The organism is Kitasatospora sp. NPDC059646 (genome assembly GCF_042734615.1).
Lineage (GTDB): Bacteria > Actinomycetota > Actinomycetes > Streptomycetales > Streptomycetaceae > Kitasatospora.
The window spans coordinates 43,983-99,961 of sequence record NZ_JBHWDS010000014.1 but is presented as its reverse complement, the minus strand read 5'-3'; the positions used below and the strand labels follow the sequence as shown (position 1 = coordinate 99,961).

Genomic DNA, 55,979 nt, shown 5'->3' with positions numbered 1-55,979 from the left:
CGGCTGTTCGCCGAGTTCGCGGCCCTGCTGGAGACGCTGGTGCCGGGACTGGCGCCGGTGGTCGACCTCCCGGAGCATCCGGACATCACCGCGTTCGGCAATCCGCCGACCTTCGCGTACCACCGGCAGGTCGCGTTCGACCGCACCCCGAACGACCCGGGGCTGCTGGCGCGGGCGCAGGCGGCGCTGGCCGACTGGCAGGTGACCGTGGAGCGCACCGAGTCCGGGTCGACGGTGCTGCACGCCTGGCGGGACGGCATGACGCTGCGGCTGCACCTGAACCCGGTGCGCGGCCTGACGCTCTGCCGGGCCGACCTGGAGCCGATGGCGCTGCACCTGCCGGAGGTGTTCGTCCGGCCGGAGCCGCTGCTCGCGCCGGAGGACGTGCGGGCGGGCCACGAGCTGTGCCCGGAGTGCGAGGGGCTGGGCTGGTGCGACCGCTGCTGGGGCCGCGGCTGGACCATGGGCGGCGTCACCTGGGGCGGCCGGACCGACGGGCAGGTGTGCTGCGGGGACTGCCTGGGCAGCCGCGCGTGCCCGTTCTGCCGGGGCGCGGGCCAGCGTCCGGCCCGCTGAACTCCCGCCGTTGACAAGGCCGTTCGACCGAGGCGGGCGGCCGGCCCGGCGGTGCTCGCGGCGCGGGCGGCCGTGGCCGGGCCCGGTCGCGAACGGGCGCGCCGGCCGACGGCAGTGCCGCGAAAAGTTCTGGCGTCCGGCCCGTGACGTCCGCGGCCCCCCGGTACGTCAGAAGGGTGACAAGGTACGGAGCCGGGGGAGAACAGCGAACGTGGCAGCAGTGCGCAGCGGCGATCTGGAGTACGCGGAGTTCGCCGCCAACCGGTCCGGCCCGCTCTACCGTTCGGCGTGCCTGCTGACGGGCGGCGACACCCATCTCGCCGAGGACCTGGTGCAGGAGACGCTGAGCCGGATGTACCTGGTGTGGCGAAGGCCGGGGCGGCTGTTCGGCGGCCGGGCGATCGAGAACCCGGCCGGCTACGCCCAGGGCGTCCTGTACCGGCAGTTCATCGACCACCACCGGCGGCGCAGTTCGGGCGAGCGGCCGGTCGCCGAGGTGCCGGACCGGGCGGGCCCGGAGGACACCAGCACGCTGCGGATGACGCTGTTGGAGGCGCTGGCCCGGCTCGCGCCGCGGGACCGGGCGGTGCTGGTGCTGCGCTACTGGGAGGACCTCAGCGTCGAGGAGACGGCGGAGATCCTGCGCTGCCGCCCGGGCGCGGTGCGGTCGCAGTCCTCCCGGGCGCTGGCCCGGCTGCGGTCCCTGCTCGGCGACGAACTGAACGACCTGGCCGCGCGCTGACGTGCCGTCAACCACCCTGTTCCCCCCTGCCCTTCTCACCCGGAGACGGTGATCACGCATGCCCGCACTGCCCGAGCACGACTTCGAGGACCGTCTGGCGCGGGTCTTCCACGAGACCGGGGAGAGCTTCCTGCCGGACACGCCGCGCCTCGCCATGGGCGGTGCGGCCCGCGGCCGCCGCCGGCAGCGCCGCAGGCTGGTGCTGGGCTCGGCCGTCGCGGTGCTGGCCGTGACCGGGCTGTCGGCCGCCGTGCTGCCGCCCGTCCTGCGGACGGAGACCGTCGGCCCGGCGGTGTCCGCCCCGCCGCCGCCGTCCGACGCCGGCCTGGTCCCGCAGGAGGCGCACCTGGTGTCGGCGGTGGCGGAGCGGCTGCCGAAGGACCTGCGGGTGGTGCGCTCCGCCGGATCGACGCTCGGGGCGGCCGCGTTCCCGTCCGCCACCGCGACTGCGGCGCTGACCCTGGACGACGGCCGCGGCGCGAGCCTGCTGACCGTGGACATCTACAACACCGTCGGGTGGGGGAGGTCGACGCCGTGCGCGAGCTACCCGATCCAGGGCGTGCGGTGCGAGGAGACGGCCGAGCCGGACGGCACCCGGGTGGCCGTCACGGAGTACACCACGCCGGACCCGAAGCCGAAGAAGTACGCCGAGGTGGAGCTGAACTCGCCGAACGGGACGCGGGTCACCGTCGCCTCGTTCAACTCGGCGACCTCCTCGGGCGACGCCACCCGGCCGGAACCGGTGCTGACGGTGGCCCAGCTGCGGGCGCTGGCCGCCGACCCGGGCTGGCGTACCTTCGAGGCGGCGCTGTCGCCGGGCGTCCCGAACATCTCGGCGACCGGCATCCGGGTGCAGCGGCCCGACCTGCTGCCGCCCGGCCTGAAGGTGGTGGCGAGCTCCGGCGGCGGGCCGGACCAGCGGGCGACCCTGACGGACGGCACCCGGACGGTCGAACTGCAGGTCCAGGAGGAGAAGGCCGACCGGGCCGCGCAGAACTGGTTCGCGGAGGCCCCCGCACTGGACGACACCACCCGGATCCGCCGCGTCGACGGCCGCCCCGTCCCGGGCGCCCAGGGCGCCACCGAGTCGATCGTCGACGTGCTGCGCCTCGACGGCACCCGGGTCCGGGTGACGGCGCTCAACCCGGCGGGTGCGGGCAGCCCCGAGGCGGGCCGGCCGCCGCTGCTGACGCCGGACCAGCTCACCGCGATCGCCCTGTGCCCGGGCTGGACGGTGCCGCCGGCGGTCGGCTGAGTCGGGCTACGCCCGTTCCAGCAGGCGGAGTTCCTCCAGGGCGGCGGCCGCCCGGGCGGTGAGGTCGGCGTATCCGACCTCGTGGTGGGCGACGGGGAAGGTGACCGTCGGCGGCCTGGACTTCCACTTGTACTTGCCCGGTGCGGCGCGGCGCAGGTGCACCAGGGCGCCGACCTCGTTGGTGACGAAGGACAGCTCCAGGTGCCCGTAGCCCTGCCGCTCCCCGGCGGGGTCGGTGAGGAACACCGACTGGTGGCCCTGGTAGAGCTGCCCGGACCCCGGGATGCGCTCGTCGATCACCCGGGCGGAGCGCTCCGTCCGGCCGAGCGCCCCGAAGGCGGCGACGGCGGCGGCCGGCGCGGCGGTCGGCGGCACCCGCAGCGGGATCCGGTGGCGGATGCCGCCCTTCCTGGCGGGGACGGTGCGCAGGACGGCCCGCACGCCGACGCCGAAGCCGAGGCCCTGGCCGTCGTACTCGGTGAACGGGCACTCCCAGGGCAGCTCCCGCCGGAACCGCACCTGGTGCTCCTCGCCCGCGGCCAGCTCGAAGCAGTAGTCGTCGACGGCGAGGTTGCAGATCACCAGTTCCAGGTGCTTGCCCCGGTGGCTGTGGGCGTCGACCACCAGTTCCACGCCGAGGTCGACCTGCTCCAGCGCCTGGCGGCCGGCCCTGATCACGACGGTGCCGGCGATCCACCGGTCGGTCAGTTCGGGGTCGTCGAGGCGCAGTTCGACCTCGGGCGGCTCGGTCAGCTCCACCTCGGGCGGGTGCCCCGCCTTCCCACGCTCGGCCACCGGCGTCCCCCTCCTCGCAGCGGTCAGGGGGCGAGCATAGCCGGACGGTTCGTCCCCGCTCCGGCCGGTCCCGGCGGCGGGACCGGCGCTAGGCTTTGCCCGAACTTTGCGCGGGGAGGCGGACGATGGGGCTGCGGAAGCTGCTGGGGATCGACGGGAACGGCCGGGACCCGCGGATCGACACCGTGATCGGCACCGTCCTTCCGCAGCCGGGACAGCGGATCGACGGCGAGGTGCTGTTCCGGGCCGGCTGGCTGAAGCTGCGGATCCACGACCTGAACCTGGACGTGGTGAGCAAGGCCCGCGACTGGGAGGGCAACACGGTCGACGGCCAGGAGGCCGCCCTCCGGCCGGAGATCACCTGGTTCGACGTGGAGCGGAACACCGACCACCGGATCGGGTTCCACGGCCGGCTGCGCTGGGACTGCCCCGTCACCGAGCTCGGCGGCCGGTCGACCGGCGTCGACCTGTCCCTGGTCACCACGCTCGGCTACGACTCGGACGACGTCCGGGACTCCGACTTCCTGCACGTCGCGGCCCTGCCGCTGCACGAGGCGGTGATGGACGCGCTGCTGGCGGAGGGCTACCGCTTCACCGGGTCTGAGCTGCTGGCGACGTCGCCGGAGGGCGTCGACCACCGCACCCTGCGGACCCAGGTGTTCCATCTGGAGGACCCGGCCGCCGACCCGGCCGGGTTCCCCGCGCTGGAGGTCGTCTTCGCCAACAACGTGGTGGGCGCGACGGTGTTCGTGCGCCGGGCGGCCCGCCAGTTCTTCTGGTGGAAGGACAAGCCGCCGGCGGTGTCCTTCCCCGTCGCCCACCACGAGGCCGGCGCCGTCGATCTCGGCCCGCGGGTCCGGGACGTGCTGGCGTCGCTGGCCGTGAAGGACCGCGCGCCGCGCTGACCGGCCGTCAGTACCGGTAGCGGACCGCCTCGATGAGCTCCGCCGGGCCGAGGCCGGCGAACCGGGCGATCTCCGCCTCGCGGACGTCGAGCACCGACTGCCACAGCGGGTCGCCCAGCGCGGCGCGCAGCACCTCGGACTTGCGCAGCGCGTCCGTCGCCCGGCCGAGGTCGGCGGGGAGGCGTTCGGCGACGCCGTCGGGGTCGCCGCGGGTCTCGCCGGGCAGCCGCAGGGCCGCGCCGAGGCCGGCCAGGCCGGCGGCCAGCACGCCGCCGACCGCCAGGTAGGGGTTGGCGGCGGCGTCGAAGCACTTCACCTCGGCGTTGGCCTGCTCGGGCGCGGAGCCGGTGATCAGCCGCAGCGCGGCCTCCCGGTTCTCCAGCCCCCAGCAGCGGTGCGGGCCGGACCAGTGGCCGGGCACCAGCCGCAGGTAGCTGGCCACGGACGGGGCGCCGAGGGCGAGCAGCGCGGGCAGTTCGGCCAGCACGCCGGCGAGGAACGCCTCCGCCTCGCGGGTGAGTCCGTGCGGGCCGCTGCCGCCGTGGCCGAGGTTCCGGCCGTCGCGCCACAGGCTCAGGTGCAGGTGGCCTCCGTTGCCGACGCCGTTCGGCGCGGTGACGGGCGCGAAGCTGGCCCGCAGGCCGTGCCGCAGCGAGACGGCCTGCACGGTGTGCCGGACCAGCATGGCGGTGTCGGCGGCCTCGACCGGGTCACCGGGGGCGAGCGACAGCTCGAACTGGCCGTCGCTGTACTCGGGGTGCAGCTGGAGGACGGTCAGCTTCTGCTCGCGCAGGGCGCGCAGCAGGTCGCGCAGGTAGTCGCTGTGGCCGATCAGGCGGCGCATACCGTACGCGGGGCCGCTCTCGCCGCCGTCGACGATCCACTCGACCTCGATGCCGGCCCGTACGGTCAGTCCGCGATCGGCGAGCGCCTCGGTGGCGCGGCGGGCGAAGTGCCGCTGGCAGCCGGGGTGCGGGTCGCCCTGCTGGGTCCAGCGGTCGCCGGGGGCCCAGGCCCAGCCGGGCTGGGCGGCGAGGCGGTGCAGGGCGGCCAGGTCGGGGACCAGCCGCAGGTCGCCGACCGGGCCGGCGGACGGGGCGAGCGAGTCGTCGACCAGGAAGCCGTCGAAGCAGGGCGAGGCGCCGAGGCCCCACCGGGCGGCGTTCTCCAGGCCGCGGACGGGGACGGTCTTGACCCGGGTGACGCCGGAGTTGTCGACCCAGCCGACGATCACTCCGTCGACGCCCTCGGCCTCGATCCTGGTGGCGGTCAGCCGGGCCTCGGCGGCGCGCTCGGCGCGCGGCTTCACGGTGCTCATGCACCCATGCTGGCCTGCGACGATGCGGCGCCCGGGCGACCCGGCCGACGGATCACCCGTCCGTGGATCCGCGCATGTGACGCAGGTCACATCGAATGATGAAATTCCGGGGACCGACTCCCCGTTTGAACCTCTGTCCGCAGGGAAACGGGGAGTCTCTCCCCGCTCCCCCACCGCCAACCCGAAGGGAGCGCACACACCATGACCACGGTCGCCACTCCCCGCCGGCGCGCGGACGCCACCCGCAACCGCGCGCGCATCGTCGCCGCCGCCCGCGAGGCCTTCGTCGACCACGGGGCGATGGCCCCGCTCGACGAGATCGCCCGCCGGGCCGGCGTCGGCAACGCCACGCTCTACCGCAACTTCGCCGACCGCCGGACGCTGATCCAGCAGGTGACGCTCGCCGTCATCGAACGGATCATGGCCCACGCGCACGCGGCCACCGCCGAGGAGCCCGACTCCTTCGCCGCGCTCAGCCGCTTCGTGCACGCCGCCGCCGACGAGCGGATCGGCGCGCTCTGCTCGCTGCTGTCCGGCACCATCGACCCGAACGACCCCGAACTCGTCGACGCCCGCGCCGAGATGAAGCAGGTCACCGAGGACCTGATCACCCGCGCGCAGGACGACGGACTGCTCCGCACCGACATCGGGGCCGGCGACGTCCTGGTCGCCGTCTCCCAGCTCACCCGACCGCTCCCCGGCACCGGCTGCCTCGACCTGGACCAGTTCGTCCACCGTCACCTCCAGCTCCTGCTGGACGGACTGCGCACCGTCGCCCCGTCCCCGCTGCCCGGCCGTGCCGTGACCCTGGAGGACCTCTCACGCCGCGCCTGACCCCCTCGGCCCCGACCGGGCCGAACGGCCTCACGCTCCACCACTCCTGACGGACCGCCGGACCTGGCAGGTCTGCGCCGTCCCGCACGCTTCCGCACGTTCCGCACGCTCTCTCGCACTCACAGGTGGGTACCTCCATGTCCGAAACCCTCCAGCCGGATCCACGCCGGTGGAAGGCGCTCTTCTTCATCGCCCTGGCGCAGCTGATGGTCGTGCTCGACGCGACCGTGGTGAACATCGCGCTCCCCCGCGCCAAGGAAGACCTCGGCTTCGCCGACAGCACCACCCAGTGGGTGATCACCGCCTACGCGCTGGCCTTCGGCGGCCTGCTGCTGTTCGGCGGCCGGGTCGCCGACCTGTGGGGCCGCCGGCGGACCTTCATGGTCGGCCTGGTCGGCTTCGCCGCGGCCTCCGCGCTCGGCGGCGCCGCGGTCAACACCGCCATGCTGCTGGGCGCCCGCGCCCTGCAGGGCGTGTTCGGCGCGCTGCTCGCGCCGGCCGCGCTGTCGCTGCTCGCCGTGATGTTCTCGGACGGCAAGGAGCGCGCCAAGGCGTTCGGCATCTACGGCGCGGTCGCCGGCGGCGGCGGTGCGATCGGTCTGATCCTGGGCGGCGCGCTCACCGAGTACCTGAACTGGCGCTGGACCTTCTACGTCAACATCCCGTTCGCCGCGGTCGCCATCGCCGGCGCGGTCCTGGTCATCCGCGAGCCCGCCGTCGGCCTGAACCGCAACCGCCTCGACATCCCGGGCGTGCTGCTGGTCACCCTCGGCCTGGTCTCCCTGGTGTACGGCTTCACCCGCGCCGAGAGCGAGGGCTGGGGCGACGCCAGCACCATCGGCCTGTTCGTCGCCGCGGCGGTGCTGCTGGCCGCGTTCGTGGTCGTCGAGAGCCGGGTCTCCGCCCCGCTGCTGCCGCTGCGCGTGATCACCGACCGCAACCGCGGCGGCGTCTACCTCTCGCTCGGCATGGCCGTGATCGGCATGTTCGGCCTGTTCCTCTTCCTCACCCTCTACATGCAGGGCGTGCTGGGCTACAAGCCGCTGGTCAACGGCTTCGCCTTCCTGCCGATGGTGGCCGGCATGATCACCGGCTCGACCCAGATCGGCGCCCGCCTGATGACCCGGGTCCCGGCCCGGTTCCTGATGGCGCCCGGCTTCGTGGTCGCCTCGCTCGGCCTGCTGATCCTGACCCAGATCGACGTGCACACCTCGTACTGGCAGATCCTGCCCGGCCTGGTGCTGATGGGCCTCGGCATGGGCACCGCGTTCATGCCCGCGATGAGCCTGGCCACCTACGGCGTCCAGCCGCGGGACGCCGGTGTCGCCTCCGCGATGGTCAACACCTCCCAGCAGGTCGGCGGCGCGATCGGCACCGCCCTGCTGAGCACCGTCGCGCACAGCGCCGGCACCTCGTACGCGAAGGCCCACATGGCCACCGCCACCGACCCGAAGCTGTTCGCCCTGCAGGCGCAGGTGCACTCCTACTCGGTCGCCATCTGGGCCGCGTTCGGCATCCTGCTGCTGGCGGGCGTCACCGCGTTCACCCTGATCAACGCCGGCAAGCCCGAGCACCACGAGTCGGCCGCCCCCGTCGAGGACGCCGTGCCCGTCATGGCGCACTGACCGCGATCCGAAAAGGAACGGTCCGCCCGGAAACCCCGGGCGGACCGTTCCGCGTTTCAGCGCGAATACCGCTTGAGCTCTTCGGTGTCGAGGGTGATGCCGACCGGGTCGGGCAGCGCCACCTCGTGACCGTAGGCCAGCGTCACGACACTCTCGTAGCGATCGCCGTGCGGCTCGCTGTGCACGGTCACCGAACCGGCGTCGCGGTCGATCAGCAGGTACACCGGGATCCCGGCCTCGGCGTACGCCACCGGCTTCTCGACCCGGTCGCGCCGGTGGGTGTCGGCGTCGTAGGACGTCACCTCCACCACCATGAGCACCTGATCGGGATCGGCCCACTCGCCCTGCCCGGCGAACGCGCCGTCCCGGGCGAGCGCGCCGTCCGGCTTCGCGTGGCCGGACCGGTAGCGGTCCACCCGCAGTCCCTGCTCGGCGTACAGCCACAGATCCGGGCGGTACTGCATGCAGCGCTTCGAGACCCACCGAATGATCTCGCCGTGGTCGCCGTCGGGCACCGGCTTGACTCCGATCCTGCCGTTGATGAACTCGAGCACCACGTCCCTTCGCTCTGCCGCTATGGCGATCTCTCTGAACTCGTCGAGTTCCATCTGCGGGCGCTCAGTCGTCATGACAGCCATGGTGACCTCCTCGGGGAGCTGCGGCCACAGTATGGGCAGTTCGACACTCGGCCCGCGGGTCTTTGCCTCTTCCTACCCGCCAGTAGCTGGGCTACAGTGTCGGCACGCGCCAGCGCCGGGCTTCGGGAGCCGCACCGGCCGGTCGCGTTCTCTCTCCCTGTGTGCGCGTCGGCGTCGCTTCATGATCTTTGTCGGAGCGCCTGAGCACCACGGCACTGCCCCTCGACGGAACCGGAGCGGACCGGTCCGTACCGCGGGGTCGCCGCTGTTCTTCTTCCGTTCCCCGTTTCTCCCGTGCCGCCGGCACACCCTCCCCCGTCACACCCTCCACCCGGGTTCGCGCTGCCGCGGCCGGGTGGTGGCGGGGGCCGCGGCACGGGCCCATGACAAGGAGTCAGGACAATGGAGCGTCCCTTCCCCACTGTTGCCGTCGTCGGCCTGGGCACCATGGGTGCCGGCGTGGCCGTGGCGGTGGCCCGCAGCGGCCGGCGGGTGATCGGCGTGGAGGCCGGCCCGACCCAGGCGCTGCGCGCGCTGGACCGGATCGAGGCGGCCACCGCCCGCGCGGTGGCGCGTGAGCGGCTGACCGCCGAGGAGCGCACCGCGCTGCTCGCGCTGATCGAGGTCGGCGACGACCTGACCGCGGCCGCGCAGGCGGACCTGGTGATCGAGGAGGTCCCGGAGGACCTGGAGCTGAAGCGCTCGCTGTTCGCCGAACTGGACCGGATCTGCCCGCCGGAGACGGTGCTGGCGACCGGCACCACCGCGCTGAGCGTGACCCGGATCGCGGCGGCCACCGCCCGCCCGGAGCGGGTGCTCGGCGTGCACTTCTTCAACCCGGTGCACACCATGAGGCTGGTCGAGGTGGTCCGCACCGTGCTGACGTCGCCCCAGGCCGCCGACCAGGTCGCCGAGTTGGCCCGCGACCTGGGCAAGGAACCGGTCGCGGCGGGCGACCGGGCGGGCTTCATCGCCAACGGCCTGCTGTTCGCCTACCTGAACCAGGCGGCGGCGATGTACGAGTCCCGGTACGCCACCCGGGAGGACATCGACGCGGCGATGCGGCTGGGCTGCGGCCTGCCGATGGGCCCGCTCGCGCTGCTCGACCTGATCGGCGTGGACACCGCCCGCACGGTGCTGGAGGCGATGTACGAGCAGTCCCGGGACCGGCTGCACGCCCCGGCGCCGATCCTCGGCCAGCTGGTCGCGGCGGGTCTGCTGGGCCGCAAGTCGGGCCGCGGCTTCTACACCTACGCGGCCCCGGGCTCGTCCAAGGTGGTCGACGGGCGGGCCGCGGCCGCGAAGCCGCGCCCGGCCGGCCGGGAGGTGCGCAGCGTCGGCGTGTGCGGCAGCGGGACGATGGCGACCGGCATCGTGGAGGTGTTCGCGAAGGCGGGCTTCCCGGTGCTGCTGGCGGCCCGCAGCCAGGAGAAGGCGGAGCGGGCGAAGGCGCAGCTGGCGAAGTCGCTGGAGCGTTCGGTGTCCCGCGGCCGGCTGACCGAGCAGGCCCGGGACGAGGCGCTGGCGCTGGTCACCCCGGCGTCCGGCTACCAGGACCTGGCGGACGTCGACCTGGTGGTGGAGGCGGTGGCGGAGGACCTCGCGGTCAAGCGCGAGCTGTTCGCGACCCTGGACAAGATCGTCAAGCCGGGCGCGGTGCTGGCCACCACCACCTCCTCGCTCCCGGTGATCTCCTGCGCGACGGCGACCGGCCGCCCGCAGGACGTGGTCGGCATGCACTTCTTCAACCCGGCGCCGGCCATGAAGCTGGTCGAGGTGGTCTCCACGGTGCTGACCGCGGAGGACGTCACGGCGACCGTGCTGGAGCTGTGCGCCGCGGTGAAGAAGCACCCGGTGGAGTGCGGCGACCGGGCCGGTTTCATCGTGAACGCCCTGCTCTTCCCGTACCTGAACGACGCGGTGCGGATGCTGGAGGAGCACTACGCGACGGTGGACGACATCGACACCGCGATGAAGCTGGGCTGCGGCTACCCGATGGGCCCGTTCGAGCTGCTGGACGTGGTGGGCCTGGACGTGTCGCTGACCATCGAGAAGGTGCTGCACCAGGAGTTCCGGGAGCCGGGCCTGGCGGCCGCGCCGCTGCTGGAGCACCTGGTCGCGGCGGGCTGCCTGGGCCGCAAGACCGGCCGCGGTTTCCGCGACCACGCACGGCGATGACCGGCCGTCCGGGGTCCTCGCCGAGCCCCCGTCCGTCGCCCGCCGGGGGCGTCGACCCGGCTGCGCCCCGGCCCCCTTGGGGGGCCGGCACGGTCTCCTCGCGGTGGCCCCGGCCCGTCGTGGCACCGCCCTCCGCGCCGGTGCGCAGGGCCAGGCCGGCGGGGGCGGCACCGGGTGCGTGTAGCGTTCCCGGCATGGATCGCCAGACCTCGCCTTCCCAGCAGCAGCCGCCGGCCGCCGGGCCGGACCAGTCGCGGTCGGGGGTGGAGTCCGGACCGGGCAGTCGCCGGGCCGCCGCCCAGCGGCTGCAGATGCGCCAGGACCTCACGGCGGCGGCCATGCAGCTGTTCGCCACCCAGGGGTACGAGGAGACGACGGTCGACCAGATCGCGGCCGCGGCCGGGGTGGCCCGGCGCACCTTCTTCCGGTACTTCCGGTCGAAGGAGGAGGCGATCTTCCCGGACCACGACGACACCCTGGTGCGGGTGGCCGACCTGCTGGCCAGCGCCGAGCCGGAGGAGCACCCGCTGGACGTGGTGTGCCGGGGCATCAAGGAGGTGCTGCGGATGTACGCCTCCACCCCGGACATGTCGGTGGCCCGCTACCAGCTGATCCGCCAGGTCCCGGCGCTGCGCGAGCGGGAGATCGCGGTGGTCTCCCGGTACGAGCGGCTGTTCACCCGGTACCTGCTGGGCCGGTTCGACGCGGCCGAGCAGACCCCGCCGGGCTGGCAGCGCGGCGGGGACGACGACTCGATGCTGGCCGAGGTGTCGGCGGCGGCGGTGGTCGCGGCCCACAACCACGTGCTGCGGCGCTGGCTGCGGGCCGGCGGGCACGGCGACGTGGAGGCGCAGCTGGACCACTCCTTCGAGGTGATCCGGGGGACGTTCTGGCCGACCCCGCCGAGCGGTGCCCGCCGCCGCGGCACCACCCTGGCACCGGGTGCCAATGGTGACGGTGTGACGTCGGAGGACTCCGCTGCCGTGAGCGCACTGAGTGCCAGCCCGGGTGGTGAGGTACTGATCACAGTCGCTCGCACGGATGCCCCGCTGGAGACCGTGGTGGATTCGATCCGGGCCGCGCTGGCGGGGCGAAACACCGTGTAATCCAGGCAGTTTCAGCAGGTGACAGGCAGATTCGAAGGCCCGTTCCCGGTTTCGGGAACGGGCCTTCGCGCATCCCGCGCAACCCTCCGGAGGGAGTGTTCTGGCTCACGCCACAAGTTGGCACCCCGTGTCTTTACGAGTGGCACAGGGTGCCACTACCTTGTTGCCACCGGTCGCGGCGCCGCGGCTCCCCACCTCGGCGCGCCGTCGTCCGGTGTCCCCCCACCTGGGGGACGCGCACCCGCGACTCCACCCCTTCCGTCGCACCACAGCAGTACCGCCCTCAGACCCTCAGCGAAGCCGGTGTCCGCTCCCGGCTCCCCCAGACGCCCTGTGTCCCTCGCACAGGTACGCCTTCGGAGGCAGCCATGCAGGAAATTCTCGACGCGATCCTCAGTGGCAACGCCACGTCCGCCGACTACGCGGGCCTCGCGCTGCCCGAGTCCTACCGGGCCGTGACGCTCCACAAGGACGAGGAGCAGATGTTCGCCGGCCTCGCCAGCCGCGACAAGGACCCGCGCAAGTCGCTGCACCTCGACGAGGTGCCGCTGCCCGAACTCGGCCCCGGCGAGGCCCTGGTGGCCGTGATGGCCAGCTCGGTCAACTACAACACGGTGTGGAGCTCGATCTTCGAGCCGGTCTCCACCTTCGGCTTCCTGGAGCGCTACGGCCGCCTGTCGCCGCTGACGAAGCGTCACGACCTGCCGTACCACGTGCTCGGCTCCGACCTGGCGGGCGTGGTGCTGCGCACCGGCGCCGGCGTCAACGCCTGGAAGCCGGGCGACGAGGTCGTCGCGCACTGCCTGTCGGTCGAGCTGGAGTCCCCCGACGGCCACAACGACACGATGATGGACCCGGAGCAGCGCATCTGGGGCTTCGAGACCAACTTCGGCGGCCTGGCCCAGATCGCCCTGGTGAAGACGAACCAGCTGCTCCCCAAGCCCAAGCACCTCACCTGGGAGGAGGCCGCCTCCCCGGGCCTGGTCAACTCCACCGCCTACCGCCAGCTGGTCTCGCGCAACGGCGCGGGCATGAAGCAGGGCGACAACGTGCTGATCTGGGGCGCCAGCGGCGGCCTCGGCTCGTACGCCACCCAGTACGCGCTGGCCGGCGGCGCCACCCCGATCTGCGTGGTCTCCAGCCCGCAGAAGGCGGAGATCTGCCGGGCGATGGGCGCGGAGGCGATCATCGACCGCAACGCCGAGGGCTACCGGTTCTGGAAGGACGAGCACAACCAGGACCCGCGCGAGTGGAAGCGGTTCGGCGCGAAGATCCGCGAGTTCACCGGCGGCGAGGACGTGGACATCGTCTTCGAGCACCCCGGCCGCGAGACCTTCGGCGCGTCCGTCTACGTCACCCGCAAGGGCGGCACCATCGTCACCTGCGCCTCCACCTCCGGCTACATGCACCAGTACGACAACCGCTACCTGTGGATGTCGCTCAAGCGGATCGTCGGCTCGCACTTCGCCAACTACCGGGAGGCCTTCGAGGCCAACCGCCTGGTGGCCAAGGGCAAGATCCACCCGACCCTGTCCAAGGTGTACTCGCTGGAGGAGACCGGGCAGGCCGCGCTCGACGTGCACCAGAACCGGCACCAGGGCAAGGTCGGCGTGCTCTGCCTGGCCCCGCAGGAGGGCCTGGGCGTGCGCGACCAGGAGCTGCGGGCGCAGCACCTCACCAAGATCAACGCCTTCCGGGACATCTGATGGGCGCCCAGGAACGCGACCGCCCCTGGCTGATGCGCACCTACGCCGGCCACTCCACCGCGAGCGACTCCAACGCGCTGTACCGGCGCAACCTCGCCAAGGGGCAGACCGGCCTGTCGGTGGCCTTCGACCTGCCGACCCAGACCGGCTACGACTCCGACCACGTCCTCGCCCGCGGCGAGGTCGGCCGGGTCGGCGTGCCGGTCGGTCACCTGGGCGACATGCGGACCCTGTTCGACGGGATCCCGCTGGAGCGCACCAACACCTCGATGACCATCAACGCCACCGCCATGTGGCTGCTGGCGCTGTACCAGGTGGTCGCCGAGGAGCAGGGCGCGGACATCGCCAAGCTGACCGGCACCACCCAGAACGACATCGTCAAGGAGTACCTGTCGCGCGGGACGCACGTCTTCCCGCCCGGCCCGTCCGTGCGGCTGATCACCGACATGATCGCCTACACGGTGGCGCACATCCCTAAGTGGAATCCGATCAACATCTGCAGCTACCACCTGCAGGAGGCCGGGGCGACCCCGGTCCAGGAGATCGCCTACTCGATGTGCACCGCGATCGCCGTCCTCGACGCCGTCCGCGACTCCGGGCAGGTCCCGGCCGAGCGGATGGGCGAGGTGGTGGCCCGGATCTCCTTCTTCGTCAACGCGGGCGTCCGCTTCGTCGAGGAGATGTGCAAGATGCGGGCCTTCACCCGGCTCTGGGAGAAGGTCACCCGGGAGCGCTACGGCATCGAGGACGCCAAGCAGCGGCGCTTCCGCTACGGCGTGCAGGTCAACTCGCTCGGCCTGACCGAGGCGCAGCCGGAGAACAACGTCCAGCGCATCGTCCTGGAGATGCTGGCCGTCACGCTGTCCAAGGACGCCCGCGCTCGGGCCGTCCAACTCCCGGCCTGGAACGAGGCGTTGGGCCTGCCGCGGCCGTGGGACCAGCAGTGGTCGCTGCGCATCCAGCAGGTGCTGGCGTACGAGTCGGACCTGCTGGAGTACGGCGACCTGTTCAACGGCTCGCACGTGGTCGAGGCGAAGACCGAGGAGCTGCTGGCCGGCGCCGAGGCGGAGATCGCCAAGGTGCTGGAGATGGGCGGGGTGATCCCGGCCGTCGAGTCCGGCTACCTGAAGTCCAGCCTGGTGGCCTCGCACGCCGCCCGGCGGGCCCGGATCGAGGCCGGCGAGGACAAGATCGTCGGCGTCAACTGCTTCGACACCACCGAGGAGAGCCCGCTCACCGCCGACCTGGACACCGCCATCATGGTGGTCGACCCGGCGTCCGAGCGGTCCGTGCTGGCCAACCTGGAGGCCTGGCGCGGCAGTCGGGACGAGGCCGCGGTGCAGGTGGCGCTGGCCCGCCTGAAGGAGGCGGCCGCCACCGAGGAGAACCTGATGGCGGCCACCCTGGCCTGCGCCCGGGCCGGCGCCACCACCGGCGAGTGGTCGTTCGCGCTGCGCGAGGTGTTCGGCGAGTACCGCGCCCCCACCGGGGTCGGCGGCGCGCCGGTCGCGGTCGCCGCCGAGCCGGGCGGCGAACTCGCCGCCGTCCGCGAGGCCGTCGCCGCCACCGCCGCCGAGCTCGGCACCGGCAAGCTGCGCCTGCTGGTCGGCAAGCCCGGCCTGGACGGGCACTCCAACGGCGCCGAGCAGATCGCCGTGCGGGCCCGCGACGCCGGCTTCGAGGTGGTCTACCAGGGCATCCGCCTGACGCCCGAACAGATCGTCTCGGCCGCCGTCGCCGAGGACGTGCACTGCGTGGGCCTGTCCATCCTCTCCGGCGCGCACCCGGAGCTTGTGCCCGACGTCATACAGCGGTTGGACCGGGCCGGGGTGGAGGATGTGCCGGTGATCGTGGGTGGAATCATCCCGGCAGCGGACGCCGAGGTCCTCAGGGCCGCCGGAGTCGCCGCCGTGTTCACACCCAAGGACTTCGGCATCACCACCATCATCGGCCGGATCGTGGACGAGATCCGGCTGGCCAACAGGCTCCAGCCGTGGGCCGCGACCACCGCCGCGGCCAGCTGACCCGGAAGGAACTCCCCCCAATGACTGTGAACCGCCTCCGTCCGCGCCGTTCCTGCCTGGCGGTGCCGGGCAGCAACCCGCGCTTCCTGGAGAAGGCCCAGGGCCTGCCCGCCGACCAGGTCTTCCTGGACCTGGAGGACGCCTGCGCCCCGCTGGTCAAGGAGTCCGCCCGCCACAACATCGTGGACGCCCTGAACAACGGCGACTGGGGCGGCAAGACCCGGGTCGTCCGGGTCAACGACTGGACCACGCACTGGACCTACCGCGACGTCATCACCGTGGTCGAGGGCGCCGGGCAGAACCTGGACTGCATCATGCTGCCCAAGGTGCAGGACGCCCAGCAGGTGATCGCGCTGGACCTGCTGCTCACCCAGATCGAGAAGACGGTCGGCCTGGAGGTCGGCAAGATCGGCATCGAGGCGCAGATCGAGAACGCCAAGGGCCTGATCAACGTGGACGCCATCGCGCAGGCCTCGCCGCGCCTGGAGACCATCATCTTCGGCCCGGCCGACTTCATGGCCTCCATCAACATGAAGTCCCTGGTGGTCGGCGAGCAGCCGCCCGGCTACGGCGCCGACGCCTACCACTACATCCTGATGCGCATCCTGATGGCCGCCCGCGCCAACGACCTGCAGGCGATCGACGGCCCCTACCTGCAGATCCGCAACCAGGAGGGCTACCGCGAGGTCGCCCGCCGCTCCGCCGCCCTGGGCTTCGACGGCAAGTGGGTGCTGCACCCGGACCAGGTCGCCGCCGCGAACGAGATCTACTCGCCGGCGCAGGAGGACTACGACCACGCCGAGCTGATCCTCGACGCCTACGACTGGTGCACCTCCGAGGCGGGCGGCGCCAAGGGCTCCGCGATGCTCGGCGACGAGATGATCGACGAGGCCAGCCGCAAGATGGCCCTGGTCATCGCCGGCAAGGGCCGCGCCGCGGGCATGCAGCGCACCACCAAGTTCGAGATCCCTGGAGCCTGACGCGATGCAGTTCGGACGCACCTACGAGGAGTTCGAGGTCGGCGCGGTCTACAAGCACTGGCCCGGGAAGACCGTCACCGAGTACGACGACCACCTGTTCTGCCTGCTCACCATGAACCACCACCCGTTGCACATGGACGCCAACTACGCGACCACCACCGTGCAGGGGCAGAACGTGGTGGTCGGCAACTACGTCTACTCGCTGCTGCTGGGCATGTCCGTCCCGGACGTCTCCGGCAAGGCGATCGCCAACCTGGAGATCGAGTCGCTGCGGCACATCGCGCCGACCTTCCACGGCGACACGATCTACGGCGAGACCACCGTTCTCGACAAGAACATGACATCGAAGCCGGACCGCGGCATCGTGTACGTCGAGACCAAGGGCTACAAGCAGGACGGCACCGTCGTCTGCATCTTCCGCCGCAAGGTGATGGTGCCGACCGAGGCGTACAACAAGGAGCGCGGCGGCGAGCAGCCGGGGCGCCCCGAGCCGCTGGCCTGACGCCCCTTCAGACCCCGGACGGGCGGGCCGCCGTCATCGGCCCAGCCCCTACCCGGTTCCCGGGGGCTCCGCGGCAGCCACGCGCCGCGGAGCCCCCTCACCCTCATCCCTCTTGAGCATTCACGGAGCCGCACGATGGGACGCCTCGCACAGACCGACGGCCTCACCGAGATCCAGCGGGACATCCTCGCCACCGTGCGGGAGTTCGTCGACAAGGAGATCATCCCGGTCGCCACCGAGCTGGAGCACAAGGACGAGTACCCGACCGCCGTCGTCGAGGGCATGAAGCAGCTCGGCCTGTTCGGCCTGACCATCCCCGAGGAGTACGGCGGCCTCGGCGAGTCGCTGCTCACCTACGCCCTGGTGGTGGAGGAGATCGCCCGCGGCTGGATGTCGGTCTCCGGCATCGTCAACACCCACTTCATCGTGGCGCACATGATCAACGCGCACGGCACCCAGGAGCAGAAGGACTACTTCCTGCCGAAGATGGCCGCCGGCGAGCTGCGCGGCGCCTTCTCGATGTCCGAGCCGGGCCTCGGCTCCGACGTGTCGGCGATCTCCACCAAGGGCGTGAAGGACGGCGACTTCTACGTCCTGAACGGCCAGAAGATGTGGCTGACCAACGGCGGCACCTCGTCCGTCGTCGCGGTGCTCTGCAAGACCGACGAGGGCGGCAACACGCCCTACAAGAACATGACCACCTTCCTGATCGAGAAGACCCCGGGCTTCGGGCCGAACGAGACCGTCCCCGGCCTCACCGTCCCCGGCAAGATCGAGAAGATGGGGTACAAGGGCGTCGACACCACCGAGCTGGTGCTCCAGGACGTCCGGATCCCGGCGGACCGGATCCTCGGCGGCGTCCCCGGCAAGGGCTTCTACCAGATGATGGACGGCGTCGAGGTCGGCCGGGTCAACGTGGCGGCCCGCGGCTGCGGCGTGGCCCGCCGGGCGTTCGAGCTGGGCATCGCCTACGCCCAGCAGCGCACCACCTTCGGCAAGAAGATCGCCGAGCACCAGGCGATCCAGTTCAAGCTCGCCGAGATGGCCACCAAGGTCGAGGCCGCGCACCAGATGATGGTGATGGCCGCCCGCAAGAAGGACAGCGGGCAGCGCAACGACCTGGAGGCCGGCATGGCCAAGTACCTGGCCTCCGAGTACTGCAAGGAGGTCGTCGAGGACTCGTTCCGGATCCACGGCGGCTACGGCTTCTCCAAGGAGTACGAGATCGAGCGGCTGTACCGGGAGGCCCCGATGCTGCTGATCGGTGAAGGTACGGCGGAGATCCAGAAGATGATCGTGGGACGTCGCCTGCTGGAGGAGTACCGGCTCGCCGACTGAGGCAGTCCCGTTCCGGGGCCGGCGGCGGGCGTGCGGGCCCGCTCCGGCCGAACCGTGCCCACCCCCGGCCTGGTCAGCCGATCCCGGGTCGGGCACGGCGCACGAGGCGGCCGTCCGGCGCGTTTCCCCAGGTACGCGCCGGGCGGCCGCTTCCGTGCACTGCCTGTGACCGGCGTGTCGCTGAGACGTGAATCACCCGTGACCCGAGACCTCTTGGGGAACCGCACCCCGTGCGGTTACGGTCGTACACATAGCAGGTGCACGACTCGGCAGGCAGGCGTAGTTCGACTAGCAGGCGGCTTGCCCAGATACCGGCAGGTCCCGATAGCATCCACCGGGACAGCAGCCGTCCCAGACAACTCGATCCCCGCGGTGGCCCCCGTCCAGGGGCCATTCAGTGTCCCCGCGCGGGGCCCGCGACTAAAGGTCCTCGATGCCCATCAGCCCGTCCCCTCACACCTCCGCCCAGGGTTTCGTTCCCGAGGGTCGGCGTCCCCGCGTGACCATCGCGCGCGGTGCCACCCCCTGGTTCGTCCCCACCCTGGCCACCGCCGCCGTGACGACCGCCCTCACCCGGCGCTCCGGCAAGTGGGCCCTGGCGGCCGTGCCGGCCTGCGCGCTCAGCGCGGGCATGCTGTGGTTCTTCCGCGACCCCGAGCGGGAGATCGGCGCCGGCAGAGTGATCTCCCCGGCCGACGGCGTGGTCCAGTCCATCGACGAGTGGCCGGACGGCCGCACCCGCGTCGCGATCTTCATGAGCCCGCTCAACGTCCACGTCAACCGCGCGCCGCTGGCCGGCACCGTGACGTCGGTCGAGCACATCGCCGGTGGGTTCGTCCCGGCGTTCAACAAGGACAGCGACCGCAACGAGCGCGTCGTGTGGCACTTCGACACCGAGCTCGGCGACATCGAGATGGTGCAGATCGCGGGCGCCGTCGCCCGCCGCATCGTCCCCTACATGGACGCCGGCACCAAGGTCGAGCAGGGCGAGCGGGTCGGTCTGATCCGCTTCGGCTCCCGCGTCGACACCTACCTGCCGGCGGGCGTCGAGGTCGGCGTCACGGTCGGCCAGAAGACCACCGCCGGGGTGACTCGCCTTGACCGTGACTGATCCGGAAGCTCTCGTCGGCCTCGCCGACGAGGAATCCACCGAGCTGCGACGCCGCCGCTGGGCGCGGGACCGCGAACTGCGCGCCCCCCGCTCCCCGCAGCACCTGTCCACCGCCGACTTCCTGACCCTCGGCAACGCCGTCTGCGGCTTCCTCGCCATCTACTCGACCACCACCGGCATCCTGATGCCGCACCTCACCGGTGAGTCGAACGCCCCGGTCAAGCACAGCGCCGCCACCGTGGTGACGCTGCTGCTGATCGGCGCGATGTGCGACCTCTTCGACGGCCTGGTGGCGCGCAAGCTGCGCTCCTCCGCGCTCGGCGCCGAGCTCGACAACCTGGCCGACCTGATCAGCTTCGGCATCGCGCCGGCGTACTTCGTCGCGGTGTGGGGCCTGGTCTCCTCCGGCTCCAACCAGCAGCTGTCCGCGTTCATCGCGCTGACCGTCCTGCTGGCGGTGGTGCTCCGGCTCGCCAGGTTCTCCGCCGTGAAGATGCGGCCGGGGATCTTCCAGGGCATGCCGTGCCCGATGGGCGCGATGACCGTCATCGCGATCGTGCTGCTCGACCCGCCGTTCGTCCCCGGCCTGCTGCTGATCTTCGGCGTGGCCTACCTGATGGTCAGCCGGATCGAGTACCCGAAGCCGCAGGGCCTGCTCGCCACCGCCACGGTGGCCTGGATCGTGGTCTCCATCGGCTGCCTGGCCTCCTGGGCCGCGGGCCTGCCCGGCGGCGACACCCTGATGCACATCGGCGCGCTCGCCCAGATCGCGCTGGCCGCGATGGCCCCGCTGCTGGTCATCCGCCGCAAGGTCGGCGAGAAGGTGGGCGTGGTCCGCGCCCGCCGCGCGGAGAACCGCGGCTGACGACAGCGCAGCAGGAAGCCCCCCGTCCGGATCGGACGGGGGGCTTTCGCGTTGCCGTGCGCTCAGGCGCCGCCGGTGTGCACCGAGAAGGCGCTGCGGCGGGCGGCGCGGGCCACCGCCGGGTCCGGGTGGACCGAGGCGACGGCCGTCAGCACGCTCGCGGCGCGCGGGTGGCCGGACTGCCGGGCGCGGTGGAACAGCCGGACGGGCTCACCCGCCGACGCGCCCTCGACGTGCCCGACCAGCAGCGCGGTCTCGCCGTGGTCGAGGACGGCGGCGGCGGTGTCCACCCACAGCCAGGCGGCGTCCTCCGCGCCGAGCACGTCGGCCGGGGAGACGCCCCCCTCGTCCAGCTGTTCGGCCAGCCAGAGCAGCGCGTAGGGCCGCAGGACGGCCTCCTCGACGGCGGCCCGGACGCCCTGCTCGGCGGTGGAGCCGGCCACCACCCGCAGCGCCTCGAAGGCCAGGCCGCGGACCAGGGCGTCCTCGCCGCGGGCGGCTTCCAGGAGTTCGGCGACCGCCCGGTCCGCGGGACGGGCGGCGACCCAGGCGCGGAACTCGGCGCGGGCCGGCCCCGGGCTGTAGTCGGCGCAGGCGCTCAGCAGCTCCTGGGCGCTCTGCTCGATGTGGCCGGCGGCGGTCTGCGCGACGGTGCAGATCTCCTCCAGCTTGGCGCGCACCGCCCAGTGGCCGAGCGGGGAGAGCTCGGCGGCCTCGTCCTGCCGGCTGAGCGCGCCGACGGCGGCCAGGCCGTCGAGCATCCAGTCCAGGACGGCGGCCACGTCGGCGGGCGAGTGCGGGGTGTCGATCTGCGGCTCGCGGCAGGTGCCGCGGACGGCGGAGACCGCGGACGCGGCGTGCGGCACCGGGGAGAGCGGGAAGGTGCCGGGGCCGAGGCGGCGCTCGTCCAGGCCGCGGCGGAGCAGTTCGAGCAGTTCGCTGTCGGCGACCGGCCCGTCCACCAGGTGCAGGAAGGACAGCAGCTGCGGGGCCTGGTCGACCGCCTGGCCGGCCAGCTGGGCGAACACGCCGCGCAGCGCGGCGGGCGGCACCGGGGCGAGCAGCGTCCAGGCGTCGAACAGCGCGGACCAGCCGCGGATCACGGCCTCGTCGTCGCGCTCCCAGGCGTGCAGCCGCCAGCCGGGCCCGGCGCCGCCGTCGCGGAGCTCGACCAGGCCGACCAGCAGCGCCTGGCCCCAGGCGTTGGCGGCGGCGCCGACGGTCATGGCGAGGGCGCGGCCGGCGGCGCGGGCGTCCTCGGGGAGGAGCTCGCCGCGCTTGTCGACCTCGGTGAGCTCGCCGGCCCAGTGGGCGACGCGCACCGCGTCGGCGAGCATCCGGCGGGCCAGCGGGGCGAGTTCGGCGGGTGCGGGGAAGCCGTCCGGGACGGGCACTCGGCCCCGTCCGGGCTTGGCGGGTACCCGGCGGCGGTTGGCTGCGGCGGGTACGGTGCCCTCCGCACGCCCGACGGCCGTTCCGGGCAGACGGGTCACCGTCGCACCGATGCGGCGGGGCGGGTGCGGGGCATCACGGTCGCGCGGGTTCCGAGACGTCACGCCGTGCAGTCTTCCCCTTGCACGGGCCTTCTGTCACATCGACTGCCGGGCTGTCTCGGCGCATTGTCCGAACCGTTCGAACGGCGGCCGGACAAGCCGTGTCAAAGCGGGACGAACCACTCCACTTCCCGTCATGGACATGTCGCAGAGTGTCACCGTCCCGGGATGAGGACGCGGCGGACCCGGTTCCGGTTCCCCCGTGCGGCCGCCGGACGCTCACAGCAGCGGGGTCAGGAAGCGCCGCAGCGCCTCGGTGTACCCGGCCGGATCGGCGTTCCACAGCGCCGCGTGCTCGGCCTGTGGCACCGGGTGCAGGCTGACCAGGTCCTCCCGCTCCGCCGCGAGCCTCCGGGCGGCCGCCCACGGCGTGATCGGGTCGTCCGGGCTCTGCAGCAGCAGCGTCGGCGCGGGCAGGTCGGCGCCGGACGCGATCCGGGCGAAGTCGGCCAGGTCCACGCCGGTGCGGCCCTGCGCGGCGAGCGTACCCAGCTCCGCCAGCACCGGGGACGCGCCGCCGCGGGCCGCCGCCCGCCGCACCGACTCCGACCAGTCCAGCACCGGGGAGTCCAGCACCAGCCCCGCGATCCGCTCCCGCCGGGCCGAACGGGCCGCCGTCTGGAGCGCGATGGTCGCGCCCATCGACCAGCCGCACAGCACGACCCGGCCCGCGCCGTGGTCGAGCGCCGCCCCGATCGCCGCGTCCACGTCGTGCCACTCGGTCTCGCCGAAGTGCCCCAGCCCGTCCGGCGACGCCGGGGCGCCGGCATCGCCCCGGTAGGTGATCGTCAGCGTGGGCAGCCGCAGTGCGTGCAGCAGCGGCAGCACCGGCAGCGCCTGCGAACGGTCCGCCGCCGCGCCGTGGACCAGCACCACACAGGTGCCGCGCATCCCCGTCGTCCGCCAGGCCGGGAACGCCCCGAGGTCGCCGGGGACGGCGGTGTCCGTGAAGTCCAGACCGAGAGCGGAGCGCGGATCCCCGATCAGCACCCGCGGGGTCAGCCGGACCTCCGTACCCACGGCGAGGGTGCCGTGCTCGGCCCGCTCCAGCCGCCTGGTCACCCGCCCGCCGCCCCTGCCGAGCACCTCCCCCACCACCGCGTGGCCGCCCCCGTCCCACTCCAGCGCGTAGTGCCCCCGGCGGACGGTGTCCGCGGTCGCCGTCAGCGTCACCCGCCCCGGCCCCAGCTCGTGCACCGTCACCGCCTGCGGCGGCGTGGCCGCGGACGGCTGCACCACCCGGTCCGACACCTTCCGGCCGAGCAGCAGGAACGCCCCCGCTCCGGCCCCTGCGGCGGCTGCTGCGACAACGGCGGCGGTTCCCCAACGCATGGCGGTCTCCCGAGTGCTGACGGTCCAGTACCTCCAGTGCACCCGCCCCGGGGCCACTCGGCGAATCGGCGCGCTTTCACGGCTGGGCCATACGGTGCTCCGACGGCGACCTTCGGATCGGGTTCCGCACTGCTGCGAAGGGTGGGAGCAGCACGAAAGCCCACCGGCGCGACGGAAGTGTCCGCCTGTACGGCAACGAACCGCCGTCGGTCGACGCCCCGGAGGAGGTTGCCCGAACGGCGATCCTGCACGGGCCTCCGACCTCGCCCGGCGATTCCGGAGGAGGGGTGGATCCGCAGCGCAGTGGGAATTCAGCACACGAATCGCCGCCCGGGGCGCGACCGTTCCCGAATCCCTGTTTCGGGACAGTCCGGAGACGGCCGCTGCCGATGCCCGAGTCCCTTTCCGAAGGCTCTCCAAGTCCGTCGATCAGCACGGTGTCGAGGCCGGGGAGAACGGTGTCCGACTGTCCGCCGAGGGCGTGCGGCGACTTCGGCAGTTCGGTCACCGGGAGGTCTTCCTCCTCCGGCTGGCCGGAGAAGTGCCGGCGGACGCGGACGCCGAATTGCCGGCCCGCATGCTCGAACGATTCCGCCAGTTCCGGGGGGCGCGCTGCCCGCCTGCTCGAATCACCAGGAGCTTTCGTCTCCGGGCTGGCGCGCCGTCAGTGCACCCCTGACGCCATCCGCGACATTCCACTGCTGCGCGCCCGCTGCCCGCATGTCGGCGCTGTCGTCCCCGCCGGAGGATGATCGTCGATCGGCCGGAGGCGAGCTGGTCGTCCTCGTGCGGTCCCAGTGGGTGGGCCGTCGGGCGGCGACGGTGTGTGACCAAACGCTCCGTCGCGTCGGTTGACTGGCCGGAAGTGGGCGTGGTGGGATCTTCGGGCCAAACGGAGGTAAACAGAGGAAGCCGGTGCGAGTCCGGCGCGGTCCCGCCACTGTGACCGGGAACCCCACGAGGGGTGACCGGAAGTCAGGAGACTCTGGCCTTCGTTCCGTCGATCCAGGGCGCGGACCCTGAGTGAGGACACGACGCCATGCGGGCTGCCCCGTACCTGGTGGGCGCGGTCGCGGGATACCTCGCGGACGCCCGACTGGGCGACCCCCGGCGCGGACACCCCGTCGCCCTGTTCGGCACCGCCGCGACCCGACTGGAGCGCCGGCTCTGGCGCGACCACCGCGGTGCGGGCGCGGCGTACACCGCGATCGCGGTCGGCGCCGTCGCGGGCGGTGCGGCGCTCGCCGCGCGGGCCGTACGGCGTTCGCCCCTGGCCTCGGCGGCGCTGACGGCCGGCGCGACGTTCACCGTCCTCGGCGGGACGTCGCTCTCCCGGGAGGCCCGGACGATCGGACGGTCGCTGGCGGACGGCGATCTGACGGCCGCTCGGGAACGCCTCCCCCACCTGTGCGGCCGCGACCCGTCCGGGCTGGACGAGCAGCAGATCGCGCGGGCCGTGGTGGAGTCCGTCGCGGAGAACACCGCCGACGCCGTCGTCAACGCGCTGGTGTGGGGCGGCATCGCGGGCACGCCCGGGCTGCTGGCGTTCCGGGCGGTGAACACGCTGGACGCGATGGTGGGGCACAAGTCCGCCCGCCACCGTCGCTTCGGCTGGGCCTCCGCCCGCCTGGACGACGTCGCCGGGTGGCCCGGCGCGCGGCTCACCGCACTGCTGACGGTCGCCGCGTCCGACTCCCCGTCGCGGGCCTGGCGGGTCTGGCGGCGGGACGGCTCCGCCCATCCCAGCCCGAACGCCGGCCAGGCCGAGGCGGCCTTCGCCGGTGCGCTGGGCGTCCAACTGGGCGGCACCCTCCGCTACGGCGACCGCGTCGAACACCGGCCCGTCCTCGGCGCGGGCCAACCCCCCGTGGCCGTCCCCGACATCGAGCGGGCCTGCCGACTCTCCCGCCGCGTCGGCCTCCTCGCCCTGGCCGCCACCGCCGGCGCACGGTTCGCAGCCGCCGCGTGGCGCAAGTGACCGCGACGCAGGGTGGCCTGTCGCTGCGACCGGCGACGGGCTGCTTCGGTGGGCTCGCCACCGCGACGCGCAGCGAGACGGCCGCGGGCGGGCGGAAGGTGCAAGTGGCTGTGCGGTGCCGGGGTTTCGGTGTTGGGTCCTCTGCCTCGCGCAGTCGCCCCTGGCGCTCGCGGGAGCGGGCGGCCGCACAGGCGGCGGGTGCCTTCGGCATGCGCGGCGCAATGGCCGCGGGCGGGCGGAAGGTGCAAGTGGCTGTGCGGCGCCGGGGTTTCGGGGTTGGGTCTTCCGCCTCGCGCAGTCGCCCCTGGTGCTCGCGGGGGCGGGCGGCCGCGGAGCAGGTGGGCGGGGCTTGCGGTTCGGGGCGGTCGTGGCGGGGCTTGGCGGCTGCCGGTTGGGTTCTTGTTTCTCGGTTCTTCGGAGGAGGTCGTCCGTGAGTGGGGCGTTGTTGGTGGCCGGGACGACTTCGGATGCCGGGAAGAGTGTGGTGACGGCGGGGATCTGCCGGTGGCTGTTGCGGAAGGGGGTGAGGGTGGCGCCGTTCAAGGCGCAGAACATGTCGTTGAATTCGTTCGTGACGGCCGATGGGGCGGAGATCGGGCGGGCGCAGGCGATGCAGGCGCAGGCGGCGGGGGTGGAGCCGGAGGCGGCGATGAATCCGGTGCTGTTGAAGCCGGGGGCGGACGGCCGGAGTCAGGTGGTGCTGATGGGGCGGGCCGTGGCGGAGGTCGGGGCGCTGGACTACCGGGATCGGAAGCCGGTGCTGCTGGAGCGGTCGTTGGAGTGTCTGGCGGACTTGCGGTCGCGGTTCGACGTGGTGGTGTGCGAGGGCGCGGGGTCTCCGGCGGAGATCAACCTGCGGGACCGGGACATCGCGAACATGGGGTTGGCGTCGGCGGCGCGGCTGCCGGTGGTGGTGGTCGGGGACATCGACCGCGGCGGGGTGTTCGCGTCGATGTTCGGGACGCTGGCGCTGCTCTCGGCGGACGACCAGTCGCTGGTCGCGGGCTGGTTCGTGAACAAGTTCCGCGGTGATGCCCGGCTGCTCGCGCCGGGGTTGACGATGTTGCGGGAGTTGACGGGCCGTCCGGTGCTGGGGACGTTCCCGATGCTGCAGGGGCTGTGGCTGGACGCGGAGGACTCGCTGGATCTGGCCTCGGTGGCGGCGCGGCCGGCGGCGGGCGGGCCGGTGGGGGCGGAGGTGTTGCGGGTCGCGGTGGTGCGGTTCCCGCGGTTGTCGAACTTCACGGACGTGGACGCGCTGGCGCAGGAGCCGGGGGTGCTGGTGCGCTGGGCGACGCGTCCGGAGGAGCTGGCGGACGCGGACCTGGCGGTGCTGCCGGGGACGCGGGCGACGGTCGCGGACCTGGAGTGGCTGCGCGGTCAGGGCCTGGTGGGGCCGCTCGCGGAGCGGGTCGCGGCGGGTCGGCCGGTGCTGGGGGTGTGCGGCGGCTACCAGATGCTGGGGCGGGAGATCGTGGACGAGGTGGAGTCGCGGGCCGGGGCGGTGGCCGGTCTGGGGCTGCTGCCGACCCGGGTGGTGTTCGGCGCGGAGAAGGTGCTGGCCCGGCCGACCGGCGTGGCGCTCGGTGAGCCGGTGGCGGGGTACGAGATCCACCACGGCGTGGTGTCGGTGGACGGTGGCGAGACGTTCGTCGCGGACGCCGGGGGCAACCCGCTGGACGGCTGCCGGGTGGGTGCGGTGTGGGGCACGACGTGGCACGGGGTGCTGGAGAACGACGCGTTCCGCCGGGCGTTCCTGGTGGAGGTGGCGCGGGCGGCGGGGCGGGCGTTCGTGCCGGCGCCGGACACCTCGTTCGCGGCGGCGCGGGAGCGGCGGCTGGACGCGCTGGGTGATCTGGTCGCGGAGCACGCCGACACGGACGCGCTGTGGAAGCTGATCGAGAACGGGGCGCCGGCGGGTCTGCCGTTCGTGCCGCCCGGGGCTCCGGCTCCGGTGGAGATGGAGGGGTCGAAGTGAGTGAACCGATCGATGCGCGTTACCCGTTCACGGCGGTCGTGGGGATGGACGACCTGCGGCTGGGGCTGCTGCTGAACGCGGTGTCGCCCTCCGTGGGCGGGGTGCTGGTGCGGGGCGAGAAGGGCACCGCGAAGTCGACGATGGTGCGGGCGCTGGCGGGGCTGCTGCCGTCGATCGCGACCGTGGCCGGCTGCCGTTTCGCGTGCGACCCGGCGGCGCCGGACCCGCAGTGCCCGGACGGGCCGCACCGGGGCGCGGCCGCGAGTGAACGGCCCGCGTTCCTGGTGGAGTTGCCGGTGGGCGTCGCCGAGGACCGGGTGGTCGGCTCGCTGGACCTGGAGCGGGCGCTCGCGGAGGGCGTGAAGGCGTACGAGCCGGGCCTGTTGGCGAAGGCGCACCGCGGGGTGCTGTACATCGACGAGGTGAACCTGCTGCAGGACCACCTGGTGGACCTGCTGCTGGACGCGGCGGCGATGGGGCGTTCGTACGTGGAGCGCGAGGGCGTGTCGGTGCGGCACGCGGCGCGGTTCCTGCTGGTCGGGACGATGAACCCGGAGGAGGGCGAGCTGCGGCCGCAGCTGCTGGACCGGTTCGGCCTGACGGTGGAGATCGCCGCCACCCGGGACGCGGACGAGCGCGCCGAGGTCGTGCGCCGCCGCCTGGCGTACGACGCCGATCCGGCGGCCTTCGCGGCGCGCTGGGCCGAGCAGGAGCGGGCGCTGGCCGAACGGATCGGCGCGGCGCGGGAGTTGCTGCCGTCCGTGGAGCTGTCGGACCTGGCGCTGCGGCAGATCACGGCGGTGTGCGCGGCGTTCGAGGTGGACGGCCTGCGGGCGGACATCGTGATGGCGCGGACGGCGGTGGCGCTGGCCGCGTGGGCGGGGCGCACCGGGGTGCTGGAGGAGGATGTCCGGAAGGCCGCGCAGTTGGCGCTGCCGCACCGGCGGCGGCGCAACCCGTTCGACGCGCCGGGCCTGGACGAGGAGCAGTTGGACCGGACGCTGGCCGAGCACCGGCCGCCGGAGGACGACGGCCCGGACGGCGGCGGCCCGGACGACGGCCCCGACGACGGCGGCGGAGGCGGTGGCGGTGCGCCCGAGCCGTCCGCCCCCGATCCGGCTTCCGCCGCCGATTCGTCCGCGGCGCCGGAGGGTTCGGAGCAGCCGCCGGTGCCGCCGCAGCAGCGGCCGGGCGGTTCCCGGGAGTCGTCCCCGGTGGCGGCCGACCGGCCGTACCGGACCCGGCTGTTCAAGGTGGACGGCACCGGCCGGGGCGCGCAGGGGCGGCGGTCGCCCGCCGAGACGGACGCCGGGCACACCGTCCGGGCGCGCCGTCCGCAGGGCAGGCTCACCCGGCTGCACCTGAGTGCGACGCTGCGGGCGGCGGCGCCGCACCAGGTGGCGCGCGGGCGGAACGGCCGGGCGCTGGTGCTGCGCCGGGACGACCTGCGCGAGCAGGTGCGCCGGGGGCGGGAGTCGAACCTGGTGCTGTTCGTGGTGGACGCGTCGGGGTCGATGGCGGCCCGGCAGCGGATGACGGCGGTCAAGGGTGCGGTGCTGTCCCTGCTGATGGACGCCTACCAGCGCCGCGACAAGATCGGCATGGTGACGTTCCGGGGCAGCGGCGCTGAGGTGGCGCTGCCGCCGACCTCCTCGGTGGAGGTGGGCGCGGCCCGGCTGGAGCAGTTGCCGACGGGCGGGCGGACGCCGCTGGAGGCGGGCCTGCTGCGCGCGCACGAGGTGCTGCGGGTGGAGCGGCTGCGCGATCCGGACCGGCGGGCGCTGCTGGTGGTGGTGACCGACGGCCGGGCGACCGGGTCGCGGGACGCGGTGGCCCGCTCGCACCGGGCGGCGGGCCTGCTGGCCGGCCAGGGGGTGGCCTCGGTGGTGCTGGACTGCGAGTCCGGCCCCGTCCGGCTGGGCCTGGCGAGGGAGTTGGCCGCGCACCTGCACGGTGACGCGGTGAGCCTGGACGAGTTGCGGGCCGAGGGAGTGGCCTCCCTGGTGCGCGAGACGCGGACGACGATGATGCGAAAGGCGGCGTGAGCGAACATGCCCAAGGGAGTTGCGGAGAACGTTCCGGACGACGGTCTGACCACCCGTCAGCGGCGGACGCTGCCGATCACGGCGGTGCACACCGGTCCGGGCAAGGGGAAGTCGACGGCGGCGTTCGGGATGGCGCTGCGGGCGTGGAACCAGGGCTGGCCGATCGGGGTGTTCCAGTTCGTCAAGTCGGCGAAGTGGAAGGTCGGCGAGGAGAACGCGCTGCGGGTGCTCGGCGAGTCCGGGCAGGGCGGCACGGTGGCGTGGCACAAGATGGGCTCCGGCTGGTCGTGGGTGCAGCGCGACATCGAGTCCTCCGAGGAGGCGGCCCGGGAGGGCTGGGAGCAGGTCAAGCGGGACCTGGCGGCCGAGACGTACCGGTTCTACGTGCTGGACGAGTTCACCTACCCGCTGCACTGGGGGTGGATCGACGTGGCGGAGGTGGTCGAGGTGCTGCGCGACCGGCCGGGCAACCAGCACGTGGTGGTGACCGGCCGCAACGCGCCCGAGCAGCTGCTCGAACTGGCCGACCTGGTCACCGAGATGACGAAGGTGAAGCATCCGATGGACGCGGGCCGCAAGGGCCAGCGCGGCATTGAGTGGTAGGCGCGTGAGCAGCAGCATCCCCCGGCTGGTGGTGGCCGCCCCGTCCTCCGGCGCGGGCAAGACCACGGTGGCGACCGGCCTGATCGCGGCGCTGGCGGCGCGCGGGCTCTCGGTGTCCCCGCACAAGGTCGGCCCGGACTACATCGATCCCGGCTACCACGCGCTGGCCGCCGGGCGTCCGGGCCGCAACCTGGACGCCTGGATGAGCGGCCCGGAGCGGATCGCCCCGCTGTTCGCGCACGGCGCGGCCGGGGCGGACGTGGCGGTCGTCGAGGGCGTCATGGGCCTGTACGACGGGGCGGCGGGACAGGGCGAGTTGGCGTCCACCGCGCAGGTGGCGAAGCTGCTGCGGGCGCCGGTGGTGCTGGTGGTGGACGCCTCCTCGCAGTCCCGGTCGGTGGCGGCGCTGGTGCACGGCTTCGCGTCCTGGGACCCGCAGGTGCGCCTCGCCGGGGTGATCCTCAACAAGGTGGCCTCGGACCGGCACGAGACGCTGCTGCGGGAGGCCCTGGAGGAGGGTTCCGGGGTGCCGGTGCTCGGCGCGGTGCGGCGGGCGCAGGCGGTGGACACGCCGTCCCGGCACCTGGGCCTGGTGCCGGCCGTGGAGCGGTCCGCGGAGGCGCTGCGGGCGGTCCGCGAGATGGGTGAACTGGTCGCCGCCTCGGTCGACCTGGACGCGGTGCTGGCGCTGGCCCGCACCGCTCCGCCGCTGTCCGCGGAGCCGTGGAGCGCGGCGGCGGAGGTCGAGCCGGTGGCCGGCCCGCGCCCGCGGATCGCGCTGGCGGGCGGCGCGGCGTTCTCGTTCTCGTACGCGGAGAACGCCGAACTGCTGGCCGCCGCCGGGGCCGAGGTGGTGCCGTTCGACCCGCTGCACGACGAGCGGCTGCCGGAGGCGACGGCCGGGCTGGTGATCGGCGGCGGCTTCCCGGAGGTGTACGTCTCGGAGCTGAGCGCGAACGAGGCGCTCCGGACGGCGGTCGCCGAGCTGGCCGCGAGCGGCGCGCCGGTGGTCGGCGAGTGCGCCGGACTGCTGTACCTGGGGCGTGAGTTGGACGGCCTGTCGATGTGCGGGGTGCTGGCCTCGGCGGCCCGGATGACGTCCCGGCTGACGCTCGGCTACCGGGAGGCGGTGGCGCTGGCCGACTCGCCGCTCGCGGCGGCCGGCTCGCGGGTGCGCGGTCACGAGTTCCACCGCACCGTCACCGACCCGGCGGCCGGCCCGTCCCCCGCCTGGGGCTGGCGCACGCCGGCCGGCCCGCACACCGAGGGCCACCTGCACGGCTCGGTGCACGCCTCGTACCTGCACCTGCACTGGACGGGCGCCCCGGCCCTGCCGTCCCGCCTGGTCCGGCACGCGGCGGGCTGGGCGGCCGGGCGCGCCGGCGGTTGACCGCGTCGGGCGCGCGGGCCGGGGGGGGCGCGCGGCCGACGGGGGGGCAGACCGGGGTGCTGGCGCCGGGGTGCTTGGCCGGCTCCTCCTCCTGGGTCGCCAGGCCCAGGGAGCGGCGCAGCGAGATGACCTCCTGGTTGCCCAGGTTGTCGTCGGCGGCGTTCAGTTCGCGCTTGAGCGTGGCGAGGTCGGTGGACCGGGAGGCCGCCAGGAAGTGGGCGGCGGCGGCCCGCGACTTGGCGACCAGCCGGTCGACGGTCGCCTTGTCGGCGGTGTGCCATTCGGCGGCCGCCAGCAGGTCGGCCTGCTTGGTCGCGGCGGTGCTCATGTCCTTGGCCCACGAGCGGTACGCCTGCGGGTCGTCCTCGACGTCGATGTCCTCGTCCGGGCCCTCGCCCCAGGCGCGGTCGAACTGGTTGGTGGCGTCGAGCAGTTGGCGCTGGTCGCTGGTCAGGCTGCTGGACCGCTTCTGCAGCGAGCCGCTGCGGGTGGACTTGTCCTGGTTGCCGAGGAAGCAGACGATCCGGCGGGTGGCCGGGAACTTCCAGCCCGCCCGGTCGGGGTAGTAGTAGAACGTGATCACCTGGTCCGGGAGGGCCCAGGTGTCGGCCACGTAGCTGTCCAGGTGCTCCGTGCAGACGCTCTCGGCCTCCGCCTTCATCGCGTCCTCGCCCGGGTAGGCGCCGCTCTTCTGGCGGGCGTCCTGCACCCAGTAGGTCTCGCCGAAGTGCGGGGCGGTGCAGGCGACGGGCTTGACCACGCCCGTGCCCGCGCGCTCGAAGCACTGGCCGGTGTACAGCCGGAACGGCGAGTCCGACGGCAGGTCGGAGGTCGACGTGCCGGAGCCGTGCGAGGACCAGCTGCTGGAGTCCTCGTCGAACCGGTCGGAGCTGAAGTCGCCGTTGACCAGCGTGCCGATGAACATCAGCATGCCGAGCGAGCCGGCGATGATGCCGGTGACGGCCAGGCCCTTGCCGCGCTCACCGGTCCGCTTGATCTGCAGCAGCGCGCCGATGCCCAGGCCGATGCCGATGAAGCCGAAGAAGCAGCAGACGATGCCGACGATCAGCGAGGCGATGGCCAGGTTGTTGGTGTACAGCGAGCGCGGCGGCGCCGGGTAGTACATCGGCGCGCCGGGCGCACCGGGCGGCGGGAACCCGCCCGTCCCCCACGGCTGCTGAACGCCCGTCGGGGCCCACGGGTTGCCGGTGCCGGGCCCGGCCGATACCGGCTGGGCGGGCGCCCCCGGCGGCACCGGCGCACCGGGCGCGGGCGCCGCCCACGGGTTCGCACCGGACGGTGCCCCCGCACCGGGCGGCATCCCCGCACCGGGCGGCATCCCGCCGGGGGCGGGCGGCGGCACGGTGGGCAGCGCCCAGGGGTTCACCGGCGCGGGCGGCCCGGCGGGCGGCTCCGACACGACGGGCGGCCGGGCGGCAGCCGACGGGGCGTCGGCCGGTGGGACTTCCGCCGTAGGCACGGCAGGTGACGGCGCGTCGGCCGGGGCGGGCACGGCGTCCCGTTCGGCGGGCACGGCGTCCTGGACGGCGGGTGCCGGGTCGTGGACGGCGGGTGCGGCGTCGGCCGGGGCGGGCACGGCCGGCTGCTTGGTGAACGAGATCGGGGCCGCCGGGACGGCGTCCGCGGGCGGCGTGGTCGGGGTGGTCCGGGCGTCGGCCTGGGCGGCGTCCGGGCCGGCCTCCCCGGGGCGCTCCTGGTCGAACGACATGGGTTTCCCCCCTGAGCTGGAACTGTTCGACGGCTGCGCGAATATAGCGGACCGCTCTGTCGGCCTCCCAACGAGTTCCCCGGCGCGCACCCCCCGGCGGGGGTGCCGCGACCCGTTGCATGCAATGCATGCAGCGCACTACGCTGCCCGCGTGCAGACCGAGAGCACCCGCCGCAGCCTGCGGGCCCTGATCCTCGACGGCCGCTACCCGCCGGGGGCGCGGCTGGGCGAGGTGGAGGTCGCGGAGACCCTCGGGGTGAGCCGCACGCCGGTGCGGGAGGCGTTCCGCGCGTTGACGGCGGACGGCCTGCTGGCCGCCGCCGGGCGCGGCGTCCGGGTGGTGGAGCTGTCGCCGGAGGAGCTGGCGCACGTCTACCGGGTCCGGGCCGCGCTGGAGGCGCTGACCGCCGAGCTGGCCGCCGAGCGGCAGCGGGCGGGGCGGCTGGCCCCGGCCGAGCTGGCCGACCTGGCGGCGCTCGCCGACCGCACCCACCGAGCCACCGCGGAGCGGGAGTTGACGGAGGCGGTGCGGCTGAACCGGCAGTTCCACCGGCGGATCGCGGAGCTGGCCGGCAATCCGGTCGCCCTGCACTCGCTGGAGCGGCTGTGGGACCAGATCCAGGTCTCCACCCGCCGCTCCCTGCACGCGCCCGACCGCACCGCCCTGGTGGACGACCAGCACCGCGAGCTGCTGGCCGCCGTCACCGCCGGGGATCCGGCCGCCGCCGGGGCGGCCGCCCGGCGGCACGTCCTGGACACCAGCGCCGCCGCCCGGCCGCCCGAGAAGGAGTGATCCGATGGCCCTGTCCCACCACTACGCGGTCCGTGTCGACTGGACCGGCAACCTCGGCACCGGAACCGACACCTACCGCTCGTACTCCCGCGACCACGACATCTCCTCGGAGGGGGTGCCGACGCTGCTGGGCAGCGCCGACCCGACCTTCCGCGGCGACCGGTCGCGGTGGAACCCGGAGCAGTTCCTGCTCGCCGCGCTCGCCCAGTGCCACATGCTGTCGTACCTGTCGCACTGCGCGCGCAGCGGCGTGGTGGTGCTGTCCTACACGGACGGGGCCACGGCGACCATGGAGACCTCGGGCGGCGGCGGCCGGTTCACCGAGGCGCTGCTCCGGCCCCGGGTGGTGATCGCCGAGGAGTCGATGCTGGAGAAGGCGGTCGCGCTGCACGGCCCGGCGGGCCAGGACTGCTTCATCGCGTCCTCGGTGAACTTCCCGGTGCGCCACGAGCCGGTCGTGACGGTGCGGACCGCCTGACGGGTCGCCCTTTCCGACGCGCTGTCGGCTGTCGTCCTGTCGGGTGCGGCCGGCTCCAGGGGAAGCCCTGGAGCCGGGTACCGGGAGAGGACGGTGGCCCGCGGGATCGATCCGGGCGCGGTGGCGGCGAAGACTCGCGGTCATGCGCATCACACGACGGGGCACCGCCCTCGCCGCCGCCACCGTCCCGCTCGGCCGGGTGGGGCCGGTGCGCGGCCCGGCCACCGCCCGTCCGTCCGCCGGCCGCCCGGTCGGTGACGGCGCGTCGGGCCGCGCCCGGTCAGCCCAGGTCGCGGCGGCGCAGCCCGGCGAGGCCCGCCAGGGCGGCGAGGGCGGCCAGGGCGGTGATGCTCAGCAGCGGTGCGGCGGTGAGCGTCCCGCCCGGCAGGTGCGGCAGGTGCGTGAAGGGCGACAGGTCGAGCACCCACTGCGGCAGTTGCAGGATCGGGCCGAGCCAGGCGACCAGCACGAACACGCCGAAGCCGACCCAGCCGGCCGCCGTCCAGCGCGGCAGCAGCCCGTACACGGCGAGCGCCACGGCGGCGGTCAGCCACACGGCGGGCAGTTGCACCAGTGTCGCGCCGAGCATCCGGCCGACCGCCTCGCCGGTGCCGGTGCCGAGCGCAGCGCCCTGGGTGAGGCCGGCGGTGGCGCCGGCGGCGGCCAGCAGCACGGCGGTGCCGAGCAGCGGGAACAGCAGGTGGCCGGCCGCCCAGCGCAGCCGGGAGACGGCGCCGGCGAGCACGGGTTCGGCCCGGCCGCCGGCCTCCTCGGCGCGCAGCCGCAGCACCGACTGCACGGCGTAGACGGCGGCGGTCATCCCGAACACCCCGGCGATGCTGGACAGGTACGCGTTCAGCACGCCCTGCTGTCCGCCGAGGCGGGCCATCAGGTCGGCCATCTGCCGGTTGTCGCCGACCAGGTCGACCACGCCCTTGGCGACGCCACCGAAGACCGCGCCGCCGACCGCGAAGGCCAGCGCCCAGCCGAGCAGTGCGCCGCGCTGCAGGCGGGCGGCCAGTGCGGCGGCGCTCGCCAGGCTCGGTGCGGCGCCGGCGGGGCCGGGGCGCTGGGCGAGCATGCCGGCGCCCAGGTCGCGGTGCTCGACCAGGGTGCGGGCGAGCAGGGCGAGCAGCGCCGCCCCGCCCAGCGGCAGGGCCAGCACCCACCAGCGGTCGCCGGCGAACGGGCGGACCTGTTCGCTCCAGCCGATCGGCGACAGCCAGCTCACCCAGCCGGTGCCGCTGCCGGAGTCGCCGACGGCGCGCAGCACGAAGGCGACGCCGATCGCGGCCCCGGCCAGGCCGTTGGCGGCCCGGCCGGTCTCGGCTACCTGCGCGGTGACGGCGGCGAGCGCGGCGAAGAACACTCCGGTGGTGCCGAGGGCGAGGCCGAACGCCAGCGCCCCTGCGGCGGACTGACCGGCCGCCAGCAGGGCGGCCGTCACCAGGGCGGCCAGGGCGGCGTCGGCGGTGAGGGCGGTGGCCAGCGCGGCGGTCAGCGGGGCCCGGCGGCCCACCGCGCCGGCGCCGATCAGTTCGAGCCGGCCGTCCTCCTCCTCGGCGCGGGTGTGCCGCACCACCAGCAGGGTGGACATCAGCGCGGCCAGCACCGTCCCGAACACGCCCATCCGCCACGCGGTCAGCCCGCCGATGGTGGAGCCGTCGAAGATCGGGCCGTACAGCGCGCGCAGCGAGCCGTTGCCGTCGATGCCGGCCGCGAAGGTCAGCCGGGAGGCCTCGTCGCCGTACAGCTTGCGGAAGGAGAAGGCGGTGGAGGCGACCATGCCGGTGCCGACGTACACCCACACCGGCAGGGCGATGCGGTCGCGGCGCAGGGCGAGGCGGTAGAGCGTGCCGGTGCCGGTGAGTGCGTAGCCGCTCATCGCGCGGCCGCCTCTGACGCGGTGCCGGTGTCGGCGGCGCTCTCGTAGTGGCGGAGGAAGAGCTCCTCCAGCGTCGGGGGGCGGCTGATGAGGCTGCGGACGCCGACGGCGGTGAGTTCGGCGAGCAGCGTGTCGAGGTTCTCGGTGTCGACCTGGCAGCGCAGCCGGTGGCCGTCGACGGTCAGGTCGTGGGCGTAGGCGGGGCGGGGCGGCGGCCCGGCGAGTTCGGCGTCGACGGAGGTGCGGGTGAGGTGGCGCAGTTCGGCGAGGGTTCCGGTCTCGACGGTGCGTCCGGCGCGGATGATCGACACCCGGTCGCAGAGCGCCTCCACCTCGGACAGGATGTGGCTGGACAGCAGCACGGTGGCGCCCCGGTCGCGGGCCTCGGCGACGCACTCGCGGAACACCTCCTCCATCAGCGGGTCCAGTCCGGAGGTCGGCTCGTCCAGGATCAGCAGGTCCGCATCGCCGGCGAACGCCGCGACGAGGGCGACCTTCTGACGGTTGCCCTTGGAGTAGGAGCGGCCCTTCTTGGTGGGGTCCAGTTCGAAGCGCTCCAGCAGTGCGGCCCGGCGGGCGGGGTCGAGTCCGCCGCGCAGCCGCCCGAGCAGATCGATCGCCTCCCCGCCGGAGAGGTTGCGCCACAGCGTCACGTCGCCGGGCACGTAGGCGAGTCGGCGGTGGAGCGGCACCGCGTCGCGCCACGGGTCGCCGCCGAGCAGGGTGGCGGTGCCGGAGTCGGCGCGCAGCAGGCCGAGCAGGACGCGGATGGTGGTGGACTTGCCGGACCCGTTGGGGCCCAGGAATCCGTGTACCTCGCCCTGCTCGACCGTGAGGTCCAGTCCGTCCAGGGCGCGGGTGCGGCCGAAGGTCTTCACCAGGCCGGACACCGAGATGGCGGTCGTCATGGACTCGACGCTACTCTTGTTTCACAACTTCGTGAAGCTACCAAAGGTCCCGGATCTTCGGACGGCCGGCGAAAGTGTGTGAAGGTGGGCCGGACGCCCCACCGGGCGGGCGTCGGAAGGTTCGGGGTGGTGCGGGTGAGCGAGGTGGACGGCGTGGAGGCGCAGCGGGATCCGGCGAAGGTGTCGGAGTTCGTGGAGCGGTTCGCCACGGTGCTGGAGGACGGCGGCTTCCCGCGGATGCCGGCCCGGGTGTTCACCGCGCTGCTGACCGCCGACTCGGGGCGGCTGACCTCCGCCGAACTGGCCGAGCTGCTGCAGATCTCCCCCGCCGCGGTCTCCGGCGCGGTCCGCTACCTGACCCACGTGGACCTGGTCAGCCGCGAGCGCGAGCCCGGCACCCGCCGCGACCGCTACCGCATCCACGACCACGTCTGGTACGAGGCCACCGCCAACCGGGACCGCACGCTCTCCCGCTTCGAGTCCGGCCTCGCCGAAGGCATCGAGGCCCTCGGCGCGGACACCCCGGCGGGGCAGCGCCTCACCGAGTCCCAGGAGTTCTTCGCCTTCCTGCGGGTCGAGCTCCAGCAGATGATGCAGCGCTGGCGCGAGAGCCGCGCCTGACGTCCCGTCGACCCGCCGGCCGGCGGCGGGCCGCGCCCGAGCGGCGGACGGGCGGTCAGCCGAGGTACGCCGGGGCGACGGCGGAGCGGACCAGTACGGCGGGGGCGCCGGTGCCGTCGGCGGGGACGGTCCACAGGTCGGAGCCGTAGTCGCCGGGCAGCGAGTACAGCAGCGTGTGCGCGTCGGACCACAGCGCCTGGTCGTCGATGTTGCGCTGCTCGGCCGTCGCGGTCTCCGTCATGGTGGCCAGGTCGAGCACGTACAGCCGCCAGGGCGCGGCCGGGTCGGCGCCGGCCACCCGCTTCTTGTAGGCGACGCGGGTGCCGTCCGGGGAGAGCGACGGGCATTCGACGTTCTGGTGCAGCGTGGTCAGGGTCCGCGCTGCGAGGTCGCCCTGCACCAGGTAGGTCTGGCCGCCGGTGGCGACCGTCGCGTAGAACCGGTTGTCGTCGGCGAAGGTGACGCCCCAGACGTTGACGTCGGACGCCTTCACCGGGCGGCCGTCCCGCAGCACCTCGAAGGTCTCCAGGTTGTCGTAGAACCGCCAGGTGCGGGTGTCGACGATCGCGGTACGGGTGGAGAAGTCGGTGCCCGCGTAGGAGTCGCCGCTGACGAACACCGTCCAGCCGACCAGGTGGCCGGACGGCGAGACCCGGGCCCGGGTCGGGATGCCGGGGGCGGGGAAGCGCTTGACCTCGTGCAGCGAGGAGTCCAGCACGGACGCGTGGTAGGTGTCGTCCAGCGCGCCGCGCTCCGCCTGCAGGCAGATGCCGGTGCCGGCGGCGGCGTGGAAGCGCAGGCACTTGACGCCGGACGCGGTGCGCGGCCCGTCGGGCCGGTCGGCGGGCACGGCGGCGACCTCGTCCCGGTGCGGGCCCCAGGCGAGGTTGCGCAGCAGCAGTTGACGCCCCGTCGGGTCGAGCGTCACCGCCCCCTCACGGACCGGCGGCCCGCCGGCCTGCTCCTGGTCGCGGCGGTCCGACCGGTCCGCGGCGTACCGCACGGCGGCCGTCCCGACCCCGGCCAGCACCAGCACCGCGACGGCCAGCACCAGCAGCTTGCGCCCCACCGGGGCGCGTCCGTCCGGGGGTTCGGGGGTTGCGGAGTCCGGGTCGACGGCAGCGGGAGCAGTCATGGGAGGCGCCCTCCGGGCGGGTTGGGAGGAGAACGGACGGGAGCGGCACGGCCGACCCGGGGCACGGGTGTCAGTCGGTGGCGGTGGCCGGCTCGCGCAGCAGTCGGGTGGCCGCGCAGGCGGCGACGGCGAGGGCGGCGGCCGCCGCGGTGAGGGCGGGGCGCGGGCCCCAGAGGGACCAGGCCGCGCCGAAGGCCAGGGAGCAGGCGAACCGGGCGAGCGCCTGGCCGGTGCCCACCAGGGCCTGGCCGGCGCCCTGTTGGGCGTCGGGGACGGTCGCGGCGGTGGCGGCGGCCAGCACCCCGTCGGTCGCGGCGTAGAAGGCGCCGTGCAGCAGCAGGACGAGGGCGGCGGCGCCGGCCCCGTGCAGCGGGGACAGGACGACGCCGTAGGCGCAGAGCAGCACGGCGTGGCCGGCCAGGAAGAGGGTGCGGCGGCCGACCCGGTCGGCGATCACGCCGAGCGGGACGGCGAGGGTCAGGAAGACGGCGGCGGTGCCGAGCGGCAGCAGCGGGAACAGCTGGGCGGGCAGGCCGAGTTCGCGTTGCAGCAGCAGGTAGAGGAAGGAGTCGCTGACAGTGGTGAGGCCGAGCAGCACGGCGGCCAGGGCGAGGCGGCGCAGCGCGGGCCGGCCCAGCAGGGCGAGCGCGTCCCGCAGGGTGGGCCGCGGCCCCGACGGGGCGCCGAGCGGGGCGGCGGGGGCGGTGGTCCGGGCGGGGACGAACAGCACCAGCAGCAGCACGCCGAGCACGGCGACGCAGCCGGAGACGGTGAACACCGCGCCGTAGCCGGCGCGTTCGGCGCGGTCGTCGGCGATCCGCAGCACCGCGAAGGCGAGCAGCGGGCCGAGCAGCGCGCCGGTGGTGTCCATGGCGCGGTGCACCCCGAACGCGCGGCCGCGGTGCTCGGGTGCGGTGGCCAGCGAGATCATCGCGTCCCGGGGCGCGGTGCGCAGCCCCTTGCCGGTGCGGTCAACGGCGAGGACGGCGCCGATCAGCGGGACGGTGTGGACGAGCAGCAGCAGCGGCTTGCACAGCGCGGACAGGCCGTAGCCGATCCCGGCGACGAGCTTGTGCCCGCGGCCGCCGCGGTCGGCGAGGTGGCCGCCGAGCAGTCGGACCAGCGCGCCGACGCCGTTGTTGATGCCGTCGAGCAGGCCGAAGCCGAGCGGGGACAGGCCCAGCGCGGCGACCACGTACAGGGGCAGGACCGCGCCGACCATCTCGGAGGAGACGTCGGTGACCAGGCTGACCGCGCCGAGTGCGAGCACGGTGCCGGGGACGGCGGCGCGCCGCCCCGGGCGGGTGCCCGGGGCGGCGGCCGCGGCGCGGTCACTCTTGGTGGAGCGGGCGTCCGCGAGGTACATCCGGCGTCAGTTCCAGATGCCGGTGATGTCGCTCGCGGACGCGGCGTTGCCGGCGTGGGTGCTCAGGCCGGCCAGGTCCTCCAGGGTGCGGAGCACGTTGTAGTGGTTGTAGGTGGTGGCGGTGCTGGAGCCGGGGATGACGTGCTGGCCGTAGACCAGGGTGGGGATGCGGTTGCCGGAGAGGCTGTTGTCCTCGTCGAAGGTGACGATCAGCAGGCTGTTGTGGGTCTGTGCCCAGGTGGCGTACGCGCCGAGGTTGCTCTTGATCCAGGTGTCGCCGGTGGAGACCGAGCAGTCGTGCATGTCGCTGCACAGGTTCGGCACCACGAAGGAGACCTTCGGCAGCGTCGTGTAGTCGGTGGGGAACTGGGCGAAGGTGTAGGCGGTGTTGGTCGGCACGTTGGAGAAACCGAACCACGGGTTGTGCTTCTGCGCGTACTTGCCGCTGGAGCAGGTGGTGGAGCCCTGGCTGGGCAGGCTCTCGTTGTACGAGCCCCAGCTCTGGCCGGCGGCGATCAGCTCGGACGCCAGGTTGGGGGCGGTCATCGAGCCGACCTTGACACAGCTGTCGTCGGTGCGGCCCTGGTTGGAGCCGGAGAACAGCATGTAGTAGTTCGGCTCGGAGGGGTGGGTCAGGCCGTAGGACTGGGTGAGGTTCGCGCCGCCCGCCTTCAGGGTGTTGTTCAGGTAGGGGGCGCTGGAGCTGCCGATCACCTGGCTGTAGGCGTGGTTCTCCATCACCACCACGACGACGTGGTCGGGCGCGGGCAGCGCGGCGGCCTGCGCGGTGGAGCCGGTGGCGGCCCACAGCCCGAGCGAGGCGGCGGCGAGCGCGACGGTGCTTCCGATCGCGGTGAGGCGGCGCTTGGTGCGGCGGCTGAGCGGTGCAGCGGTCATGGCAGGTCCTCCGGGGCAGGGAACGTGCGGGACAGGGCTGTTGGAGCGCCGGAAACCCTAGGCGCGGAGGGGTTGCCTCCGGGACTTTTGACAGGTGAAGAACAAGCAAAGCTTGGCTGTGCAACTCGGTCCGGACGGCGCTTTCCGGCCAGCCGAGCGGTGCGTCTCACACCTGTCCCGATTGACCCGGCTCGGACGGACATGGTGGGATCTTGCGCGGCCCGGCGCGCACGACCGGCGCGCTGGACGAGGAACGGGAGGGCCGGGCGTGACAGCCGAGGCACCCGGCCCCGCGGGCCGACCTGACGGGCCGTCGGCCGCCCTCCGGGTGGTGCTCGGCCTCGGTCTGCGGCGCGGCGCCGACGCCGCCGAACTGCTCCGGACCGCCGACGCGGCGCTCGCCGCCCACGGCCTCGACCGCTCCGCCGTCGCCCTGGTCGCCACCCTCGACAGCAAGCTCGCCGAGCCCGGACTGCGCGCCGCCGCAGGCGAGTTGGGGGTCTCGGCGGTCGGCCACCCGGCCGCCGTGCTGGCCGGCGTCCCGGTCGCCGGATCCGCCCGGGTGGCGGCCGCGGTCGGCACCCCGAGCGTCGCGGAGGCCGCCGCGCTGGCCTCGGCCGGACCGGGCGGCCGCCTGCTGGCGCCGCGCACCGCCTCGGCGACGGCCACCGCGGCCCTCGCCGCCCTGCCCGAGGAGGCCACCAGGTGAACGCCGAGCCCGATCTGCGCCATCACGGCGACGCCGAAGTCCGCTCCGCCGGGCTGGTCGACCTGGCCGTGAACGTCCGCACCGGCACCCCGCCGCCGTGGCTGCGCGACCGCCTGGCCGCCGCACTGGACACCCTGGCCGCCTATCCGGACGGCACCGCGGCCCGCGCGGCCGTGGCCGCCCGGCACGGCCGGCCGGTCGCCGAGGTGCTGCTGACGGCCGGCGCGGCCGAGGCGTTCGTGCTGCTCGCCCGGGTGCTGCGGCCGCGCCGCGCGGTGGTGGTGCACCCGCAGTTCACCGAGCCGGAGGCGGCGCTGCGGGACGCCGGGCACGCCGTCCACCGGGTCCTCCTCACGCCGGAGCAGGGCTTCCGCCTGCTGCCCGGGGCCGTTCCCGAGGACGCCGACCTGGTGGTGGTCGGCAACCCCACCAACCCCACCTCCATCCTGCACCCGGCCGCGACGCTGGCCGAACTGGCCCGCCCCGGGCGGACCCTGGTGGTCGACGAGGCGTTCATGGACACCGACCCCGGCGAGACCGAGTCCCTCGCCGGGGCCCGCGACCTGCCCGGCCGGGTGGTGGTGCTGCGCAGCCTCACCAAGACATGGGGCCTGGCCGGCCTGCGGGTCGGCTACCTGCTGGCCCCCGCCGCCCTGGTCGCCGACCTCGCCGCCGCGCAGCCGCTGTGGCCGGTCTCCACCCCCGCGCTGGCCGCCGCCGAACTCTGCTCCGCGCCCGCCGCGCTCGCCGAGGCCGACGCCGCAGCCCGCGCCACCGCGGTCGACCGCGAGCACCTGCTGAAGGGCCTGGCGCAGCTTCCGGCGGTGCGGGTGCACGGCGACCCCGCCGCGTCCTTCGTGCTGATCGAACTGCCGGGCGCCGCCGCCGTCCGCGAACGCCTGCGCACCGCCGGGTTCGCCGTCCGCCGCGGCGACACCTTCCCCGGCCTCGGCCCGGACTGGCTGCGGCTGGCCGTCCGCGACCGGGACACCACCGACCGGTTCCTCGCCGCCCTGGCGGACGCGATCGCCTGACGCCGGATCGGTGCGGCCGCGATCGGCCGACGCCGGGTCAGTGCAGCTCCGCCCGGTCGCCGGTCTCCACGGTGCCCGGGGCGAGCACCTGCGCGTACACGCCGAGGCAGGGCAGCGGGCTCATGCCGGGGAGCGGTTCGACCCGGTTCAGCCGGGCCGGGCGGCGCAGCGCCTCCGGGTCGGCGGGCAGCGGACCGTGCGCCAGGGTCGGGACGGCGCAGCGGGGGCTGGCGGCGATCAGGCGCAGCCGCAGCTCCGGGCCGACGGTCAACTCGCGGCCGACCCAGGCGTTCTCCTCGAACGGCTCGGCGTCGACGTCCAGGACCAGGTTGGGCCGGTAGCGGGCGGCGGGGACGCCGGCCAGGGTGGCGGTGGTGACCAGGTGCAGCGGGGCGAAGTCGAAGAAGCTGCCGGGGGCGGCGGCCTTGCCGAAGTCCTGGACGGTGTACTCCACGTCGGCGTCGATGCCGTCGGCCAGGACCTGCTCGGGCACCGAGCGCAGCAGCGTGGAGCCCGGCGGCCGTTCGGTGATCAGCCGGACGGGGCGGCCCAGCAGGGCGCCGAGCGCGTCCTCGTCGAGTTCGGCGCCGTCCGGGCCGGTGATCCGCACCCCGGCGTCCTTCGTCTCGGCGCGCAGCGTCAGCAACTGCCGCCAGGTGCGCGGCTGTTTGGCGCTGGCGATCCGCCCGGTGGTGAGGTCCAGCAGGGCGCGGCGGCGGTCGCCCTCGACGCCGTGCTCGTCGATCCGGGCCCGGGCGGCCTCTTCGCCGAGCATGGACTTCACGGGGTGGCGGTGCAGTGCGGCGACTCTCAACGGGTGATCTCCTCGGCCCAGTCGGTGAGTTGTGCGAAGTCCTCGGGCCGCAGCCCGTACCGGTGGTCGACCGTCAGGGTGAGGGCCGGGCCGGGGTGGTGGGCGGCGATCCACGCGGTGTCCTGCGGCTCGATCTCGTCGTCCACCCAGGCGAAGGGGCGTCCGGCGGCCCAGGCCACCAGGTGGCGGGTCTTCCAGTGCAGCCCGTCCGGGTCGGCGTGGTGCATCGACGGCCAGTCCAGGTACGGCAGTCGGGGCAGGCCGAGGAGCGGCGCCAGGTGCTCGTTCGCCTCGTCGCGCCAGGTGGTGGCCCACACCAGCCGGTACGGCAGGGCGAGCAGCGCGGGCCCGTGCCCGGGGTGCAGCCAGACCCGCAGCGGCTTCGGGTGGCGCACGCCCGTCTCCCGCTGGCGCTGCCGCCAGGTCCGCGACTCGACCCGGTGCGTCAGGTAGCCCTCGGGCCGCCGGTACGGGGGGCCGACGTACGGCGCGAGCGGCCCGTCGACGTCCAGCATCAGCAGCGGACGGTCCGTCATGCGCGCTCCTCCCCGAGCAGGTACCGGATTCTCCCCCGCGCCCGGGCGGCCCGGCCACCGGATTCCGCTCAGGACGGCTGCGCGGCCTGCCAGCGGCGGGCGGCGGCGATCCGGCGGCCCGCGCTGGGGTGGGTCGCGAGCAGGAGTTCCACCGCCCGGGGCGGGTTCGGGTCGGACACGTTGGCGACCGCGAGGCGGCGCTGCATGGCGATGAACTGCTCGGCATCACCGGTGAGTTCGAGGGCGTGGCGGTCGGCGCGGGCCTCGATCCGGCGGCTCACCGCGCACTGGGCGGGAACGCTCGCCGCGCCGAGCAGGGCGGCGAGGGCGGCGAGCAGCGGGAGGGAGCGCGGGTCCTGCGGGTGGGCGGCGCCGGCGGCGTCCAGCAGGGGCTGCCAGGCGAGCAGCGCGGCCAGCACCGGCACCACGACGGCCGCGCCGAGCGCGCCCAGGGCGGTGCCGGTGGCGACGTCGCGGTGCTTGACGTGGCCGAGCTCGTGCGCGGCGACGAGTTCGACCTCGCGCGGGTCGGCGGTGGCCAGCAGGGTGTCGTGGACCACGATCCGCCGGGTCGGGCCGAAGCCGGACACGTACGCGTTCAGCGCGGTGGTGCGGCGGGACGCGTCGGCGACCAGCACGTCCCGCACCGCGATGCCGTCCCGGCGCGCCAACTCCAGCAGGGCGGTGCGCAGTTCGCCGTGCGGCATCGGGCTGAACCGGTTGAACAGCGGCTCGAACACCAGCGGGTGGAGGAACGACATCGCCACCGTCAGCAGCGCCGCGGCGAGCGCGCCCGGCACCCACCAGTGGCCCGGCGAGCGGCCGATCAGCGCGTACAGGCCGAGCGCGAGCGGCAGGAACAGCGCGAGCGTCACCGCCGTCCCGCGCGCCGCGTCCACCGCCCAGCCCGCCCAGCCCTGGGTGACCAGGCCGAACCCGGCCCGGGCCGTGCGGACCTTCGCCGAGAACGGCAGCGTCACCGCCCGCCCGAGCAGCACCAGCGCCGCGCTGCCGGCCAGCACCTCGGCCGCCCAATCGCCGCCGAACCAGCCGCCGACCGCCGTCACCAGGTCCGCCCCGGCCGCCGTGAAACCCAGCACCGCCGTCAGTGCGAGCGAGGCGAGCTGCCCGCCCAGCGCCCACGGCAGCTGGGCCCGGCGCAGCGCCCGCCCGCGGGCCGCCTCCTGCGGGGTGAAGTCGCCGGACGCCTCGGGGGACGGAGTGTCAGCCATCCCCTCAGCGTAGTGACCCGCCGCCCGGCCGGACCCCGGCGCGCGGCACCCGCCGCCGGCGCCAGCCCGCGCCCGGCGGTCTCCGCGCCGTCACGCCGCCGCGCGCAGGGCCGCCGTGAACCAGTCGAAGACCGGTTGCAGGGACGGCGGCGCCGGCCAGCCGTTGATCCGGGAGAGCAGGCTCCAGTAGCGCTCCGCCCGGGGGTCGCCCGCCACCTCCAGTCTGGTCAGCAGCCAGGCCCGCAGCGCGTCGTCGTCCGGGCGGCCGAACACCTGCGCGTAACGGGCCGTCAGGTCGGCCACCAGGTGGGCGGCCCGGGCCGAGTCCGGGGCGAGGCCGGCTGCGAGGGCGCCGCCGACGGCCGCCCGGACCTGCTCGGTCAGTTCGTGGTGCAGGCCCGTGGTGTCGCCGGCGGCGCATTCCGCGGCCTGGTAGGCGGCCATCCGCCGCAGCGAGGCGCGGAACTCCTCGTCCCGGGTCAGGTCGGCGAGTTCCGCCCAGGCCGCCACCTGCTCGGCGGTGGGCTCCTCGGGCAGTTCCGGCACGGCGGTGCGGAGCAGCTCCACCAGTTCCGGGTTGGCGTCGGCCGCGCCGAACGTGTCGTCGACGAACTCCTCGATCAGCCGGCGGCGTTCCTCGTCGGTCTGCCGTGCCAGTCGGTGCATGAGTGCGATCCCCTCTCCTTCGGTTCCCTGCTCGGCGACCGCGCGGAGCACGGCGCGGCGCAGCCGCAGCGCCCGGACCTGCACGTCCAGGGCGTCCGCGTGGGCGCGTGCCACCTCGGCGACGGTGGCCTCCCGGTCCAGCACCCGGCGGACGGTGGCCAGGTCGAGCCCCAGGTCGCGCAGGGTGCGCACCAGTTCCAGCCGTGCCACGGCCGCCGTCCCGTACCGCCGGTACCCGGCGGCCGTGCGGTCGGTGGACGGCACCAGGCCGGTGTCCGCGTAGAACCGGATGGTCTTCACCGTCAGCCCGGTCCGTCGCGCCAGGGCGCCGATCGTCACCAGCTCTTCGCCGTCCATGCCCCCACTGTGCGGTCTCCCCCCACGGGAGACTCAAGCCGCACAACCCTTCGGGCGCGGTCGGCCGCCCGGCCTACGATGACCGGATGGTGGGCGAAGAGAGTTTGCGGACAGCACTGGAGTTCCGTCGCGGGTTCGCCCGGGGGCAGGCCGACGAGGTGGTGGAACTGCCGGGCGGGTTCGCGGTGTTGAGCGACCGGTACGGGTACTCGCACGAGCACAACCAGCTGGTGCTGGACGCCCCGCCGAGCGGGGTGGACGTGGCGGCGCTGGCGGACGAGGTGCTGGGGCACCTGCCGCACCGGCGGATCGCGGTGTTCGACGACGCGGCGGCGCAGGCGCTGGCGCCGGTCCTGGTCGCCGCCGGGTACCGGCAGGAGCTGGAGCTGGTGATGGCCCACCGGGGTCCGCTGCCGTCCGCCGCCGGCCGTGCGGAGCAGGTCGAACTGGCCGAGCTGGCCCCGGCGTTGGAGCGCCAGTGGCGCAGCTGGCTGCCGTGGGCGTCGGACGAGTCGATCGGTCAGCTGGTGGAGCGGCGCAACGCCCGGCGGGCCGGTGCGGAGCGGGTGCTGATCCTCGCCGCGCGCGACGAGGACGGCGAGTTCGGCTCCTGGGCGGACCTGTACCAGGACGCGGCGGGCACCGCGCAGATCGAGGACGTGGCCACGGCGGACGACCGGCAGCGCCGCGGCCTGGCCGGCCGGGTGATGGCCACGGCCCTGCGGCTGGCCGCCGAACGGGCCCCGGACGGCCTGCGGTTCCTGGTCGCGGACGCCGAGGACTGGCCGCAGCAGTGGTACGCCCGCTGCGGCTTCGTCACGGTCGGCCGCACCCACGGCTTCGTCCGGACGTGACCGGGCGCACGGCGGCGCCCGCCGGTCCCCTCTGCGGGGTCCGGCGGGCGCCGTCGTGTCGCGTGCGGCGGATCAGACCTGGCCGGCCTTCTCCAGGGCCTCGCAGCAGGTGTTGATCAGCAGGCGGGTGACCACGTACGGGTCGACGTTCGCGTTCGGGCGGCGGTCCTCGATGTAGCCCTTCTGGTCCACCTCGACCTGCCACGGGATGCGGACCGAGGCGCCGCGGTTGGAGACGCCGTAGGAGTACACGTTCCACGGGGCAGTCTCGTGCTTGCCGGTCAGGCGGGACTGGATGTCGTCACCGTACTGGTTGACGTGCTCCAGCACCTTCTCCTGGGAGGCGCCGAGCGACTCGCAGGCGGTGATGATCGCGTCGTAGCCCTCGCGCATCGCCTTGGTGGAGAAGTTGGTGTGGGCGCCCGCGCCGTTCCAGTCGCCCCGGGCCGGCTTGGCGTCCAGGGTGGCGTCGATGCCGAACTCCTCGGCGGTGCGGTAGAGCAGGTAGCGGGCGATCCACAGGTCGTCCGAGACGGTCAGCGCGTCGACCGGGCCGATCTGGAACTCCCACTGGCCGGGCATGACCTCGGCGTTGATGCCGCAGATCGCCAGGCCGGCGTCGAGGCAGCGGTCGAGGTGCAGCTCGACGATCTCGCGGCCGAAGACCTCCTCGGCGCCGACACCGCAGTAGTAGCCGCCCTGCGGGGCCGGGTAGCCGCCCTCCGGGAAGCCGAGCGGGCGGGAGCCCTTGAAGAAGGTGTACTCCTGCTCGATGCCGAAGATCGACTCCTGGGAGGCGTACTTCTCGGCGACCTCGCGCAGCAGGGCGCGGGTGTTGGACTCGTGGGCGGTGCCGTTGGTCTCCAGCACCTCGCACAGCACCAGGATGTTGTCACCGCCGCGGATCGGGTCCTTGACGACCTTCACCGGGTCGAGCACGCGGTCCGAGGCGTGGCCCTCGGCCTGGTTGGTCGAGGAACCGTCGAAGCCCCAGGTGGGGATCTTGTCCGCGTTCGGCAGCACCCGAGTCTTGGAACGCAGCTTCGCGGTCGGCTTGGTGCCGTCGATCCAGATGTACTCGGCCTTGATTGCCATCGCGGTGAACCTCACTGCTCGGGTGGTGGGTGCCTGCGTAGCGTTGCAAGCCGCCGTTTCCCGGTTGTTCCTCCGATGTAACGCCCATGTGAACCAACGGTCCGCAGCGGCGCGCTCACCCTCCGGGAGTTTCCGGGGCGTTGCGCGGGCGCGCCGCTGCCGACCTCGGGCCGCCGCTCAGCGGTGCCGGGCGTGCGCGGCGCGCCGGCGGCGGGTCATCCACACCGCGGCGCCGCCGGCCAGCAGCAGGGTGAAGCCGCCGGCGGCCAGCGCGGTGGTGCCGGAGGTACCGGTGTACGCCAGTTCCTCGCCGGCCTCCTTCGGCGCCGTCCGGTTCTGGCCGGTCGCCGACGCGGTCGCGACCGGGCCGGACGGGGCCGGCGAGGTGGCGGCGGCCGGGACGACGGCCGGCACCGGCTTCTCGCAGGACACCGACGCGACCGTCACCTTGCCGTTCACCTTGGCGACGTTCAGGTTCAGCGGGTTCACCGCCACCTGCACCTCCAGCGCGGAGGCGGCGGCGGTGCTGCTGGTGACGGTCTTCTTCGAGAACTCGACGTCGACCGAGCCGATCGCCGGAACGTCCACGTGGGTGGGCGAGTTGAGGCCGACCGTCACCGACTGCCCGAGCACCGTGAGCTTCGCCGGCGCGGTCACCTTGGCGGTCGGCTGCCCGTTCGCCGGGCAGCTCACCTCGGCGCTCATCGCCTCCAGGCCGAGCAGCGTGGTCAGCGGCAGGCCGGGCGCGTGCACGGCCGCGCCGACCAGCTGCACCGAGGCGCTCGCCTGCTTGTCGTCGACCTTCGTCACGGACTTGCCGACCTGCGCCTTCACCAGGTTCACCGGCCGCCCGCCGTCCACCCCGTCGACGGTCGCGGTGAGCACCGCGCCGTCCCGCTGGGCGGGCGACTCCACCTTGTTCAGCGACACCTCGACGGGCACCTTCACCGCGTTCAACAGCTCGACGTTCAGGGAGAGTTCGGCCGTCACCGCGGTCGCCTTCCCGGGTTTGGCCGGCGCACCCCCGTCGGCGGCGAACGCGGGCAGCGGCAGCGCGAGCACGGACCCGACCAACGCGGACACGCCGACGGTGCGCAGAACAGACATGACAGCAGACCCCCACACAGGAAGAACGGCAGAGCGCACCCACGCCCTCGCCCGGCACCACGCACGGGGAGGGGGTTCGCGCTCTCGAGTTCCGCCAGTCTTCTCGAACACTGCGTCACATCAGCAACACGGAGCGTCAGTTCACTCCTTCGGGTGAGGTTGACGATCCGGACTGACCGTTCCTGCCGATGAGCTGACGAATTCCCGACAGGAACCCGTCACCCCGTCCCGGTCGCCCGCAGGCCGCGGCCCCCGGGGCGCCGCCCGGCCTCCCGCCGTTACGGCAGGCGCCAGTCCACGGGCCGGCCGCCCTGACGGACCAGCAGGTCGTTGGCGCGGCTGAACGGACGGGAGCCGAAGAAGCCGCTGTTGGCGGAGTACGGGCTGGGGTGCGGGGACTCGATGCTGGGCACCTGGCCGAGCCAGGGCCGCAGCTCCCGGGCGTCCCGGCCCCAGAGGATCGCCACCAGCGGGCCGCCGCGGGCCGCGAGCGCCCTGATGGCCTGCTCGGTGACGGCCTCCCAGCCCTTGCCGCGGTGGCCGTTGGTCTTGCGGGCCTGCGTGGTCAGCGCCCGGTTGAGCAGCAGGACGCCCTGGTTCGCCCACGGCGTGAGGTCGCCGTTGGACGGCATCGGCAGGCCGAGGTCGCTGCTGTACTCCTGGTAGATGTTGACCAGGCTCGGCGGTATCGGCCGGACGTCCGCCCCGACCGAGAAGCTCAGCCCGACGGCGTGCCCCGGCGTCGGGTACGGGTCCTGACCGACGATCAGCACCCGGACGTCCGCGAACGGCTGCTGGAACGCCCGCAGCACCTGCGGCCCCGGCGGCAGGTAGGTGCGGCCGGCCGCGATTTCGGCGCGCAGGAAGTCGCCCATCACGGCGACCTGCCCGGCGACCGGCGCGAGCGCCTGGGCCCAGCCGGGTTCAACGATTTCGTGCAAGGGTCGAGCAGCCATGACGGAAGCCTATCGGCCGCACCGACAACGAGAGTTCAGCAGCCCGCCGCCCCCGGCCGCACCCACCGCGGCGCGCCGTCGTCGGGCGTCCGGGGGCTGCCGAAGTGGAACGGCACCCGGAGCGCCCGCGCCACGGCGACGCCGATCGCCTCCGCCGCCACCGCGACCTGCGGCCGCCCGCCGGCGCCCTCACCCGGCCCGAGGTGCCGGGCCGCGGTGCTCGCGTACACGGTCTCCAGCGGATGGTCCCGCGTCTCGCCGACCGCCAGCAGCACCACGAACCAGTCGTGGACGGTGTCACCGTCCCACACCGCTTCGACCGCCAGCACCCGCTCGCCCAGCGCCCCGGCCTTCCGGACCAGCGCCCGCGGATCCACCGGCCCGTCCTCGGCCGGCGGCCGCACCACCCCGACACGGGCCCCGACGATGTCGGTCCCGTCCGGGATGCTCACCCCGAGGGCGTCCCGCAGCAGCTTGAGCGCCCGGACGTGCCGGCCGCGACGCAGCTCCTCGTCCACCTGCGCCTGGACCTCGGCGGGCAGCGCCGCCCAGCGCCGAAGGGCCTGCCCGTCCGCGCTCACACCACCCAGCCGTTGAGGACGATGTGCCGCGGCGCGCCCAGCACCCGCAGGTCGGCGCGCGGGTCGGCGTCGTAGACCACCAGGTCGGCGGGGGCGCCCTCGGTGAGGCCCGGGCGGCCGAGCCACTCGCGGGCGGACCAGCTCGCGGCGGCCAGCGCCTCGCCGGCGCTGAGCCCGGCCCTGGTGAGTTCGATCGCCTCCTCGGCGACCAGGCCGTGGGCGAGCGAGCCGCCGGCGTCGGTGCCGACGTAGATCGGGATGCCCGCGTCGTGCGCGGCGGCGACCGTCGCGTAGCGGTTCTCGTGCAGGCGGCGCATGTGCGCGGACCACTGCGGGAACTTGGCCTCGCCGCCGTCGGCCAGTGCCGGGAAGGTGGCGATGTTGACCAGTGTCGGGACGATCGCCACGCCGCGCTCGACGAACGCCGGGATCAACTCCTCGGTGAGGCCGGTGGCGTGCTCGATGCAGTCGATGCCGGCGGCCAGCAGGTCGGGCAGCGACTCGGTGGCGAAGCAGTGCGCGGTGACTCTCGCGCCTTCGGCGTGCGCGGCGGCGATCGCCTCGGCGAGGGCGTCGCCGGGCCAGCACGCGGCGAGGTCGCCGACGCCGCGGTCGATCCAGTCGCCGACCAGCTTGACCCAGCCGTCGCCGCGCCGGGCCTCGGCGGCGACGTACGCGGCGAGGTCGCCGGGCTCGATCTCGTGGGCGTAGTTGCGGATGTAGCGCCGGGTCCGGGCGATGTGCCGGCCGGCCCGGATGATCTTCGGGAGGTCCTCGCGGTCGTCGATCCACCGGGTGTCGGCGGCGGAGCCGGCGTCGCGGATCAGCAGGGTGCCGGCGTCCCGGTCGGTGAGGGCCTGCTTCTCGCTGGTGGCCCGGTCGACGGCGCCGTGCGCGTCCAGGCCGACGTGGCAGTGGGCGTCCACCAGGCCGGGCATCGCCCAGCCGGTGAGGGTGGCGGCGGGCTCGGCGGCGGGCCGCTCGAAGGTCACCCGGCCGTCCACCGCCCAGAGTTCGTCCCGGACGTCCTCGGGGCCGACCAGCACGCGGCCCCTGATGTGCAGCACCCCACCGTCTGTCATGCCTGGCACTGTACTCGGCGCCCGTTCGGGCGGACCGGGCGATCTGCGGCAGACTGTTCGACGGCGACCCTCCGCGGTGGCCCCGGCGACATCCCTCCGCTGCCCGAAAGGCCTTCCCGCATGCTGCTCGACCTCCCGCCGATGACCGCCGCCCGGTTCGCCGCGATCGAGGACAAGGTGGCGGCGCTGCTGCACACCGAGGCCGACGTGATCGTCACCCAGGGCGAGGCGCTGCTGCCGCTGGAGGCGGCGATCAAGGGCGCGGCACACCCGGGTTCGACCGCGCTGAACGTCATCACCGGCCCGTACGGCCAGACCTTCGGCGGCTGGCTGCGCGACGCGGGCGCCGAAGTGGTGGACCTGTCCGCGCCGTTCGACGCCGCCGTCACCGCCGAGCAGGTCGCGGACGCGCTGCGCGCGAACCCGGCGATCGACTTCGTCTCGCTGGTGCACGCCGAGGCCGCCACAGGCAACACCAACCCGGTCGCCGAGATCGCAACGGTGGTGCGCGAGCACGGCGCGCTGCTGATGCTGGACGCCGTGGCCTCGGTGGCCGCCGAGCCGCTGCTGACCGACGCCTGGGGCATCGACCTGTGCGTGATCGGCGGCCAGAAGGCGATGGGCGGCCCGGCCGGCGTCTCGGCCGTCTCGGTCAGCGGGCGGGCCTGGGAGCGGATCGCGGCCAACCCGGCCGCGCCGCGCCGCTCCTACCTCTCGCTGCTCGACTGGAAGGCCCGCTGGACCGACGCCGGCCGCACCCAGCTGCCGCACGCCCCGGCCCAGTTGGAGATGCTCGCGCTGGAGGAGTGCCTGGACGCGATCGCCGCCGAGGGCCTGGACGCGGTGATCGCCCGGCACCGCGCCGCGGCCGCCGCGACCCGCGCGGGCGCGACCGCCCTGGGCACCGTCGCCCCGTTCGTCCGGCTCGCCGAGCACGCCGCCCCGGTCGCCACCACGCTGCGCACCGCCGAGGGCCTGGACGCGACCGCGCTCGTCGCCGAACTCCACCGCCACGCCCCCCAGTTGCCGGTCCAGGCCGGCGGCGGAGCACTCGCCTCCCGCATGCTCCGGCTCAACCACTACGGCCCCGCCGCCACCCCCGAAACGGTCGTCGCCGCCCTGGAAGCCCTCGCCCAGGCCACCGGCGTCTCCGCCGCCGCAGCGGTCACGGCGGCCACCGCGGCCTGGGAGCAGGCGATCTGACGCCAGGTCAGCAGCCGATCGCCGGCAGCTCCTCGCAGATCCCGTCCAGCGTCTCCTCGTCCACCGCGCACACCGCCGGCCAGGCGCCCTCCTGGAGCACCAGCAGGGCGTCCGGGCGGGCGAAGCAGCGGGTGTCCACGCCGCTCGCGTGGATGCGCGGCAGTTCGGTCCAGCCGGTCGGGTCGGCGGGGTCGACCTCGCCGCCGTCCACGTGGGCGCTGTCGTCGAGCAGGGGCTCCGCCAGGACGACGGCCAGGCACTCGGCGGAGAAGGTGGCGGTCCACGGGGTGGTCTCCAGTGGCACGGACGGCGCGACGTCCGGCCAGGCCACCGTCGGCGGGTCCGCCAGGCCCAGGGCGGGGAGCGGGATGCCCCAGTAGGCGCAGGACTGGTTCTCGACGCGGTGGACCGGGCAGTCCTGGGCGACGTACAGCCGCTCGGGCGGCAGCAGGGTGTCCTGGTTGCCGGTGAGGTCGGGACGGTTGCCGATCAGGCGGTACGCCTCGCGCAGGGCGGCGGGCAGTTTCAGGGCCAGCCTCGCCTCGGCAGCGTCGAGTTCGGCGTCGGTGCAGCCGCCGTCGGGCCGCAGCGGGTGCCCCGGAAGGCGGCGATGTCGGCGATCAGCCGCCACGCGGCGGTGCGGTCGGCGAGGGCGGCCGGCAGGTCCCGGACGAGGTCGAGCGTCATGGCCCGGAGGGCAGCTCGCCGCACCGACAGGGTTCGGCTGCCGGTGGCCGGGCGTTCACCGGCCGGGCAACCGGTGGACGCGAGCGGGTACTTGGCTGAGCGGACTCGCAAAGTTGTCTGTACAACTGGAGGCTGCTCCGATGTCCGTCCCCCACCCCTACTGGCTTCGCGACAACTGCCCGTGCACCGTGTGCCGCAACCCGCGCAGCGGGCAGAAGCGGTACCGGATCGACGAACTGCCGGACGCCCTGACCGCCACCGAGGCCGTCGAGGACGCGGCGGGCCTGAGCGTGCTGTGGTCCGACGGCCACCGCTCGTTCTACCCGACCGGCTGGGACGCACCCGACCAGGACGGCGACCACCGCACCGAACGCGGCAAACGCCTGTGGGAGGCCGCCGACTTCGCCCGCGGCCTGCCCGAGGCCGACTGGTCGGGCTACCTGGCCGACCCCGAGGAGCGGATCGCCGTCCTCGCCGCCGTCCGCCGCTCCGGCTTCGCGGTGCTCCGCGGCGTGCCCGTCGAGGAACGCCGGGTCCTCGCCGTGGCACGGACGTTCGGGTACGTCCGGGACACCAACTACGGCGAGCTGTTCGACGTCCGGGTGGAGCCCGACGCGGTCAACCTCGCGTTCACCGACGCCGCGATCGCCCCGCACACCGACAACCCCTACCGCGACCCCGTCCCCACCCTCCAACTGCTGCACTGCCTGCGCAACGACGCCGCCGGCGGCGACTCCGGACTGGTGGACGGCTTCCGCGCCGCCGCGCTGCTGCGCGAGGAGGACCCGGAGGCGTTCGCGCTGCTCGCCCGCACGCCGGTGCCGTTCCGCTACCGCGACCGCACCGCCGACCTGTCCGCCGAGCTGCCGATGATCGGACTCGACCCGCGCGGCGCGATCCGCGAGATCCGCTTCAACAACCGCTCCCTCGACACCCTCCGCGGCCTCGGCGGCACCGAACTCGACGCCTTCTACACCGCGTACCGCAGGTTCGCGGCGATCACCCTGCGCCCGGAGCTCCGGCTGGAGTTCCGGCTCGGCCCCGGCGACTGCCTGATCTTCGACAACACCCGCCTGCTGCACGCCCGCACCGCCTTCGAGCAGACCACCGGCGGCCGCCACCTGCAGGGCTGCTACGCCGACCTCGACTCGCTCTCCTCCACCCTCGCCGTGCTGCGCCGCAACACCGCCGCCCTGGACGAACTGGAGGCGCTGTTCGCGGGCGAAGGCGCCGGCGAGTACCTCGGCGAGGCCGTCACCATGGCCGAGCACATGCTCCAGGCCGGGGCGCTGGCCCGCGCCGCGGGCGCGCCGCCCGCGCTGGTGGCCGCCGCACTGCTCCACGACATCGGTCACTTCCACGGCAGCGGACTGGAGTTGATGGCCGGCACCGACAACCGCCACGGCGAGACGGCCGCGGCCCGGCTGTCCCGGTACTTCCCCGCCGCCGTCACCGAGCCGGTCCGCCTGCACGTCCCCGCCAAGCGCTACCTGTGCACCGCCGAACCCGACTACGTCGCGAAGCTCTCCCCCGCCTCCGTGCACACCCTCTCCCTGCAGGGCGGCCCGATGACCCCCGAAGAGGCCGAGACCTTCGCCGCCGGCCCGTTCGCCGCCGACGCGGTCGCCGTCCGCCGCTGGGACGAGGCCGCGAAGGACCCGGCGGCCGGCACCCCGACGTTCGCCGAATTCCGACCGCTGCTGCTGGAGTTGATGAGCTAAGGCGCGACCTCGGGCCGGGCGGCCGTTGCCCGCCCGCAACGCCGCCCGGGCGGGCGGGGCAGTTGCCGGCCGGCCCGGGGGGCGCGGGGGGGCCCCCCGGCCCCGCCGCCGGGGGCGGGGGGGGGCGGCCCCCCCCCCCCCCCCCCCCCCGAGGCC

48 protein-coding genes, 1 pseudogene and 1 riboswitch (1 of these 50 only partly in view) are annotated in these 55,979 nt (G+C 74.2%); of the genes and pseudogenes, 28 read left to right on the top strand and 21 right to left on the bottom strand.

All coding sequences use genetic code 11. From position 1 onward, the window contains the following. From ACFV1L_RS12735 to ACFV1L_RS12725, 3 genes are all read left to right on the top strand, one after another. Positions 1-576: the 3' portion of a hypothetical protein gene (locus ACFV1L_RS12735; RefSeq protein ID WP_380365272.1), read on the top strand. 54 nt of this gene lie to the left of the window's left edge; 576 of the gene's 630 nt are visible here — the last part of the coding sequence; its start codon lies off the left edge, out of view; it ends in the stop codon at positions 574-576. A 220-nt stretch (positions 577-796) separates the two neighbouring features. After that, positions 797-1,318 (top strand): SigE family RNA polymerase sigma factor, encoded by a 522-nt coding sequence (locus ACFV1L_RS12730; RefSeq protein WP_380365343.1) that lies wholly within the window; start codon positions 797-799, stop codon positions 1,316-1,318. Positions 1,319-1,376: 58 nt separating this feature from the next. Next, the gene (locus ACFV1L_RS12725; protein ID WP_380365271.1) at positions 1,377-2,573 is read left to right on the top strand and encodes a hypothetical protein; all 1,197 of its coding nucleotides are present in this window, start codon (positions 1,377-1,379) and stop codon (positions 2,571-2,573) included. A 6-nt stretch (positions 2,574-2,579) separates the two neighbouring features. Here the strand turns inward: ACFV1L_RS12725 and ACFV1L_RS12720 are convergent, their stop codons facing one another. Next, a complete protein-coding gene (locus ACFV1L_RS12720) occupies positions 2,580-3,368 on the bottom strand; it encodes a sporulation protein (RefSeq protein ID WP_380365270.1) in 789 nt (262 codons plus the stop codon). A 125-nt stretch (positions 3,369-3,493) separates the two neighbouring features. Here ACFV1L_RS12720 and ACFV1L_RS12715 point away from each other — a divergent pair, with 125 nt between their 5' ends. Continuing rightward, complete coding sequence (locus ACFV1L_RS12715; RefSeq protein WP_380365269.1) at positions 3,494-4,273, top strand: sporulation protein; 780 nt, start codon at positions 3,494-3,496, stop codon at positions 4,271-4,273. A 7-nt stretch (positions 4,274-4,280) separates the two neighbouring features. On the opposite strand, the gene ACFV1L_RS12710 is transcribed toward ACFV1L_RS12715, so the two are convergent. Continuing rightward, positions 4,281-5,591, bottom strand: a complete 1,311-nt coding sequence (locus ACFV1L_RS12710; RefSeq protein WP_380365268.1) for a glutamine synthetase — start codon at positions 5,589-5,591, stop codon at positions 4,281-4,283. 201 nt (positions 5,592-5,792) lie between these two features. Here ACFV1L_RS12710 and ACFV1L_RS12705 point away from each other — a divergent pair, with 201 nt between their 5' ends. Then, on the top strand, positions 5,793-6,425 hold the full coding sequence (locus ACFV1L_RS12705; protein ID WP_380365267.1) for a TetR/AcrR family transcriptional regulator: 633 nt from the start codon (positions 5,793-5,795) through the stop codon (positions 6,423-6,425). Positions 6,426-6,562: 137 nt separating this feature from the next. Continuing rightward, the gene (locus ACFV1L_RS12700) at positions 6,563-8,050 is read left to right on the top strand and encodes an MFS transporter (RefSeq protein ID WP_380365266.1); all 1,488 of its coding nucleotides are present in this window, start codon (positions 6,563-6,565) and stop codon (positions 8,048-8,050) included. 56 nt (positions 8,051-8,106) lie between these two features. Here the strand turns inward: ACFV1L_RS12700 and ACFV1L_RS12695 are convergent, their stop codons facing one another. After that, on the bottom strand, positions 8,107-8,688 hold the full coding sequence (locus ACFV1L_RS12695; protein WP_380365265.1) for a Uma2 family endonuclease: 582 nt from the start codon (positions 8,686-8,688) through the stop codon (positions 8,107-8,109). A gap of 402 nt (positions 8,689-9,090) precedes the next feature. Here ACFV1L_RS12695 and ACFV1L_RS12690 point away from each other — a divergent pair, with 402 nt between their 5' ends. The 9 genes from ACFV1L_RS12690 to ACFV1L_RS12650 all read left to right on the top strand — a co-directional run bounded on the left by ACFV1L_RS12690 (position 9,091) and on the right by ACFV1L_RS12650 (position 20,498). Next, entirely contained in the window at positions 9,091-10,866 is a 1,776-nt protein-coding gene (locus ACFV1L_RS12690) for a 3-hydroxyacyl-CoA dehydrogenase family protein (RefSeq protein WP_380365264.1), read from the top strand. 194 nt (positions 10,867-11,060) lie between these two features. Beyond that, on the top strand, positions 11,061-11,972 hold the full coding sequence (locus ACFV1L_RS12685; RefSeq protein ID WP_380365263.1) for a TetR family transcriptional regulator: 912 nt from the start codon (positions 11,061-11,063) through the stop codon (positions 11,970-11,972). Between the two features lie 368 nt (positions 11,973-12,340). Next, positions 12,341-13,678 (top strand): crotonyl-CoA carboxylase/reductase, encoded by a 1,338-nt coding sequence (ccrA, locus tag ACFV1L_RS12680; RefSeq protein ID WP_380365262.1) that lies wholly within the window; start codon positions 12,341-12,343, stop codon positions 13,676-13,678. Next, the gene (locus ACFV1L_RS12675) at positions 13,678-15,702 is read left to right on the top strand and encodes a protein meaA (RefSeq protein WP_380365261.1); all 2,025 of its coding nucleotides are present in this window, start codon (positions 13,678-13,680) and stop codon (positions 15,700-15,702) included. The genes ccrA and ACFV1L_RS12675 overlap by 1 nt, the downstream gene beginning before the upstream one ends. A 20-nt stretch (positions 15,703-15,722) precedes the next feature. Continuing rightward, positions 15,723-16,682: an HpcH/HpaI aldolase/citrate lyase family protein gene (locus ACFV1L_RS12670; protein ID WP_380365260.1), complete on the top strand. Its 960-nt coding sequence runs from the start codon at positions 15,723-15,725 to the stop codon at positions 16,680-16,682. A 4-nt stretch (positions 16,683-16,686) separates the two neighbouring features. Further along, a complete protein-coding gene (locus tag ACFV1L_RS12665; protein WP_380365259.1) occupies positions 16,687-17,184 on the top strand; it encodes a MaoC family dehydratase in 498 nt (165 codons plus the stop codon). 135 nt (positions 17,185-17,319) lie between these two features. Then, on the top strand, positions 17,320-18,522 hold the full coding sequence (locus ACFV1L_RS12660) for an acyl-CoA dehydrogenase family protein (RefSeq protein ID WP_380365258.1): 1,203 nt from the start codon (positions 17,320-17,322) through the stop codon (positions 18,520-18,522). Positions 18,523-18,955: 433 nt separating this feature from the next. Continuing rightward, positions 18,956-19,633 carry a phosphatidylserine decarboxylase gene (locus ACFV1L_RS12655; RefSeq protein ID WP_380365257.1) on the top strand — a complete coding sequence of 226 codons (678 nt, stop codon included), beginning with the start codon at positions 18,956-18,958 and terminating at the stop codon, positions 19,631-19,633. Beyond that, entirely contained in the window at positions 19,620-20,498 is an 879-nt protein-coding gene (locus ACFV1L_RS12650; RefSeq protein WP_380365256.1) for a CDP-alcohol phosphatidyltransferase family protein, read from the top strand. The genes ACFV1L_RS12655 and ACFV1L_RS12650 overlap by 14 nt, the downstream gene beginning before the upstream one ends. 62 nt (positions 20,499-20,560) lie before the next feature. Here ACFV1L_RS12650 and ACFV1L_RS12645 read toward each other — a convergent pair whose 3' ends face one another. Then, on the bottom strand, positions 20,561-21,892 hold the full coding sequence (locus ACFV1L_RS12645; RefSeq protein ID WP_380365255.1) for a hypothetical protein: 1,332 nt from the start codon (positions 21,890-21,892) through the stop codon (positions 20,561-20,563). Between the two features lie 378 nt (positions 21,893-22,270). Then, entirely contained in the window at positions 22,271-23,383 is a 1,113-nt protein-coding gene (locus ACFV1L_RS12640) for an alpha/beta fold hydrolase (RefSeq protein WP_380365254.1), read from the bottom strand. An 860-nt stretch (positions 23,384-24,243) separates the two neighbouring features. Then, a riboswitch (cobalamin riboswitch) is annotated at positions 24,244-24,391 on the top strand. Positions 24,392-24,422: 31 nt separating this feature from the next. Here ACFV1L_RS12640 and ACFV1L_RS12635 point away from each other — a divergent pair. The 5 genes from ACFV1L_RS12635 to ACFV1L_RS12615 all read left to right on the top strand — a co-directional run bounded on the left by ACFV1L_RS12635 (position 24,423) and on the right by ACFV1L_RS12615 (position 31,377). Next, the gene (locus ACFV1L_RS12635) at positions 24,423-25,361 is read left to right on the top strand and encodes a cobalamin biosynthesis protein (RefSeq protein WP_380365253.1); all 939 of its coding nucleotides are present in this window, start codon (positions 24,423-24,425) and stop codon (positions 25,359-25,361) included. Between the two features lie 430 nt (positions 25,362-25,791). After that, positions 25,792-27,339 carry a cobyric acid synthase gene (locus tag ACFV1L_RS12630; RefSeq protein ID WP_380365252.1) on the top strand — a complete coding sequence of 516 codons (1,548 nt, stop codon included), beginning with the start codon at positions 25,792-25,794 and terminating at the stop codon, positions 27,337-27,339. Between the two features lie 8 nt (positions 27,340-27,347). Next, the gene (locus tag ACFV1L_RS12625; protein ID WP_380365341.1) at positions 27,348-29,384 is read left to right on the top strand and encodes a putative cobaltochelatase; all 2,037 of its coding nucleotides are present in this window, start codon (positions 27,348-27,350) and stop codon (positions 29,382-29,384) included. 6 nt (positions 29,385-29,390) lie between these two features. Continuing rightward, positions 29,391-29,987 carry a cob(I)yrinic acid a,c-diamide adenosyltransferase gene (gene cobO / locus ACFV1L_RS12620; protein WP_380365251.1) on the top strand — a complete coding sequence of 199 codons (597 nt, stop codon included), beginning with the start codon at positions 29,391-29,393 and terminating at the stop codon, positions 29,985-29,987. Positions 29,988-29,991: 4 nt separating this feature from the next. Next, positions 29,992-31,377 carry a cobyrinate a,c-diamide synthase gene (locus ACFV1L_RS12615; RefSeq protein WP_380365250.1) on the top strand — a complete coding sequence of 462 codons (1,386 nt, stop codon included), beginning with the start codon at positions 29,992-29,994 and terminating at the stop codon, positions 31,375-31,377. Positions 31,378-31,930: 553 nt separating this feature from the next. Here the strand turns inward: ACFV1L_RS12615 and ACFV1L_RS12610 are convergent. Continuing rightward, positions 31,931-32,503, bottom strand: a pseudogene (locus ACFV1L_RS12610) (DUF4190 domain-containing protein); the annotation flags it as partial. A 754-nt stretch (positions 32,504-33,257) separates the two neighbouring features. On the opposite strand from ACFV1L_RS12610, the gene ACFV1L_RS12605 reads away from it, so the two are divergent. Together ACFV1L_RS12605 and ACFV1L_RS12600 are read left to right on the top strand one after the other, a co-directional pair. After that, positions 33,258-33,899, top strand: coding sequence for a GntR family transcriptional regulator (locus ACFV1L_RS12605; RefSeq protein WP_380365249.1), 642 nt, complete (start codon positions 33,258-33,260; stop codon positions 33,897-33,899). Between the two features lie 4 nt (positions 33,900-33,903). Next, entirely contained in the window at positions 33,904-34,377 is a 474-nt protein-coding gene (locus ACFV1L_RS12600; protein WP_380365248.1) for an OsmC family protein, read from the top strand. 280 nt (positions 34,378-34,657) lie between these two features. Here ACFV1L_RS12600 and ACFV1L_RS12595 read toward each other — a convergent pair whose 3' ends face one another. Both ACFV1L_RS12595 and ACFV1L_RS12590 read right to left on the bottom strand, forming a co-directional pair. Then, positions 34,658-36,262: an ABC transporter permease gene (locus ACFV1L_RS12595; RefSeq protein ID WP_380365247.1), complete on the bottom strand. Its 1,605-nt coding sequence runs from the start codon at positions 36,260-36,262 to the stop codon at positions 34,658-34,660. Beyond that, a complete protein-coding gene (locus ACFV1L_RS12590; RefSeq protein ID WP_380365246.1) occupies positions 36,259-37,170 on the bottom strand; it encodes an ATP-binding cassette domain-containing protein in 912 nt (303 codons plus the stop codon). Before ACFV1L_RS12590 ends, ACFV1L_RS12595 begins: the two co-directional genes overlap by 4 nt. Positions 37,171-37,305: 135 nt before the next feature. Between ACFV1L_RS12590 and ACFV1L_RS12585 the strand changes: the two genes are divergently transcribed. Then, entirely contained in the window at positions 37,306-37,791 is a 486-nt protein-coding gene (locus tag ACFV1L_RS12585; RefSeq protein ID WP_380365245.1) for a GbsR/MarR family transcriptional regulator, read from the top strand. 55 nt (positions 37,792-37,846) lie between these two features. Here the strand turns inward: ACFV1L_RS12585 and ACFV1L_RS12580 are convergent, their stop codons facing one another. The 3 genes from ACFV1L_RS12580 to ACFV1L_RS12570 all read right to left on the bottom strand — a co-directional run bounded on the left by ACFV1L_RS12580 (position 37,847) and on the right by ACFV1L_RS12570 (position 41,189). Then, complete coding sequence (locus tag ACFV1L_RS12580; RefSeq protein WP_380365244.1) at positions 37,847-38,926, bottom strand: TolB family protein; 1,080 nt, start codon at positions 38,924-38,926, stop codon at positions 37,847-37,849. A 70-nt stretch (positions 38,927-38,996) separates the two neighbouring features. Next, positions 38,997-40,292: an MFS transporter gene (locus tag ACFV1L_RS12575; RefSeq protein ID WP_380365243.1), complete on the bottom strand. Its 1,296-nt coding sequence runs from the start codon at positions 40,290-40,292 to the stop codon at positions 38,997-38,999. Between the two features lie 6 nt (positions 40,293-40,298). Beyond that, a complete protein-coding gene (locus ACFV1L_RS12570; RefSeq protein ID WP_380365242.1) occupies positions 40,299-41,189 on the bottom strand; it encodes an alkaline phosphatase family protein in 891 nt (296 codons plus the stop codon). Positions 41,190-41,457: 268 nt separating this feature from the next. On the opposite strand from ACFV1L_RS12570, the gene ACFV1L_RS12565 reads away from it, so the two are divergent. Then, positions 41,458-41,898, top strand: coding sequence for a cobalamin biosynthesis protein (locus ACFV1L_RS12565; RefSeq protein ID WP_380365241.1), 441 nt, complete (start codon positions 41,458-41,460; stop codon positions 41,896-41,898). After that, positions 41,895-42,932, top strand: a complete 1,038-nt coding sequence (gene cobC, locus ACFV1L_RS12560) for an Rv2231c family pyridoxal phosphate-dependent protein CobC (protein WP_380365240.1) — start codon at positions 41,895-41,897, stop codon at positions 42,930-42,932. The genes ACFV1L_RS12565 and cobC overlap by 4 nt, the downstream gene beginning before the upstream one ends. Positions 42,933-42,969: 37 nt before the next feature. Here cobC and ACFV1L_RS12555 read toward each other — a convergent pair whose 3' ends face one another. The 4 genes from ACFV1L_RS12555 to ACFV1L_RS12540 form a co-directional block, all read right to left on the bottom strand. Next, complete coding sequence (locus ACFV1L_RS12555) at positions 42,970-43,746, bottom strand: MOSC domain-containing protein (protein WP_380365239.1); 777 nt, start codon at positions 43,744-43,746, stop codon at positions 42,970-42,972. Beyond that, complete coding sequence (locus ACFV1L_RS12550; RefSeq protein ID WP_380365238.1) at positions 43,743-44,282, bottom strand: hypothetical protein; 540 nt, start codon at positions 44,280-44,282, stop codon at positions 43,743-43,745. Before ACFV1L_RS12550 ends, ACFV1L_RS12555 begins: the two co-directional genes overlap by 4 nt. 68 nt (positions 44,283-44,350) lie before the next feature. Beyond that, positions 44,351-45,514, bottom strand: coding sequence for a M48 family metallopeptidase (locus ACFV1L_RS12545; RefSeq protein WP_380365237.1), 1,164 nt, complete (start codon positions 45,512-45,514; stop codon positions 44,351-44,353). Between the two features lie 90 nt (positions 45,515-45,604). Further along, a complete protein-coding gene (locus tag ACFV1L_RS12540) occupies positions 45,605-46,537 on the bottom strand; it encodes a MerR family transcriptional regulator (RefSeq protein WP_380365236.1) in 933 nt (310 codons plus the stop codon). 86 nt (positions 46,538-46,623) lie between these two features. On the opposite strand from ACFV1L_RS12540, the gene ACFV1L_RS12535 reads away from it, so the two are divergent. Continuing rightward, entirely contained in the window at positions 46,624-47,391 is a 768-nt protein-coding gene (locus tag ACFV1L_RS12535; RefSeq protein WP_380365235.1) for a GNAT family N-acetyltransferase, read from the top strand. Positions 47,392-47,463: 72 nt separating this feature from the next. Here the strand turns inward: ACFV1L_RS12535 and glnII are convergent, their stop codons facing one another. The 5 genes from glnII to ACFV1L_RS12510 form a co-directional block, all read right to left on the bottom strand. Beyond that, positions 47,464-48,486 (bottom strand): glutamine synthetase, encoded by a 1,023-nt coding sequence (gene glnII, locus ACFV1L_RS12530; RefSeq protein ID WP_380365234.1) that lies wholly within the window; start codon positions 48,484-48,486, stop codon positions 47,464-47,466. A 177-nt stretch (positions 48,487-48,663) separates the two neighbouring features. Further along, entirely contained in the window at positions 48,664-49,593 is a 930-nt protein-coding gene (locus ACFV1L_RS12525; RefSeq protein ID WP_380365233.1) for an SCO1860 family LAETG-anchored protein, read from the bottom strand. A 278-nt stretch (positions 49,594-49,871) separates the two neighbouring features. Then, positions 49,872-50,549, bottom strand: a complete 678-nt coding sequence (locus ACFV1L_RS12520) for a uracil-DNA glycosylase (RefSeq protein WP_380365232.1) — start codon at positions 50,547-50,549, stop codon at positions 49,872-49,874. Positions 50,550-50,584: 35 nt separating this feature from the next. Continuing rightward, the gene (locus ACFV1L_RS12515) at positions 50,585-51,130 is read right to left on the bottom strand and encodes a hypothetical protein (protein WP_380365231.1); all 546 of its coding nucleotides are present in this window, start codon (positions 51,128-51,130) and stop codon (positions 50,585-50,587) included. Then, a complete protein-coding gene (locus ACFV1L_RS12510; protein WP_380365230.1) occupies positions 51,127-52,212 on the bottom strand; it encodes an amidohydrolase family protein in 1,086 nt (361 codons plus the stop codon). The genes ACFV1L_RS12515 and ACFV1L_RS12510 overlap by 4 nt, the downstream gene beginning before the upstream one ends. A 120-nt stretch (positions 52,213-52,332) precedes the next feature. On the opposite strand from ACFV1L_RS12510, the gene ACFV1L_RS12505 reads away from it, so the two are divergent. Continuing rightward, complete coding sequence (locus tag ACFV1L_RS12505) at positions 52,333-53,415, top strand: pyridoxal-phosphate-dependent aminotransferase family protein (protein ID WP_380365229.1); 1,083 nt, start codon at positions 52,333-52,335, stop codon at positions 53,413-53,415. A gap of 7 nt (positions 53,416-53,422) precedes the next feature. Here ACFV1L_RS12505 and ACFV1L_RS12500 read toward each other — a convergent pair whose 3' ends face one another. Further along, positions 53,423-54,046, bottom strand: coding sequence for an SMI1/KNR4 family protein (locus tag ACFV1L_RS12500; protein ID WP_380365228.1), 624 nt, complete (start codon positions 54,044-54,046; stop codon positions 53,423-53,425). A gap of 169 nt (positions 54,047-54,215) precedes the next feature. Here ACFV1L_RS12500 and ACFV1L_RS12495 point away from each other — a divergent pair, with 169 nt between their 5' ends. Then, positions 54,216-55,823, top strand: a complete 1,608-nt coding sequence (locus tag ACFV1L_RS12495; protein WP_380365227.1) for a TauD/TfdA family dioxygenase — start codon at positions 54,216-54,218, stop codon at positions 55,821-55,823. Positions 55,824-55,979 lie beyond the last annotated feature (156 nt).

Coding starts and splice junctions, on each gene's coding strand:
- ACFV1L_RS12725 (WP_380365271.1), top strand. CDS start 1,377: ATGCCCGCACTGCCCGAGCACGACTTCGAGGACCGTCTGGCGCGGGTC.
- ACFV1L_RS12715 (WP_380365269.1), top strand. CDS start 3,494: ATGGGGCTGCGGAAGCTGCTGGGGATCGACGGGAACGGCCGGGACCCG.
- ACFV1L_RS12710 (WP_380365268.1), bottom strand. CDS start 5,591: ATGAGCACCGTGAAGCCGCGCGCCGAGCGCGCCGCCGAGGCCCGGCTG.
- ACFV1L_RS12705 (WP_380365267.1), top strand. CDS start 5,793: ATGACCACGGTCGCCACTCCCCGCCGGCGCGCGGACGCCACCCGCAAC.
- ACFV1L_RS12700 (WP_380365266.1), top strand. CDS start 6,563: ATGTCCGAAACCCTCCAGCCGGATCCACGCCGGTGGAAGGCGCTCTTC.
- ACFV1L_RS12695 (WP_380365265.1), bottom strand. CDS start 8,688: ATGGCTGTCATGACGACTGAGCGCCCGCAGATGGAACTCGACGAGTTC.
- ACFV1L_RS12690 (WP_380365264.1), top strand. CDS start 9,091: ATGGAGCGTCCCTTCCCCACTGTTGCCGTCGTCGGCCTGGGCACCATG.
- ACFV1L_RS12685 (WP_380365263.1), top strand. CDS start 11,061: ATGGATCGCCAGACCTCGCCTTCCCAGCAGCAGCCGCCGGCCGCCGGG.
- ccrA (WP_380365262.1), top strand. CDS start 12,341: ATGCAGGAAATTCTCGACGCGATCCTCAGTGGCAACGCCACGTCCGCC.
- ACFV1L_RS12675 (WP_380365261.1), top strand. CDS start 13,678: ATGGGCGCCCAGGAACGCGACCGCCCCTGGCTGATGCGCACCTACGCC.
- ACFV1L_RS12670 (WP_380365260.1), top strand. CDS start 15,723: ATGACTGTGAACCGCCTCCGTCCGCGCCGTTCCTGCCTGGCGGTGCCG.
- ACFV1L_RS12665 (WP_380365259.1), top strand. CDS start 16,687: ATGCAGTTCGGACGCACCTACGAGGAGTTCGAGGTCGGCGCGGTCTAC.
- ACFV1L_RS12660 (WP_380365258.1), top strand. CDS start 17,320: ATGGGACGCCTCGCACAGACCGACGGCCTCACCGAGATCCAGCGGGAC.
- ACFV1L_RS12655 (WP_380365257.1), top strand. CDS start 18,956: ATGCCCATCAGCCCGTCCCCTCACACCTCCGCCCAGGGTTTCGTTCCC.
- ACFV1L_RS12640 (WP_380365254.1), bottom strand. CDS start 23,383: ATGCGTTGGGGAACCGCCGCCGTTGTCGCAGCAGCCGCCGCAGGGGCC.
- ACFV1L_RS12635 (WP_380365253.1), top strand. CDS start 24,423: ATGCGGGCTGCCCCGTACCTGGTGGGCGCGGTCGCGGGATACCTCGCG.
- cobO (WP_380365251.1), top strand. CDS start 29,391: ATGCCCAAGGGAGTTGCGGAGAACGTTCCGGACGACGGTCTGACCACC.
- ACFV1L_RS12600 (WP_380365248.1), top strand. CDS start 33,904: ATGGCCCTGTCCCACCACTACGCGGTCCGTGTCGACTGGACCGGCAAC.
- ACFV1L_RS12595 (WP_380365247.1), bottom strand. CDS start 36,262: ATGAGCGGCTACGCACTCACCGGCACCGGCACGCTCTACCGCCTCGCC.
- ACFV1L_RS12590 (WP_380365246.1), bottom strand. CDS start 37,170: ATGACGACCGCCATCTCGGTGTCCGGCCTGGTGAAGACCTTCGGCCGC.
- ACFV1L_RS12580 (WP_380365244.1), bottom strand. CDS start 38,926: ATGACTGCTCCCGCTGCCGTCGACCCGGACTCCGCAACCCCCGAACCC.
- ACFV1L_RS12575 (WP_380365243.1), bottom strand. CDS start 40,292: ATGTACCTCGCGGACGCCCGCTCCACCAAGAGTGACCGCGCCGCGGCC.
- ACFV1L_RS12570 (WP_380365242.1), bottom strand. CDS start 41,189: ATGACCGCTGCACCGCTCAGCCGCCGCACCAAGCGCCGCCTCACCGCG.
- ACFV1L_RS12550 (WP_380365238.1), bottom strand. CDS start 44,282: ATGACGGACCGTCCGCTGCTGATGCTGGACGTCGACGGGCCGCTCGCG.
- ACFV1L_RS12545 (WP_380365237.1), bottom strand. CDS start 45,514: ATGGCTGACACTCCGTCCCCCGAGGCGTCCGGCGACTTCACCCCGCAG.
- ACFV1L_RS12540 (WP_380365236.1), bottom strand. CDS start 46,537: ATGGACGGCGAAGAGCTGGTGACGATCGGCGCCCTGGCGCGACGGACC.
- ACFV1L_RS12535 (WP_380365235.1), top strand. CDS start 46,624: ATGGTGGGCGAAGAGAGTTTGCGGACAGCACTGGAGTTCCGTCGCGGG.
- glnII (WP_380365234.1), bottom strand. CDS start 48,486: ATGGCAATCAAGGCCGAGTACATCTGGATCGACGGCACCAAGCCGACC.
- ACFV1L_RS12525 (WP_380365233.1), bottom strand. CDS start 49,593: ATGTCTGTTCTGCGCACCGTCGGCGTGTCCGCGTTGGTCGGGTCCGTG.
- ACFV1L_RS12520 (WP_380365232.1), bottom strand. CDS start 50,549: ATGGCTGCTCGACCCTTGCACGAAATCGTTGAACCCGGCTGGGCCCAG.
- ACFV1L_RS12510 (WP_380365230.1), bottom strand. CDS start 52,212: ATGACAGACGGTGGGGTGCTGCACATCAGGGGCCGCGTGCTGGTCGGC.
- ACFV1L_RS12505 (WP_380365229.1), top strand. CDS start 52,333: ATGCTGCTCGACCTCCCGCCGATGACCGCCGCCCGGTTCGCCGCGATC.